Origin of the sequence: Megasphaera stantonii, from assembly GCF_003367905.1 — a bacterium.
Classification (GTDB): Bacteria; Bacillota; Negativicutes; order Veillonellales; family Megasphaeraceae; genus Megasphaera; species Megasphaera stantonii.
Genome location: NZ_CP029462.1, coordinates 57672 through 115342 on the forward strand (window position 1 = coordinate 57672; position 57671 = coordinate 115342).

Sequence of the window (57671 nt, forward strand, 5' to 3'; positions counted from 1 at the left end):
CCGGTACGAAGGCATTAAGACCATCGAGCTGGACGGCGTGCATAAGGACTATTTGGAAATCCATTATGCCGGCCAGGATATCCTGTACGTGCCGACAGATCAGCTGAAACTGCTGCAGCGCTATATCGGAAATGAAGGGACGACTCCGAAGCTGCACCGAATGGGCGGCAACGAATGGCAGAAGGTGCGGAAAAAGGCCCAGAAATCGATTACTGATTTGGCGGAAAAGCTCGTCGCTTTGTACGCTAAGCGGGAAATCGTTCCGGGATATGCTTTTCCGGCCGACACGTCCTATCAGAAGGAGTTTGAAGACGCCTTTCCCTATGAAGAAACGGACGACCAGCTGCGGGCTGTCCAGACGATCAAGAAGAGCATGGAAAAGCCCTTTCCCATGGATTGCCTCGTCTGCGGCGACGTAGGCTTCGGCAAGACCGAGGTCGCCATGCGGGCCATTTTCAAGGCCGTCATGGGGGGCAAGCAAGTCGCCGTCCTCGTGCCGACGACCGTATTAGCCCAGCAGCACTTTCAGACCTTCAGCGAACGGTTCGGCCCCTTCGGCGTAGCCTGCGACGTACTGAACCGTTTCCGCTCGTATAAAGAAAAGAAGGACATCTTGGCCCGTACGCTCCGCGGCGACGTCGACGTCCTCATCGGCACGCACAGCCTGCTGAACAAAAAGGTAAAATTTAAAGACTTAGGCCTGCTCGTCGTCGACGAAGAGCAGCGTTTCGGCGTGGCCCAGAAGGAAAAATGGAAGGCCTGGGCCGCCAATATCGACGTGCTGACCTTGAGCGCGACGCCGATTCCCCGGACGCTGCACATGTCCTTGGTCAACCTGCGGGAAATGTGCATTATCGAGACGCCGCCGACAGACCGCCTGCCGGTGCAGACCTATGTGACGGAGTACAACGCCCGTATCGTCCGCGACGCAGTCATGCGTGAAAAGCGGCGGGGCGGACAAGTATTTTTCGTCTACAACCGCGTCGAATCCATCGAGACGATGAAGGACGAGCTGCAGGCCCTGCTGCCGGATATTACCATCGGCATCGCCCACGGCCAGATGGCAGGGACGCTGCTGGAGCAGATCATGTTTGATTTTTACGAAGGAAGATACGACGTGCTCCTGTGCTCCAGTCTGGTAGAGAATGGGCTGGACGTGGCTAACGCCAATACGATTATCGTGTACGATGCCGACCATTTCGGCTTGTCCCAGCTGTACCAGATGCGCGGACGCGTCGGCCGGAGCCATCGCATGGCTTACGCCTACTTCCTGTATCGCCGCGATAAGGTGCTGTCGGAAGTTGCGGAAAAACGGCTGCAGGCTATTAAAGAATTTACAGAGTTGGGATCAGGCTTTAAGATTGCCATGCGGGATTTGGAAATCCGCGGCGCCGGCAACCTGCTGGGCCGGGAACAGCACGGCAACATTGCCAGCGTCGGGTTCGCCATGTACTGCCATATGCTGGAAGAGGCTATTGCCAAGGCCCAGTCCGGCAAGCCCGCCGAGCCGGAACGGCAGGATACGGTCATGGAAATCCATGTCGACGCGTTTATTGACGACGAGTATATCAGCAACGGCGGCCAGAAAATCGAAATGTACCAGCGCATGGCCCTGCTGCGGACTGAAGAGGAACTCAACGCCCTGGCGGCAGAGCTGGAAGACCGGTACGGCAAGCCGACGAAGCCCGTGCAGACGCTGCTGCAGGCGACGAAGCTGCGCTTGCAGGCCCAGGATCAGCACATCGTGTTGATTTCGCAGAAGAGGGACGTGCTGGAACTAAAATGGCAGTATCCCAACCTGCTTCCCAAAGCGAACCAGCTGGATATATCCCTGCGCCGCCGCGTGCGGCCCGTGCCGGGTAATCCGCTGATGCTGCGCGTGTCCCTGGCTAATACGCCGGATATACTGACGCTGCTCTCCGAGCTGCTGACTACGTTTTCGAAGCTGAGAAAGGGGAATCCCCTTGAGTAAAACTTCTTTTTTGCAAGGCGCTATGGTTCTGACCGTCGCCGGTATCGTCGTAAAGATACTCGGCGGCGCGAACCGCATCCTGTTGTCCCGGCTGTTGGAAGGCGAAGGCATCGGCTTATATCAGATGGCCTATCCCTTGTATATCTTATTTCTCAGCATTGCCGGCGCGGGTATACCGATTGCCGTCTCCATCATGGTAGCCGAACAGACGGCTAAAGGGAACTACAGCGGCGCCAAGCGTATTTTCCATATTACCCTGGCCGTCATGACCTTGGCAGCCTTAGGCTGCGGCGTCGCCATGGCTTTTGGGGCGAAGGCCCTGATTGCCTACGGACTGGTCCGCGATGACCGGGCGTACCTGCCCCTGCTGGTGCTCGCGCCGGCCCTGACAATTTCCATCGTAACGTGCTGTTTCCGCGGCTACTTCCAGGGGCTGCAGCTCATGACGCCGACGGCAGTGTCGCAGATGGTCGATCAGTTTGTCCGCGTGTGCACGATGCTCGCCCTGGCCTGGCTGTTGTTTCCGTACGGATTGGAAATCGCGGCGGCCGGTGCGACCTTCGGCGCCGTGCCGGGGGCGGCGGCCGGGTTGGCTGTCATAGCCTTCTTGTATTATCGTCACAGCCGCGTGCCCTTGCCGGCTGACGAGGGGCAGTTTGCGCCCTGCCGGGCCGTTTCGGTTATCCGGCGGCTTGCCGTCCTGGCCGTCCCCGTCGCAGCGGCGAACATGCTGCTGCCGGCCGTAGCGAGCATCGACCTGTTTATCGTGCCGCAGCGGCTGGAGGCGGCCGGATATACGATACACGAGGCGACGACGCTGTTTGGCTATCTCACCGGCATGGCCAACGGCCTCGTCCAGCTGCCGACGATATTGACGATTTCCCTGGCGACGAGCCTGGTGCCGGCCGTTTCGGCAGCCTATTCCAAGGGACAGACTGATCTGGTCTTGAAGCGGGCCCATACGGCTATGCGCATCGCCAACATCATCACGGTGCCGAGCTGCTGCGGCCTGGCCGTATTGGCCGTGCCGATTTCGCAGATGCTCTACGCGACGCCTGAAGCCGGCCCGGCTATCTGCGTGCTGTCCATATCCGTCTTTTTTATCGGCGTGCAGCAGATTACGAGCGGCCTGCTCCAAGGCATGGGGCATACGGCCATTCCTTTGCTCAACATGGCCGTTGCCGCTGTATTTAAAATCTTATTCAGCTGGCATTTGACGGCGATTCCCTGGCTGGGGGAAGTCGGTGCGGCCTGGGCTACGAATATTGACTTAGCCGTGGCGACGATTTTAAATTTGTATTTTGCCCATCGGCTCATTGCGTACCACGTGCAGTGGGGATATGTTGCCCGCTTGTTCCTGTCGGCTGCGGCTATGGCCGGGACGGCCTGGTTTGCATATCACGGATTATTGCTGTTTTTGGGCAATACGGGGGCAACGCTCGCCGCGATCAGCTCGGCCGGGGCCGTATACCTCCTCTGTCTGTTCTTATTCCGTGCCGTCGCCGCCGACGATCTTCGCCGCGTGCCTGTCGTAGGCGCGAAGGTGTCATCGCTGCTCGGCAGGCTGGAAAAATAACTTGGAAAAAGCCTGAAAGGGGGATACGTCATGGGAACTATTGAAATCATTCCGTTAGGGAAGGATGCGGCTGGCTGGGAGCGTTCGTTTGAAGAAACGTACCGGCCTGTCGTGGACTATTTAGTCAAGACGTCGTATGTGAGAGATGTCGTGCATACCGTGCCGGGCGGACCGGCTATGGCCGAAAAAGTCCGCCAGATGATCGATGACGCGCTGAAGGAGGAAGCGGCGCAGGGGCACATGCCCTTCGATATGATGCCTATCGTAGACGTCATGGCCAGGCTGCGCGGCCCGAATGGCTGCCCGTGGGATATTGCCCAGACCCATCGGACGCTGCGCCGGTTCCTGCTGGAAGAAGTATACGAAATGCTCGACGCCATCGACCAGGGCGACGACGCGGGAATGCGGGAAGAACTGGGCGACGTGCTGTATCAGGTCGTCATTCACTCCCGCATTGGCGAAGAAGAAGGGCTTTTCTCTGCCCAGGATATCGTCCGCGATATTACGGAAAAGATGATTCGCCGCCATCCCCACGTTTTTAGCGAAAAAAGCCTTGAAAACAAGGGTGAGAGTGTGTTAAACTGGGATAGATTAAAGCAGGGCGAAAAGCGCCAGCATCATGACCAGATGCTGGACGGCGTCGTCAAAGGACTTCCGTCTCTGCTGCAGGCCTATAAGCTTCAGGAAAAAGCGGCCAAGGTCGGCTTCGACTGGGATAAGGACGAAGACGTGCTGGCTAAGCTGGACGAAGAATGGCAGGAGTTTCAGGAAGCCCTGCAGGAGCAGGACGGAGACCACGCGGAAGAAGAAGCGGGCGACGTGCTATTTGTCTTTGCAAATGTATGCCGGCATTTTCATATCGAGCCGGAATGCGCGTTACATCGAGCGAACAGCAAGTTTCGCCGCCGTTTTTCTCACGTCGAGCAGCGCGTTAAGGAATCGGGCCGTTCGTGGAACGAGTTTTCCTTAGACGAACTGGATTCCTTTTGGAAGGAAGCCAAGGACTTGGAACGGCGCGGCTGCGGCGACGGGGAATAGGTTGGCTGTGAAGATAGATGTAACCAAATAAAGGAGGACTTGTAATGAACAAAACAGAATTAATTGCGAGTGTCGCACAGAAATCCGATCTGACGAAAAAAGATGCTGAAAAAGCGGTAAAGGCTGTATTTGAAGCCATCAGCGAAAGCTTGATCGAAGGCGATAAAGTACAGATTATCGGTTTCGGCACTTTTGAAGTTCGCCAGCGCAAAGCCCGTGAAGGCCGCAATCCGCGCAACAACGAACCGATTCAGATCGAAGCTTCCAAGACACCGGCATTTAAAGCTGGCAAACAGTTAAAAGACTTGGTCAACAATAAATAATGTCGTAAAACGAGGGCCGCATAGTACACGGCCCTTTTCTTTACTTGATTTTTGTCGTAACATAGAGATAGTAAGGTAATCGTATCTTCTACCCAAAAGAAGGGATTTGTATGACGAAGAAAAAAGTCCTGATCATGTCGGCGTCGATCGGCACAGGACATACGCAGGCAGCGCGCGCAATAGAAGAATATGTGAAAACGATTCCTGCCGACTGGGAGGTAGAGCACGTCGATTTTCTTTCTAACGACGTCTTGTCTATCGATAATATCGTCAAGGAGACGTATATCAAAATCCTGGACTTATTCCCTTTATTATACGATTTGATGTACTACTCTTCTCAGGGCTATAAGAAGGGCATGGCAGTTAAGACGCTCATTTCTTGGGGGCTGAAGCGCCGCATGCTGCGCGTTTTAGCCGACAAGAAGCCGGACGTCCTCGTCTTCACCCATCCGTTTCCGGCCGGCGCGGCGGCTCTGCTCAAGCGTCAGCGCCGCTTAACGATTCCCCTCGTCGGCATCATTACGGATTTTGCCATTCATCAGCTGTGGGTATACCCGCAGATCGACGCGTATTTTGTTGCCGCGTCTCCCCTGAAAAAGCTGCTGACCGAGCAGGGCATCGACGGCCGGAAGATTACCGTGTCGGGAATTCCCGTCCGCAGCGCCTTTAAGCAGGGCACGTGGCGCTGGGATGAAGACCATCAGCGCAACAAAAACGTCCTCATCATGGGCGGCGGATTGGGCATGGGGTCTATCCGCCAGTCTCTGGTACGCCTTGACAAGCTGGACGATGTCGATAGCTTTACTGTCGTTACGGGATATAACGCCGATTTATACGATGAAATTTATCAGCTTCGCCGCGAACTGCGCCATCCCGTCAAGGTACTGGGGTATACGAACCGCATTGCCGAGCTCATGGCGAAGGCGGCCCTCCTGGTCACGAAGCCGGGAGCGCTGACGTGCACGGAAGCGGCGACGGTTCAGGTGCCGATGGTGTTGTACAGCCCCATTCCCGGACAGGAAGAGGCGAACGCCATGTACATGCAGGAGAAGGGCTGCGCCCGCTGGGCGAAGGGACAGGAAAATCTGGCCGTCATTACGGCAGATTTGCTGCGGCACCCGGAAAAACTGCAGGCTATGTCGGAGGCCAGCGTGTCGTGCCACCGCGACGGAGCGCGTATTATTGCGACTCACATTCGTCAGATTGTATTTCCGGACGATGAGGAATCCCTGTCGGTCTGCGGCAGCGAATATTCTCACGAATCAATATAACTAAGCCGGATGGCCCATAGTCTTCACTATGGAAGCAGCATCCGGCTCTTTTTATAGGAGGAATGGCAAGTGAAAAAGACTACTACACGGCGGCCCCGCCAGACCAGACAGCCGCGTCGTCCCAAGGGCTCGTCATCACGGCCGTGGGTCGTCCTGCTGTGCCTTATCGCCTTATGCATCGGCGCGTATTGGCTTGCCGGCGACAAGGATACGGGCAGGGAAACGTCGTCGGACCGGCAGATGGAACAGATAGAAACGGTTCGCGACGACGGAAAAGACGCCGTATATACAGATACTTCCCAGGAATTAAGCGATGCCATTGCGGCTTGGCTCAAGGAACAGGGGGCCGACGTACAGGAGCTGAAGCGCGAAGAGCGGAGCGAAGACCGGCAGGCGACGGGCGGCGCGATTTACTGGACGACGCGCAGCACCGCCGTGACGCCGTCTGAGCCCTTCTCCCGGGAAAAATTGGAAAAATTCCTGCAAAAGAGCGGCGGCAAAGCGTCTATATACCGGGTGACCCAGACGAAGCTCGACGGGAAGGACGCGGTGGAATACGATATCGCTTACTTCGATACCCTCGACGGCGATCCGCTGTACCTGGTGACGGACAAGCTGTACGTTTTGCCGGTGCAGGAAAAGGGCGGCTTAGTCAAGAATATAAAGGACATATTCACAGAATCGTCTTCGCCTGACGATGAAAAGAAGCAACAGGCAGAAACGAAGAAAGCTGTAACGGAATCGAAGCCAGAGCAGACTGAGCCGAAGCAAAGTCATCCGGCTCAAGTACAGGGCCGTCTGGCCATCGTTATTGACGACTGCGGCGTCGACCTCGATACGTTGTCGCGTATGAATTCCATTCCCGTCCCGCTGACATATGCCGTCATGCCGTATAAGGCTCATACAGCCGAAGCCGCCGCCAGCGGCTACAGCGCGGGACGCAAGATATTTGTGCACATGCCCATGCAGCCTCTGAACACGACGTCGTCGGAAGAAATATTTATCGGCGGCGACATGAGCGACAGCAAGATTCAGGCTACGGCTAATGAAATCCTCGATCAGGTGCCCTATGCCGTCGGCATGAACAACCACCAGGGATCAATGGCCACGGCAGACGAACGCATCATGAAAAGCGTCATGTCCGTTATGAGGCAGCGCGGGCTGGCCTTCCTCGACAGCCGCACGAACAGCGCCTCCGTAGGCGAGCAGACTGCTTCGGCTATGGGCGTCATGACAGGCCGCAATAACCTGTTCATCGACAATGATTCCGATGTGGCTTCTATTAAAGAACGGCTGCGTCAGGGCGGAGACATGGCGATACGAAACGGCAGCGCCGTCGTCATCGGCCACTGCAGGCCGAATACGGCGCAGGCTCTCAGCGAAATGGTCGATGAGCTCCATGCCAAGGGCGTCGACATCGTATTTGTAACGGACTTGATGTCGTAGCGGGGGAAGACTATGGATATAGGGGATAGTACGATTTCTATATACATTCTGATATTCGTCATGGGCGGCGGATTTTTGGCAGGCTTCGTCGACGCCATTGCCGGAGGCGGAGGCCTTATTTCCCTGCCGGTGCTGCTGGCGACGGGCATGCCGCCCCATCTGGCTATCGGTACGAATAAATTTTCCGCTACCTTCGGCGCCGTCATGAGCGCCTGGCAGTTCTGGCGGGCCGGCAAGGTAGACGTCCACCTGATGAAGATAGCCCTGCCCTGTACCTTCGTTGGAGCCGTGCTGGGCTGCGCCTGTATGCTTCACCTGTCGGCCCAATGGCTCCAGCCGATTATCATCGCGGCCCTGGTGGCGACGATTCTCTTTGTTTTCAGCCGGGGAAGCTCTATGGGAGCGGTCAATACGTATCAGGGCGAGACGAAGAAGAACCTGGCCTTAGCCATGGCCGCAGCCGGCGCTATCGGATTTTACGACGGTTTCATCGGTCCCGGCACGGGAACCTTTCTCATCGTGGCCTTTGTTTCCCTGGGCTTTGATTTCATCATCGCCGCCGGCAACGCCAAGGTGCTGAACCTGATGAGCAATCTGACCAGCTTCGTCCTCCTCGTATACTGGGGAAAAATATTGTATATTTACGGCGCGGCGATGGCCGTTTGCCTGTTTGCCGGCGCGTATTTCGGCTCCCGTCTGGCGATACGGCGCGGTACGGCCTTTGTCCGGGCGATTATGCTCGTCGTGACGACCGTGTTAATTGTTAAGCTGGCCTTGGATTACGCCGGATTACTATAGCGAAGGAGGGAATGCGATGATGGAATCTGCTCAGAAAACGGTCTTCATCAGCGGCGGCACGTCGGGCATCGGCCTGGCGGCAGCGGAAATTTTACTGGAAAGAGGCTGGACCGTCGCGGTCAGCGGCCGCAGCGCTGAGCGGGGCAAGGCGGCTCTGGACTATTTGAACGTCGGCAGCCGTGCCGTATATATGAGCGGCGACGTAGGCAATGATGAGGACTGCCGCCGCATGATTGGTGAAACGGTTCGTCAGTTTGGACGGCTGGACGGCCTCGTTACGTCGGCAGGATATTATGAAGAATGCCTGCTGGAATATACTGACGACGAACAGGTGCGGAAGATGTTTGCCGTCAACGTGTACGGCACGATTTCCTTGTGCAGATATGCTCTGCCGTATCTCAAGAAGACCTGCGGCAGCATCGTCACCGTAAGCAGCGACGCCGGCCTGCAGGGAAACGTAGCCTGCTCGGTTTACGGCGCGACGAAGGGGGCCGTCGTGGCTTTTACGAAATCCCTGGCACTGGAGGCGGCGCCCCATCAGGTGCGGGTTAACTGCGTCTGTCCCGGCGACGTAGAAACGCCGCTTTTGGAAAAGCAGCTGCAAGGCGACCCGTCCCTGACAATAGAATCCATGAAAGAACAGTACCCCTTGTACCGGCTGGCGAAACCGCAGGAAGTGGGGAAGGCCATCGCCTTTTTGCTCAGCGACGACGCGTCGTTTATCACCGCTGCGGCTCTTCCCGTCGACGGCGGTTTGACAAGCTGGTAAAAACATGGGAAAATAAATTAACTCATCAAATTTGCGCAAATGAGGTGGTATATATGTCAGAAGAAATGAAAACAGTAGAACAGCTGCAGGAAGAAATTGCCAAGCTGAAACAGGAATTGGCCGATTTGAAATCCAGTCAGGCTCCGGCTCAGGAAGCTGAGCCCGTCGCTGCGGCCGATCAGGAAATTCCCGGCGGCGAAAGCGAAATGGCCCTGCAAGTCCTCCAGACGATTGAGCAGTCTACAGACGATGTAGACGTTAAAGTCGAGACGCTGTGCCGCTGGGCGGCGGCCCGCGCCGGTGCGATTGTCGTCGCACCGCTGCTGGGAACGGTGGCTCTCATGGCGAACGAAGTATATCTCGTCAGCCGCATCGCCCGCATTTACAACGTCAAGCTGACCGAACGGGCCCTCATCGCCTTCCTCGGCGCCGTCGGCAGCCGCATGATCGGCACCCTGCTTACGACGCTCATCCCGTTCAGCGTCATTCAGGTTCCCGTAGCCGTAGGCATTACGTACAGCCTGGGCCGCGTGACGCAGCGCTGGATGAAGGACGGCATGCCCAGCGACATGACGCCGTACGTCGAAATGATGGGCGAATGGAAGGACAAAGCACGCGAACAGGTCGACCGCCTGCGTGAAAATCCCTTGAAAAACGTTCCCCTCGGCGACGAAACCGTCGATTTCATCAAGCGGTGGGGCGGTACGGCTGCGGAAAAATTCCAGGACGTCAAGGAAAAAGGTCAGGAATTATACCACAATGTCCGCCATAAGGACGATTTAGTAGAAGAAATTATCGAAGAAAAAGCGGCGGAAGACGCGGCGAAGGCCGTCGCTGCAGAAACGGCGGCCGAAGCTGCCGACGACGCGGCAGAACAGGCTGCGGCAGCCGAAACAACGGAAACAGAGAAAAAGACTACGGTAGAAGAACAGGTCAAGGCCGCCGTAGAAGACGCCAAGATTCCGCTGGATTAAAAAGGGACGATGCGTATGTGGAAACTGCTGAGCTTTTTCGCCCGTTTTTATACGCCGGGAAAATTTATTCGCTTTATACGGGGAACGGGACGGCGCCTTCATTTCCTGCCCAAGCTGATGACAATTTTTTACTGCATGCAGGATAAGGATACGCCGAAGTTCGTCAAGCTGGCCCTGATGGGGGCCCTGGGGTACGTCATACTGCCTCTGGATTTAGTGTCCGACGCCTTTATCGGCATCGGCTGGCTCGACGACGCCGCCGTCGTAGCGGCGGCCCTGCGCTTGGCCGGAACGTACGTCAAGCCGGAGCACCTGGAAAAGGTACGCCGCATGTTTCCCTTTGCCAACGTGTGACGATATAGACAATTCCGATACGGATATCCGTGTTGGGATTGTCTATTTCTCATGAATTGGCGAAATTCCTTTGACAAACATACGCACTCATCGTAAAATGATGTGAGTGTGCTATATAGGAGGATGAATTGGCATGGTTACTGTTACTGAAAAAGTGCGGTTTTATGAAACCGATATGATGGGAATTGCCCACCACTCCAACCACATCCGCTGGTTTGAATGCGGCCGCTGCGAGTATTTAAGGCAGGCCGGCATAGACTTGTTCGAGCTGATGGACGAAGGCATATTATTTCCCATAAAGAGCGTCTCCTGCGAGTACGTCAGCCCCATTAACTACGCCGATACCATCGTGATTGAAACGCGTCTGACCCGTCTGTCGCGGGCCCAGATGACGTATTCATACCGCATTGTGCGCAAGGAAGACGGCGTCCTGCTGGCCGTCGGCACGTCGCAGAACGTGTTTACTCATAAGGATACGGGGACAGTGGCCCGCTTGGACGACAGGCACTACAATAAATTGAAAGCATGGTATGAGCGGGAGGAAGCTTCTGCCCAATAATGGAGGAATGACAAGTGGAGCGGAATAGACAGCCTATCGGCGTATTCGATTCCGGCGTCGGCGGTTTGACTGTCGTAAATAAGCTGCGCATGCTGCTGCCTCATGAAAATATCATTTATGTCGGCGATACGAAGCGCAATCCCTACGGTTCGCGCACGCCGGAAGAAATATTTTCATATACGAGAGATATACTGCGTTTTATGAGCGAAAAAGAGGTCAAGCTCGTCGCTATCGGCTGCAATACCGTAACGGCCGTGGCCTACGAGACGGTGCGGAAAGAAGTGCCGTATCCCCTCATCGGCATGAGCCGCGGCATTCGTACGGCCCGGGAAATCAGCGCCAAGAAAAAAATCGCCGTCTTCGCGACGGATTTGACGATTGCCAATCACAGCCATAAAAAAATGGCTGCGGCCATCGATCCGGACATCGAAATTGTAGAACAAGCCTGCCCGGCCTTGGCCAATCTCGTCGAGCGGGGCGTCCTGTCCGGCGAGGAGATCATGGAGCCCCTTCGTCGATATACGGCCCCGGTCATTGCGTCCGGAGCTGATACGGCCATTTTTGGCTGCACGCATTTTCCCTTTGTGCAGCCTTTATTCGAAGAGCTGTGCGGCGATACGATCGCCTTTGTAGACCCGGCTCACGAAATGGCCTTACAGACGCTGGAAGTATTAAAGAAGGGCGGCCTTCTCAATCACGACCGCCTGCCGGGATATCTGCGCCTTTGCTTTACCGCCGAGGCCCGGCGCGGCGGCAAGCTGGCCGAACATCTCATTCCGGCCAACGAATTTACAGTTGAAGAAATATCCTTTGCCTGAGGGCGGAGAAAATTACGGCCTTATCGGATAGATAAGGCATCAAAAAGGAGTCTTGCGCCGTGTTATTGTATGTATTGATCAACATCGTCATTGCCGTTATCGGCATCGTCGCCGTACTGTATCTTCTGTTTCGCTTGTTTGCCTGGAGGCAGGGCGACGCCCGCTTCGTCATCGAGGCGCGCCGCCGCAAGCCCTTTGAGCTGAAGCAGATGACGGCTGATACGGCTGTCTTTGAAACGGAAGTTCCCTTTCATAACGCCGGGCGTCAGTTAGGCACGATCATGGATTTTTATCCCCGTACGCTGCTGCCGAGAGAACAATACGACAAATGCGTCGTCCATTCGCAGCTGGCTAATAAAGAAGCCGAACGGGACGACAACTACTGGGAATCTGTCATTTACTATCCTGGAAAAGGAAGCAGCCTTCGCGTCACCATCGCCCTCGTCAGCAAGAGCGGCAATATCCGCGAAGATTTGAAGACTTTCCCCGACATGCCCATCGATTTGGTATACCAGGTCGTGTCGAGAAGCGAATGGTACATCCACAAAGCCCGCATTACCCTGAAGGCTTCGGAAGTACAGCACGCATTGGAACTGCATTAGGAGGTATATGGAAATGGCAGAATTAGAACTTGTACCGATTAAGACGAGAATCCTTACGGATAAAGATGACATTGTCGATGCCATTGAAGAATATGCAAAGGATATTGTCGGTCCCGACGATATCGTATGCACGGCCGAAAGCGTCGTAGCGATTACGCAGCGCCGCTATACGCGCCCGGAAGAGCTGACGCCGTCGTGGCAGGCCCGCCTCATGCGCCGCTTCGTTCCCGGCGAGGGCAGCATGGCCAGCCTCTACGGCATGCAGGCCGCTATGAATCTGGAAGGGGAATGGAAGATGCTCTTCTGCTTCATCATCGGTTTCCTGGCGAAATTAATCGGTAAAAACGGCGTCTGGTACCAGCTGTGCCGCCAGGCATCCCTGACAGACGACGTCACGGGCACGATGCCGCCCTTTGACAAATGCATCGTCTACGGACCGGCTGAACCGGATAAGGTAGCGGAAAAGATCAAGCAGCGACTGGGCTGTTACGGCGCCTGCGTCGCCGACGTCAACGATTTGAAGCGCTCTGCCGTCCTCGGCCATTCAAAAGGCCTCAATCCCAGTGAAATCGCCCGCATTCTCATCGACAATCCCTTCGGCAACGCGTCGCAGAAGACTCCTATCGTCGTAATCAAGAATTACGCGAAGTTCGTTCATCAAAAGCCCGAAGCTGCGGCTGCAAACTAAGGAGTGACGACGGAACTATGAAACAGACTATCGTCCTGGCAACGCATAACGCCGGAAAAATACGGGAATTCAAAAGCGTATTGGAACCCTTGGGATATACGGCGACAGCCGTCCGCGACTTGTGTCCTCAGCTGCCGGAGCCGGAAGAAACGGGGACGACCTTTGAAGAAAACGCCCGCCTGAAAGCGGCGTATTATATGAAGGCCACCGGGCTTCCCTGTCTGGCCGATGATTCCGGCATCATCGCTGACGCCTTAGGCGGACGCCCCGGCGTCTATTCGGCCCGCTATGCCGGCCCGGAATGTGACGATGAAAAGAACAACCAAAAGCTGATCGACGAATTGTCGGCTTTCCCGCCGGAAAAGCGGACGGTTCATTACGCCTGCGTGCTGGCCCTGCTGTTTCCCGACGGACGGGAAATCGTCAGGGAAGGCCGCTGCAGCGGCGTGCTGCGCGATTTTTATGCTGGTACGAACGGCTTCGGCTACGATCCGTTGTTTTACGTGCCGGAAAAGGGCAAGACCATGGCCGAGATGACGATGGAAGAGAAAAATGAAATCAGCCATCGGGGCAAAGCTCTGGAGCTGCTCGTCGAGGCCCTGTCATGAAGCCCGTCCTCATAGGTGTCGTCAGCGACAGCCACGGCCGCTTTCGTCCGCTGGAACGCATGGTATCGCAGGCGCCGGACGTAGCGGCGTGGATACACTGCGGCGATTACAGCGACGACGGCGACGATTTAGCCATATATACAGGCGTGCCCGTATATTCCGTCAGGGGCAACAACGATTTTATGAGCGACGCGCCGGCGTGCCGCAAGGTGACCATCGGCGGCGTGAATATTATCGCCGTTCACGGGCACCAGTGGTACGGCGAAGCGCGGCTGGCTAAGCTTCGGCAGCTCGGAAGAGAACACGAGGCCCGGCTCGTCCTGTTTGGACATACGCACCGCCGCTTTTGCCAGCGTGACGACGATATGACCATCGTCAATCCCGGCAGCGTTTCCCTGCCCCGCGACGGCAGAGTGGGCACGTATGCCGTGTGCGCCATAGCCGACGGCGTGCTGACGGATATACAGTTTTATGAACTGACAAAGTAACTTTTATTTGGAAATTTTATTGAAAAGGTATGATGAAATGGCAACGAAAACGAATAAATTAAAATTGTATGGCTTCAATAATCTGACCAAAACGCTGAGCTTCAACATATACGACATTTGTTATGCCCTCAGCGAAGAGTCGCGCCGCCAGTATATCGAATATATTGATGAACAATATAACGCAGAACGGCTGACGAATATTTTAAAAAATGTCTCGTCTATTATCGGCGCAAATATTTTGAATATTGCCAGCCAGGATTACGATCCCCAGGGGGCCAGCGTGACCATCCTCATTTCGGAAGAGCCTGTCGAACCGGCCGACGCCGACGTAGTTTGTCATCTGGATAAGAGCCATCTGACAGTTCATACGTATCCGGAAAGCCATCCCCAGAAGGGGATTATGACCTTCCGCGCCGATATTGACGTATCGACGTGCGGCCGTATTTCTCCTCTCAACGCGCTGAATTACCTGATTGACAATTTCGACTCCGACATCGTAACCCTCGACTACCATGTCCGCGGCTTTACCCGCGACGTGAGCGGCAAGAAGCTGTTCATCGATCACCGCATTAATTCCATCCAAAACTACATTTCCCAAAGTACGCGCAGCCGTTATAATATGATAGACGTCAACGTATATCAGGAAAATATCTTCCATACGAAAATGATGCTGAAGGATTTTGATTTGAACAACTATCTGTTCAACATGACTGCCGATCAGCTGACGGAACGGCAGCGCAATCAAATCCGCAAGCTCGTATATCAGGAAATGCTGGAAATATTCAACGGCCACAACATGCCGACGATGCGTTAATTTTTTATCTCTATGAACAAAACTGCCTGTTGTCTTAAATTAAGACGGCAGGCAGTTTTTCTTTTATAATCTTGATACTCGTGGTATAATACCTGTAACATCATGTAAACAGAAAGGAGCTGGCTTCCTGTGAATATAGTACTGCAACTCCGCCGGCGAAGCGTCGACAGTATCCGCCGCTTTACGGTGCCGTTCCTCATTTCCATCTTATTGTTTGCCGATTTGGCCTATCTGACTTGCTGGCCGTCGGACGAGAAATGGCCTGTCTATGGAGCCATATCTTTGTGTATTGCTGCTATGTTCTCTGTCTGGTGGCAGCTGGTATTGGAAGCGCGCCGGATCACAGGGACGAAGGCCTGGCTGTGGCAAGGCGCGTCCCTTGTCGTATGGGCTGGCTCGTACGGTACGTGGATGGCCGTACAGGACATGACCTATATCATCTTATATGGCTCCGGTATATTTCTGGCCTTGACAGCCAGTATTCTGGCCTGGCTGACGTATTATGCCGGTGAAAGCGCCTTCAACCGCGTATTCTGCGGCGCCCTGCAGGCCGTCGGTGTCGCCGTCGTCGCTGACATATCCCTGTCTATTTGCGCCATGGCTCTGCAGACGCTGCTTCAGCTGTCCTTATCTTTTTCCAACTTGTACGCATTGATTTTCTATGCGTCGTTTTTGGTCGTCGGGTGGAACGTATTCTTGTCGTCTGTTCCCAAAGTGGGATGTCCGGCATTGCCGTCCAAGCCCTTCGGAAATGTCATGGCCTACGTCGTCGTGCCGGTCTACGGCGTATTACTGGCGATTCTGTACATATACATCGCCATGATTTTCTTTAAGGGAGAAATGCCTGTAGGGAAAATGAACTGGTTTGCTTCCATTGCGCTGCTGGTATACGCCTTTTGTTATTTGACCTGCAGCGGTTATGACAAGCATGCCTGGCTGCTGCGTTACCGCCGATGGGGCGGTTTGCTTCTCCTTCCTGTCGTAGCCGTACAGCTTTGGGGCGTGTATATTCGTCATGAAGCCTATGGATTGACAGAGCTGCGCTATTTGTCCATGGCCTGCACAGCCTTTGGTATTGCCGTGATTCCGGCGGCCCTGCGCCGTCTGTCCGGAACCTGGTTGTTTCTGTTGGCCGCGGGTATGACGCTCATCATTTCCGTAACGCCCCTAAATGTGCTGGACACGCCGTACCGCAGTCAGGAAAAGCGGCTATTGGCGATGATGGAAGAAAAGGGAATGCTTCAAAACGGCGTGGTCTCAGATGCCGCGGATTTATCTCACGAAGACAAAGAAGAACTATACAGCACGTACCGCTACGTGAAGAGCTATACGGGCCAGAGGGACCCAGCTGTCGAAGCCGTTCTGCAGTCTCCAGTCATGGAGTCTCTCCGCTATGCCGGCCCCCATTACCGGTCGCGGTATTTCATCAATGACAGTACAGCCGCGCCGGTATCCGGATACGCGACGATGTACGTCGTGGAAAGGACGGCCGGTAAAGACGGCATGATCACGGTTCAAACGCAGAGGGGAGACGTAGCGATTTCCCTGCTGTCCTATGCCGAACAGCTGTGCCGGCAGTACGAAGGCGCCGGTCAGATGGCCAACCGAAATGTGGCGAATTTGTATCTCCTTCCCGACGATGGCCATTATCTCTTTATACGCACGATGAATGTCGATTTGGCCGACGATGTCGTTCAGAGCATTTCCATATCGGCTATCTTGTTGGAAAAATAAAGTTGCCTCAGGCCGTAGTCATGGTATAGTATACATAGATGGACATGAAGGAGTGTTATATATGGATACGAAGAAAAAATTGTGTAAAATCGGTGAAAAAATGAAGGAAGCCGGCCTCGTCGCCGCCTGCGACGGCAATATCAGCTTCCGCAATCCCAATGGAACAATCGTCATCACGCCGTCGGGCCTTCCGAAGGGCGAATTGAAGCCGTCTCAGCTTCTGGTCATGGATATAAACGGCAAGGTGATAAAAGGAGAAGGCAAGCCGTCGTCGGAAACGCCTCTTCATTTAGAAATCTATAAGGCTCGTCCCGATGTCAACGCCATTATCCATGCTCATCCCATCGTCGCTACCGCCGTAACCGTCGCCGGGCTGGCCTTTCCCAGCACCATTGTAACCGAAGGCGCTATCGTCTTGGGGAAATCCGTGCCGACCGTGCCGTACGCTGCGCCGGGCAGCGCCGAATTGGCCACGGCCTGCGCCGAATACGCCAAGAAGGTCAACGTATTTCTCATGGAACGCCACGGCGCGACAGCTCTGGGTAAAGACCTGAAGGAAGCCCTGTACCGCATGGAAACGCTGGAGGCCGTTGCCAAAGTCTACCGGGCGTCGCTGGCCTTCGCCGTCAATTCCCGGGCTTTGCAGGATATCAGCCGTAGCCAGGAGCTGGCATCGTTTTTCCTGCGCTAGTCAGTTCAGATTAACTTATACAATACAAAAAGCTGTTCAACCTATCATCGGCTGAACAGCTTTTTGCTGTTTTTATGTGCCCAGTTATTTTTTAGATTTTTTAATAAAATGCCTCTTTCATCAGCGGATTCACAGCAGGGGAGGTGTTTCAGTTACTTGCTCCAATCCTTCGGCTCTACGACGTAGGTCGTCTGGTTTTCAAATACGACGAAGCCCGGTGCGGCGTGGGCCGGCTTCTTGACGTTGCGCACGAGGGCGCAGTCTACTTCGGCCTTCGACGTGCCGCGGGCCTTGCTGTAATAGGCGGCCATCTGGGCGGCCATTTCGATTTGCTCATCTGTCGGCGTCACGTTGTGGCAGGCTAATATGACGTGGGACCCGGGCTGATTTTTGATGTGGAACCACAGGTCGTAGGGATGGGCTTTCTTCTGGGTCAGGAAATCGTTCTGCCTGTTGTTGCGGCCTACCCAGATGGGGATGCCGCCGGCGTCGGCCGTCAGGATTTGCTGGGAAAATTCCCGCTTCATCTTATCTTTGGATGTAGAGGAAATAAGCCCCATTTGCCGCATTTCAGCCTTGATATCGACAATTTCCGCCTTGCTGCCGATGTTGTCCAGGGCGTATTCCAGCGAGTAGAGGTACTGGAGATGCTGCTCGTTTTCTGCGATGAGCTCGGCCGATTTCTGCTTGCGGTTGCGCATCTTCGTGTAACGCTTGTAATAGCGGTTGGCGTTGTCCGTCATGGAGTAGGCCGGTTCGAGGGGAATGGTAATCGGTTCCTGCTGCTCCGATAGGAGATTGGCGACGGTGACGCTCTTTTCGTGGTCGTGCTTTTCGTAGGCGTAGATCATGAGCAAGTCGCCGTAAAGCTTATAGGTATCCATCTTATCCGTCTCTTTCAATTCGGACGAAATGCGCTTGATCTTTTTCTTTTGCTTTTCAATGAGCTTGGCGACGCGCTTCTGCATGTCTTCCTGCTCGCCGTTGAGGCTGCCCTTGCTGGCGGCCTGATAGTCGTCGAGGTATTCTTCGATGGACGAGAAGCGGCGGCGCGGATAGGCGGACAGGCTTTGCAGCTCCAGAGGGAAGATGATTTCCTTTCCCTTGACCGTATAGACGAAGGCTCCCGATACGCCGTCAAGCTCTTGGCCTAGGCGTTCGATACAGCGGCACCAGGAGAATTTGTCGGCCGGCGACAGGTCCTGGACGAGGGCGTTTTTATCGAGGCCGCTTCGGACGGCCAACTCGTCGAGGACGACGGTGCTCATGCCATTGAACCGCTTGAGCATCCATTTTCCCAGTGGTTCGTCCGTACCCGTTTCCATCATGGCGGCTAATTCTTCAGCGGAAAAGTCGAAGGGGTTCATGCGCATGAAGTTTGGCGGGAAATCATAGGGCTCTTTTGGGAAAATAGTACGCAGGGCCTGCTTGTCCTTGCGGGTCTTGATGAGGGCTTCGATGATGACGCCGTCTTCGGTGAAGATGACGTTGCTGTATTTGCCCATGAGCTCGACGTGGATCTTCCGCGTCGCCAGCTGGCCCGACGTATCGAGGACGTCGACGGCAATTTCAATGAGCCGGTCCATGTGGAGCTGGCTGATCGAGGCGATGCGGCCGTTTTCATAGTATTTGCGCAGAAACATGCACAAGCCCGTCGGCACGTCCGGCGTCGGCGGCATCTGCCGCGCGACGTACAGCCGCGGCGAATCGTCCAAGGTCATGATAAGGTGGTGGACGCCCGTGTCGTTGAACACGCGGAAGTAAAGAGAGCGGTTGTCCAGCTGGTATATTTTGGAAATCTGACCGCCTTTTAATATATCTTTTAATTCATTGGTAATGCAATGAAGCGTAATGCCATCGAGATTCATAATGACAACTCCTATTCTTTCACAAAATTACTCTATTCTGACATCATACCATAAATACGGGGCCGTGAGTAGATAGGCCTGCGGCCGGACGCGGATTTTGAGGGGAAAAGTCGGCCTTTTGCGCAAAAGTATATAGACCTGCGGCCGGATTTACGTTATACTAATACATTAGATAGAACGATGCTGTAGAGGAGGTCATCATAGTGCGCAGCATGACCGGCTTCGGCCGAGGCACGTACAGCGATGAGCACGTCAGCGTGACCATTGAAATGCGTGCCGTCAACCAACGATTTTTAGAGTTAAACATCCGCATGCCCCACGCTTATCTGGCGCTGGAAGATAAATTGCGGAAGGGCATAAAGGAGACGCTGCACCGCGGCAAGGTCGACGTATACGTCACTGTCGGCGAACTGACGCCGGCGGCGCCGCAGATCCGCATCGACTACGCGGCCCTGTCAGCCTGCAAGGCGGCGCTGGACGACGTAAACCAGTCGCTGTTCGGCGGAGAAAAGACGACGCTGCCGCTGATCATGGGCTTGACGAAGGACTGGTTCGTCCAGGAACCGCCGGCAGTCGACGCCGAAGAGGTATGGCCCGTTTTCGCCCAGGCTCTGCAGGGCGCCTTGGACGGCATGGTGGCCATGCGGGATAAGGAAGGTGCTAATATCCGCCGCGACTTGCTGGCGCGGACCGACAGGATGGCGGCTATGATCGACGCCATTGAAGCGAAGAAAGAAGACGTCGTCGCCCGCTATAAGGAACGGCTGGAGAAAAAAATACTGGCCCTGTTCGACGCGGCCCGTCAGGTCCCCGACCAGGACCGGCTTCTGCAGGAAGTAGCCACATACGCCGACAAGGTGGATTTTACGGAAGAAGTTGTACGCTTCCGTAGCCATGTGGTACAATTAAAGGGCTTTCTGGAGCAGGACGGCGACGTAGGCCGCAAGCTCGATTTCCTCATTCAGGAAATGAACAGGGAAGTCAATACGATTGGCTCGAAGGCCAACGACACCGACGTGACGGAATATGTCCTGCAGTTGAAAAACGAAATTGAAAAAATTCGCGAACAGGTGCAGAATATCGAATGATGGTGAGGCTATGAATTTCAACTTATTGAATATAGGGTTCGGCAACATGGTAATGGGCTGTAAAGTCGTGGCCATTATCAGCCCCGAATCGGCGCCGATCAAGCGCATGGTGCAGGAAGCGCGGGAGCGCAATACGCTCATCGACGCGACCTTCGGCCGCAAGACCCGCTCAGTCCTCATCATGGACAACGGGCAGATCATCTTATCGGCCCTGCAGGCGGAAACTATTTCCCACCGTATTTTGCAGGTCGACGGGGAAGATAAGGAAGAACCAGAAGAAGAGTTATAAGAGAGGATGGAGCGACCATGATCGATTCAGGTCTGCTTATCGTCGTCTCCGGCCCGTCCGGCGCCGGCAAGGGGACGATATGCGACGCACTGCGGGAGCATTTTCCCAATATCCACTATTCTATTTCCATGACGACGCGCCAGCCGCGTCCGGGCGAAGAAGACGGCGTCAATTATTATTTTACCGACAACGGCCGTTTTGAAGAGCTGCTGAAGGAAGACGCGTTTCTGGAACACGCCAAGGTATACGACCATTATTACGGCACGCCGAAGGAATACGTATACCAGATGCTCCGCCAGGGCAACCACGTCATGCTGGAAATCGACATTCAGGGAGCTATGCAGGTAAAGGAAAAGTATCCCCAAGGCGTCTTTATCTACATCGTGCCGCCGAGTAAGGCCGTTCTGGAAGAGCGGCTCCGGGGACGCCATACCGACTCGGATGAAGTCATCGCCGCGCGGCTGGCGAAGGCCCGGAACGAGCTGGAATGGATTGATAAATACGACTATGTCATCGTCAACGATGATCTGGGCGAAGCGATTCAGAAGGCCGCCGCCGTGCTGAAAGCCGAGGAGTGCAGAGTTATGCGCAACGCCAACTGTATCGAAGAGACCAAGCAGGCGTATCAATAGAAATTTGTATGCAGTAAAGAGGAGAGATGTTCTTATGTTGATCAAACCGACGTTGGAATCGTTAATGAAAAAAGTAGACAGCAAATACACCTTAGTCACGCTGGCGGCAAAACGGGCCCGCGAATTGACGGACGGCGACGAACCGCTCGTAGATGTAGAAACGACGCGCGTCGTTTCCATCGCGATGGAAGAAATCGATCAGGGCAAGATTACCTATGAAAAGCCTCAGGGCGGCATTAAATAATTGCGGAGGATATCATCGCCATGTTATTAGAAAACAAGAAAATCGTCTTGGCCATCAGCGGCGGCATCGCCGCGTTTAAGGCAGCTGAAATCGCCAGCATGCTGCGCAAGCGCGGCGCTGAAGTCAAGTGCATTATGACCGAACATGCGACGGAGTTTATTACGCCGCTGACGATGAGGGAAATTTCCGGCAACCCCGTCGCCGTATCCATGTTCAGCGATATTCCCGAATTTAACGTCGAGCACATCGCCCTGGCCCAGTGGGCCGACGTGTTCGTCATCGCTCCGGCTACAGCCAACGTCATCGGCAAAATTGCCGGCGGCATCGCCGACGATATGCTGACGACGACGGTCATGGCTACGACGGCTCCCGTCGTCATCGCCCCGGCTATGAACAGCAACATGTATATGAACCCCATCGTACAGAAAAATATCGCCGCCCTCAAGGAGTACGGCTATGAAATCATCGAGCCCGCTACAGGTCATTTGGCCTGCGGCGTCACCGGCGTCGGCCGTCTGCCCGAACCGGAAGACATTGTCGACTACGTCGAATTTACAGCCTGCCGGACGAGCCTGCTGAAAGGGAAGAAGGTCATCGTCACGGCCGGCGGCACGCGCGAACCTATCGACCCGGTCCGCTTTATCGGCAACCATTCCAGCGGCCGCATGGGCTTTGCCATCGCTAAAGCCGCAGCCTTTGCCGGCGCAGACGTCACCTTGGTCGCCGGCAGCAATGACCATCTGAAGACGCCGGCCGGCGTAGCGCGCCGCATCGACGTAGGCAGCACCAACGACATGAAGGCCGCCGTCGATTCGTATTACGACGACTGCGATCTGGTCATCAAGTCGGCTGCTGTCGCCGATTACCGTTCGGCTCATCCGGCAGCGAATAAGATCAAGAAATCCGACGAAACGCTGACCTTGACGATGGCTAAAAACCCGGACATCCTGTACGGCTTGGGCCAGCGCAAGGCCCATCAGGTTCTCATCGGCTTTGCTGCCGAAACAACGAACCTCATCGAGTACGGCACGGCTAAGTTAAAGAAGAAGAACCTCGACATGCTCGTCGCCAACGACGTCAGCGCCGAAGGGGCCGGCTTCCAGGGCACGACGAATATCGCCACCTTCCTGTTCCCTGACGGCTCGATGGAAAAGCTCGAGAAAATGGACAAGGAAGACCTGGCGGCGGTCATCGTAGAACGGGCCGCGGCGATTTTAGCCAAAAAAAATCAGTAATCGAGGCCATGATTTTTCGAATAGGTCTTGCATAATTCCTCTTGTTAGTATACAATAGGTCAAGTGAATAAAATATTTAACCATCAAGAGCTGTGGAGGGATTGGCCCGATGATGCAGCAGCAACCTTCAGTGAATGAAAGGTGCTAAATCCAACAGTGTAGCGTACTGAAAGATGGGCTGATACATACCCCTCTTTTCAGAGGGGATTTTTTTTGAACGCATAAGGAGGATATAATGGCAAAGAATCGTGAATTTTTTACGTCTGAATCCGTAACCGAAGGCCATCCCGACAAAATGGCCGACCAAATTTCTGACGGCATTTTGGATGCAATTTTGGAAAAAGATAAAAACGCCCGCGTCGCCTGCGAAACCCTCGTAACGACAGGTATGGTACACGTCGTAGGCGAAATCTCTACGACGTGCTACGTAGATATTCCGCACATCGTACGCGAAACGGTCCGCAATATCGGTTATACCCGCGCAAAATACGGCTTTGACTGCGATACGTGCGGCGTCCTCGTTTCCCTGGACGAACAGTCCCCGGACATCGCCATGGGCGTTGACGAAGCGCAGGAAAAGAAATCCGGCACGACGGATAAATTCGACTCGATCGGCGCCGGCGACCAGGGCATGATGTTCGGCTACGCGACGAACGAAACGGACGACTACATGCCGCTGCCGATTTCTCTGGCTCACCGCCTGTCCCGCCGTCTGGCCAAGGTCCGCAAGGACGGCACGCTGCCGTACCTCCGTCCGGACGGAAAGACGCAGGTAACGGTCGAATACGAAGACGGCAAGCCTGTCCGCATCGACACCATCGTCATTTCGGCTCAGCACAGCCCGGAAGTTACGCGCGAACAGATTGAAAAAGATTTGCTCGAATACGTCATCAAACCGGAACTTCCCGAAGGCTTGTTCGATGACCAGACGAAACTGTTCATCAACCCGACAGGCCGCTTCGTCATCGGCGGTCCTCAGGGCGACTCCGGCCTTACGGGCCGCAAGATCATCGTCGATACCTACGGCGGCATGGCTCGTCACGGCGGCGGCGCTTTCTCCGGCAAGGACCCCACAAAGGTAGACCGCTCGGCAGCTTATGCAGCCCGCTATGTGGCGAAGAACATCGTAGCCGCAGGCTTGGCGGATAAATGCGAAATCCAGCTGGCCTATGCCATCGGCGTAGCCCATCCCGTTTCTATCCACGTAGAAACCTTCGGTACGGGCAAAGTCGAAAACGAAAAGATTGTCGAATTGATCCGCAAACACTTCGACCTCCGTCCGGCCGGCATCATCGAAATGCTCGACTTGCAGCGCCCGATTTACAAACAGACGGCCGCTTACGGTCATTTCGGCCGCAACGATCTGAACCTGCCTTGGGAACAGCTTGATAAAGCCGACGTTCTCCGTCAGGAAGCCGGCTTATAAAACTGGGCCATCTCAGAGGAATCATGCCTTCCAGGTGGCATGGCTGAATTAAATATGATACAATGTATAGGGGCTTGCTTCGTCAAGTCCCTATCTTTATGTTATACAAACGCAGGAGCAGGGCTATGGTAGCAGACATCATCATCAATACGACGGCCAAACGGCTGCAGCAGACCTTTTCCTATATCGTCCCGGACGGCATGGCTGTGCACGTCGGCAGCCGCGTGCAGGTTCCCTTTGGACGGCGGCAGGAAGAAGGAATCGTCGTCGCCGTCAGCGAGAGGAATGCAGGCGAATATGCATACGAGCTCAAGCCGATCAGCACCGTGCTGTCGGCGCAGGCGGGGTTTCAGGAAGAAATGATCGAAACGGCTTCCTGGATCAGCCGGTATTATCTCTGCAACCTTGCCGACGCCCTCCGCCTGTTCATGATAGAAAAGAAAGGGCTGGAAGTCCGTCTGTATGTTACGGTTGGAACGAAGGCTCCCGCGTCGGCGGAAGACGCCGATGTCGCTGCGTACGTCCAAGCGAAAGGCCAGGTGGAAAAAGCGGCGCTGTCGCGGAAATTCGGTGCCAGGCGAGTAGACGATTTGCTTGCGGCAGGCGTACTGCAGGTAGAGAAGGGCTGGAAAAATAAAATATCCGATAAAACGGAAAAGTGGTTATCTTTTGTGCGGGATGATGCCGAGGGCCTGCTGGCGAACCGGCGGCGGCAGGCGGCCTTGCTGGCTGAATTGAAGCAAGCAGGCAGTGCGCCCGTATCTGCTTTTATCGGAAAAGGATACAGTGCCGACGTCATCCGCCGCCTCTGCGGCACGGGACTGGCGGCTATCAGTGAAAGGAATGTCCGGACGAGGCAGCTGCTGCCGACGTTGGAACAGAGCCGTCCTCTGACGCTGACAGACGAGCAGGCCCGGGCCGTACAGGCCGTCCGCGGCGACACGACGGGGCGCACTTATGTGCTGCACGGCGTTACGGGGAGCGGCAAGACCGAAGTGTATATGCAGCTGGCCGAAGACGTATTGCGGCAGGGAAAGCAGGTCATCGTCCTCGTGCCGGAAATCGCCCTGACCGGCCAAATCGTAAGGCAGTTTGTCCGCCGCTTTGGAAACGACGTCGTCGTCATGCACAGCCAGCTCTCGAAGGGCGAACGGAAAAACAACTGGCTCCGCATGCTCCGCGGCGAAAGCCACATCTGCATCGGAGCCCGCTCGGCCGTCTTTACGGCGGCGCAGCATCTCGGCCTCGTCATCGTCGATGAAGCTCACGACAGCTCGTACAAGCAGGAAGAATCGCCGCGCTATCATGCCGTCGCCGTAGCGCAGAAGCGCGCCGCCTATTACTGCTGCCCGGTCATATTGGGCAGCGCCACGCCGTCGGTCAGCGATTACTACGCAGCCCTGCAGGGAGAATATACGCTGCTGGAGCTGAAAGAACGCATCCACGGCCGGCCTTTGCCGACTGTAACCATTGCCGACATGCGCGACGAACTGGCCAGGGGCAACTACCGCGTCGTGTCGGACGCCATGGTTTCCCTGCTGGAAGAAACGCTGGCAGCCGGTCAGCAGGCTATCATCCTGCTGAACCGCCGCGGATTTGCCACCTTCGTCATGTGCCGCAAGTGCGGCTACGTCGTCAAATGCGACACCTGCGACGTGCCCATGGTCTACCACAAGCAGAGCGACCACCTGCAGTGCCACTACTGCGAGGCGTCCAAGCCGATTCCGACGGTATGTCCGGCCTGCGGCAGCAAGTATATCAAGTTTTTCGGAACGGGAACAGAAAAGGTCGAAGAACAGCTGGGCGAGCTGTTTCCCAGCAGCCGCGTCGTCCGCCTGGACCAGGATACGGCCAGCCGCAAGTACAGCGGCGAGCAGATATTGGAACGGTTCCGGCGGCATGAATATGATATCCTCTTAGGGACGCAGATGGTAGCGAAAGGCCATGACTTTGCCAACGTCAGCGCCGTCGGCATTTTATCTGCCGACAGCCTGCTCAACCTGCCGGCCTATTGGGCTGGCGAACGGACCTTTCAGCTCCTGACGCAGGCCGCCGGACGGGCCGGACGGGGAGACGCGCCGGGCAGGGTCGTCATGCAGACCTATGCGCCGGAGCACTACGTCATTCAGTGCGCGCAGAAGCAGGATTATCACGCCTTCTACGAGCAGGAAATCGAATTTCGCCGCGCCCTGCAGTACCCGCCCTTCCATCGCATCATAAAAATCATCCTTACAGACGAAGAGGAGCAGCCCCTGTGGCGGCGGGGAAACGATTTGGCGGCGTCACTGCAAAGCTGGACGCGCTGGGAACACAGTCCCGTCGAAGTCATTGGCCCCTTTGCCGACATCATCAAGAGGATACGCGGCAAATACCGCCTGGTTATCTTGATAAAAGGCAAATCCCTGGATGATATCAAAGACTATATGCGCCGTGAGCCCCAGTGCTGGGCTTCCGGCGTCGTCATTGACGTGGACCCGTCCTTCTAAAACGAAAAAGCCGTATCTGTAGAGATATGAAAAAATATGATATAATAAAGAGAAAAATGTAAATATACTATAGTAAGCTATGAGGTGAGAGAATGGCAACGCTAAAAATCATTGAAGCCGGCGCGCCTATTTTGAAAGAAACGGCAAAACCGGTTGAACATATTACGAAACACATTAAAAAACTGCTCGATGACATGGCTGAAACCATGTACGCTGCCGAAGGCGTCGGCCTCGCAGGCCCGCAGGTCAACGAATCGCTGCAGCTCGTCGTCCTCGACGACGGCAACGGCTTAATCGAGCTGATCAATCCGGAAATCATCGAGCGTTCGGAAGAAACGGACGACGGAGATGAAGGCTGCCTGAGTGTTCCCGGCTATTACGGTACGGTAAAACGGCATCACCGCATCAAGGTCAAGGCCCTGAACCGCCGCGGCAAGACGGTGATCTACGAGCCTGAAGGATTCCTGGCTCGTATTTTCCAGCATGAAATCGATCATTTATACGGTACGCTTTTTATTGAAAAAGCAGAAAATTTACGGAGAATAGGCTAATGGCATCGTTACGAATCGTATTTATGGGGACGCCCGATTTTTCCGTGCCGTCCCTGCAAACGCTGTACGATCAGGGCTTCGATATCGCTGCAGTGTACAGCCAGCCCGATAAGCAGCGGGGCCGAGGGAAAAAGGTGTCCTTTTCGCCCGTAAAGGAAAAGGCTCTGGAATTGGGGATTCCCGTGCTGCAGCCGGATACGCTGCGGGACGAACAGGTCGTAGCCGAATTGGCGGCATTTCAGCCCGACGTCATCATCGTCATTGCCTACGGCAAGATTTTGCCCAAGGCCGTACTGGATATTCCTAAGTACGGCTGCCTGAACGTGCATGGCTCGCTTCTTCCGAAGTATCGGGGAGCCGCGCCGATCCAGTATGCCGTCAAGGACGGCGAGGCCGTAAGCGGTGTGACGATCATGCTCCTCGACGAAGGCATGGATACGGGGGCCATCCTGAAGAAAGCGGAAATAAAGCTGGACCCGAAGGAAACGACGGGATCGCTTTTCGATAAATTGTCCGTATTGGGCGCACAGACGCTGACGGACGTATTGGCCCATATTGAAGAGTATGAACGAAATGCCTGCCCCCAAGACGAATCTCAGGCTACGTACACGGCAAAAATAGACAAGGAAACAGCGCAAATCGACTGGACGCAGGACGCTATTGTCATCGAGCGGCTTATCCGCACCCTCGATCCTCATCCCGGCGCTTATACATGGCTCGACGGCAAACGCCTCAAGGTGTGGAGCGCCGACGTCGTTGACGGAGCCGGCGCTGAACCGGGGACGATCATCGCTGTTACTAAGAAGAACTTTACGGTACAGACCGGCAGCGGCGCGCTGTGCGTGCGTGAAGTACAGCCGGAAAGCCGGAAGCGCATGCAGACGGCCCAGTTTCTCCAAGGCATTTCCTTGCAGCCTGGCGACGTTTTAACGAGGGAGTAACCCCGTGAAGGCAGCGTACAGGCAGACGATTTTATTTTTAAGCGGCGGCGGTATCGCTGCCGCCGTCTTTTTAGCTGGATTTGCCGCCGTCTGCGCACTGGTCAAACCGGGATTGGCCCTGTATGTACCGGTTGCAGCGGCTTGGTGGGACTGGGCCGTCCGGCTGTGCTTGGCGGCGGCCGCTGCAGCTTATGGGTTTACGTGGGTCTGTGTACTGGCCGGAACGCCTTCAAACAAGCGGCTTCGCCAGTTGTTATTTGTCTGCCTTCGCGTCCTCTTTTCCCTCGTGCGCTGTATCGGCAAGCTGCTGTATGCGGAAAGCGCTATAAGCCGGGCCTATATCCAGGTCCTGAATCACTTGGTTTTGCGCCGTCCGCTCTGCCTGCCGCCGCGGCAAGTCCTGCTGCTGGCGCCGCACTGTCTGCAGTGGGACCAATGCCCGCATAAAATCACGCGGAACGTGCAGAACTGCCGGCGGTGCGGCCGCTGCCCTATTGGTGAGATGACGGCCCTGTCGGAACGCCTGGGCATTTCTTTCGCTGTCGTTCCCGGCGGAACGCTGGCCCGGCAAGTCGTCGCGGCCTGTCGTCCGAAGGCTGTAGTAGCCGTCGCCTGCGAGCGCGACTTAATCAGCGGCATGCAGGACGTAGCGCCTTTACCGGCTGTCGGCTTGCTGAACAAGCGGCCGAACGGCCCTTGCTTCAATACTGACGTCGATATACGAGCCTTAACAGAAATTTTATCTGCAATGATAGGAGAAGATGCATGAACGTACGTGAAATAGCCCTGCGCAGCCTGCTGGCTATCTGCAAAGACGAAGGATACAGCAATATCGTTGTGTCGCAGGCTATCCAAAAATATAAAATGGAAGACCGGGACCGCCGGTTTTACACGGAATTAGTATACGGCACGCTGCGGTATATCAATTACTTAGACTGGATCGTATCAAAAATCAGCACGCGCAAGCTCAATAAGCTCGATCCCCTGTGTCTGGCCATCGTCCGCTTAGGCTTGTACCAGATATTCGGCATGACCAAGGTGCCCGAGTCGGCGGCATGCAACGAATCGGTCAAGCTGGCGACGCGCCTCGGCAATAAAGGCATGGCCGGTTTCGTCAATGCTATGCTGCGCAGCAGCCTTCGCCGCCGGCAAGAATTTTCTATTCCGACGATGGAAGAAGATCCGCTGCTGCATCTGACGCTGACGTATCATCAGCAGGATTGGCTGGTAAAAGCGTGGATTAAAGAGTACGGCCTGGCTGAAACAGAAGCGCTGTGCCGGTATTTCGACAGCATACCGGTCCTTTGCCTGCGGACAAATACGGCTCGCGTCAGCCGCGACGAGCTCATTGCCCAACTGGCGGAAGAGGGAATTCAGGCTGAAAAAGCAGCCTATGCGCCTGAAGGCGTATATTTGCCGGAAATCCCTAACATCGGCAGCGTCAAAGCCCTGAAAAAAGGGCTGGCTATCATTCAGGACGAGCCGTCTCAGCTCGTCGCCCATGTGCTGGATCCTCAGCCTCACGAGCTCATTTTCGACGTCTGCGCCGCGCCGGGAGGAAAGACGACGCACATCGCCGCCCTGGGCGGACCGACCTGTACGGTCTACGGCGGAGATATTTACGAGCATAAGCTGCGCCTCATCGAAAGCAACGCCAAGCATCTGGGCTTGGCCAACGTGCGCACGATTTTGCAGAACGCCTGCACTATCGGCCAGTCCTACGCCGGCCGTGCCGACCGGGTACTCGTCGATGCGCCGTGCTCCGGCCTGGGCGTGCTGCGCCATAAAATCGACTTGCGGTGGCGCAAGAAGCCCAGCGACTTACGGACTCTGCCGGTACTGCAGAAGCGCATCCTGGACAGCGCATCCCAATGCGTCAAGCCCGGCGGCGTCCTCGTGTACAGCACCTGCACGATGCACGATGAAGAAAATATCCAGATTGTACGGCAATTTTTGCAGGATCACGGCGACTTCCACCTGGAAAACGCTGCAGATTTCTGCCGCCTGCCGAATCACGACGGGCCGTGCATCCAGCTGCTGCCGCAGCGCGACCACCTGGACGGCTTTTTCATCGCCCGCATGAGAAGAGGAGAGTAACATGGCCGATATATTCGATATGACCAAAACAGAGCTGCAGGAGTTCCTTGTAACCCGGGGCATGAAAAAATTCCGGGCAGACCAAATCTTCCATTACATCTATAAGCAGCATATTTTTTCCTGGGACGACATGGTCCTGCTGCCCAAGGGCGACAGGGAGAAGCTAAAGGCCGATCTGCCCATCTGTTTCCCCGAAATCCTGTCTAAGCTGGAGTCGCCGGACGGTCAGACGGTCAAGCTGCTTTTGAGCCTGCACGACGGCAACACCGTCGAAACAGTCCTCATGATGCACGACTACGGCAATTCTATCTGCTTGTCGTCGCAAGTGGGCTGCGCCGTAAACTGCGCCTTCTGCGCTTCGGCTAAAAACGGCTTCGTCCGCAATTTGACAGCCGGCGAAATGGTAGCTCAGCTCATGGCATTCCGCAAATACGTAACGCCGGAGCTTCACTCTATCGTCATCATGGGGACGGGCGAGCCCCTGCTGAACTATGACAACGTCGTCCGTTTTATGAAGATGATCCATGAAAAGGACACGCTGTATCTGGGATACCGCAACATGGCCCTGTCGACGTCGGGCATCGTGCCGCGCATGTACGACCTGGCCGACGAAGGCATCCCTATTACGCTGGCCGTGTCGCTCCACGCGCCGAACGACGAGCTGCGCCGCCGCATCATGCCGATTACGGACACCTATCCCGTCGCCGACGTGCTGAAGGCGGCAGACCATTATTTTCAGAAAACAGGCCGCAAGGTGACTTTTGAATACATCCTGATACAGGGCGTAAACTGCAGCACGGCCTGCGCCCGCGAGCTCGCAGAGCTGTTCGGCGGCAAAAATATCCTGATTAACGCCATTCCCATAAACGATAATTACGACGTCGGCCTGTATCGTCCGTCAGCAGGAGAAATCAATTCCTTTATTGCGTATTTGCAGAAACGCGGCATAAACGTCACGCTGCGCCGCGAAATGGGAAGCCAGATCCAGGCCGCCTGCGGGCAGCTGCGTATCAAGCGTGAAAACATTTGACATGTCCTAGGGAATATGATATGAATTATGTGTATGTAATAACAACGCACCGCGAGAGGACGTGAGACTTTGGGCACATACGGCGAATCACGAATCGGTCTGGTGCGCAAGGTAAATGAAGATTCTTTTTATATAAGCCGCGAACGAAACGTCTTGGCCGTCGCCGACGGCATGGGCGGGTACGTCGGCGGCGAAATAGCCAGCAAGACGGCCGTAGAAGCCATCGCCTATTATTTTAAGAACTTTACCTTTGCCGCGCCGGTACAACTGGAAAAAGCCATTCAATACGCAAATTCCTGCATTATCAGCAAGACGATGATCGACCCGTCGCTGGAAGGCATGGGAACGACCATATCCCTCGTAACCCTGGCTAAGCAGCACGCCTTTTGGGGCCACGTCGGCGACAGCCGCATTTACTTGTGCCGCGGCGGCCGGCTGCAGCAAATCTCCGTAGATCATACGATCGTCCAGGAGCTGCTGGAACGTCATAAAATCACGTCAGAAGAGCTGCAGAACCATCCGCAGCGCCACGTCCTGACCCGCGCCGTCGGCGTCGATAAGACGCTGCTCGTAGACAGCGGGGCCTTCGCCGTAGAGAGGGGAGACCGGATACTCATTTGCTCTGACGGCCTGACGTCGTTTTTGGATGAGCAGGTCCTGCGCGACGCCGTCGGCGATTACAGCCGCAGTGAACGCGATATTATCAACGATCTTTTTGCCCAGGTATACGATAACGGCGCAAAAGACAATGTTACTGCAATTTTAACAACCATATAATCGGGATTGACTACTATGAAAGTGGTGGAGAATCTAAAAATGATTGGTCATATATTAGACAACAGATACAAGATATTGGAGGAAGTAGGCACCGGCGGCATGGCCGTCGTCTACAAGGCCCAGGATATTTTGCTGGATCGTATTGTCGCCGTCAAGATCCTTCTCGCAAAATACGGAGACGACCACGATTTCGTCGTCCGGTTCCGTCAGGAAGCGCAGGCGGCGGCCAAGCTGTCCCATCCCAATATCGTAAATATATATGATGTTGGTTATGACGAAAATGTGCATTACATCGTCATGGAATACGTCCGCGGCGAAACGCTGAAGGAATATATTGAAAAGCACGGCCATCTGCCGATCAATACGTCCATACAGATTACCTTCGATATCGGCGAGGCTTTGGAAAATGCCCATAAAAACGGCATCGTCCACTGCGACATCAAGCCCCATAACATCCTGGTGACTGAAACGGGACGCATCAAAGTCGCCGACTTTGGCATCGCCAGAGCTATAAATTCCAGCGCGACCAACAAGGATGACCACGCCGTGCTGGGCTCCGTCCATTATTTTTCGCCGGAACAGGCCAGCGGCGGCCCCGTAGACGAACGGACGGATATCTATTCCTTGGGCGTCGTCATGTACGAGATGATGACCGGCGTCGTGCCCTTCGAAGGCGAGACGGCAATCAGCGTCGCCCTGCAGCACGTGCAGGATGATATTCCCTTGCCGACGAAGTATAACCGCCGCATTCCCCGACTGGTGGAACAGTGTATTTTAAAGGCCATGGCCAAGAATCCCGACGACCGGTTCCAGTCGATTGCCGAAATGATGTCGGAGCTTCGCCTGTCCCAGGGATTTGTCAATACCAATAAAGGGGCTATGCCGATTATCAAAAATAATTTTGCGACCCAGAAGATTCCGCCGCTGAAATCGCCGGAAGAGGAGCAGAAGAAAAATATCTTTTCCCGCATGCTCGATTCCATCAGCAGCCATTCGAAAAAATCCATTATCATCGGCATGCTCGGCGTCTTTGTCGTCGCGTTTATGTGGGCTTTCTTTTCCTTCGGCAATTTCTGGAGCACTCAGGATATTACCGTTCCCGACGTAACAGGCAAGCAGGTGGAAATCGCCAAGGAAATACTGTCCAAGGAACACCTCAACGTTTCGGTCAACGAAATAGAAAGCGATGAAGTGCCTGTCGGCGAGGTCATTACCCAGACGCCGTCGGGAGGGGCCGTCGTCAAGGAAAACCGGACTATTTACCTGACCGTCAGCAAGGGCAATCAAGGCTCGGAAGTCCTCATGCCCGACCTGCGGGACCTGACGCTGGATGAAGCGAAGAAAAAGCTGTCTGAAATCGGCCTGACCATCGGCTCCGTCCATTACGCCGAAAGCGAAAAATATGAAAACGGCAAGATCATCAGCCAGAGCCCGGCCTCGCCGCGCAAAGTAGCGAAGGGCTCGTCGGTCGACGTCATTATCTGCCGCAAGGCCGAAAAGAAGAATGACGCTAAAAACGGACAGGATGCGCCGACCGTCAGCGGCATGACCTTGGATACGGCCATGAAGACCTTGGAAAACGCCGGATATATCGTCGGCAACGTGACCAATCTGGATGCGTCCAAGGACAACGCCCTGGCTAAGGTTGTCAAACAAAGTCCGCGCAGCGGCAACGTCGTCGATTTGACTGTCGAATACGGCGCAGCGGCGGCTGTTCCCGACGGCAGCGCCAATAATCAGGAACCGGCCGGCACGCCTCATTACGGCACGGTGAATATCAGCGTTCCTTCCGGCGCGTCGAGTCAGCACGTGCAGATCGTCGTGACGGACGACAACGGCACCCGTGTCGTCTATGACAAGAACCAGTCCGGCGGCGACAGCATTACTAAAAATATCAGCGGCGTAGGCAAGACCCGCGTCAAGGTATATATCAACAATTCGTTAGTACAGGATCAGTACATTTAATTGAAGGAGGATCATGACTACAGGCCGCGTTATAAAAAATTACAACGGATATTACTACGTAGATATCGGCGCCGGACAGCTCGTCGAATGCCGTCGCCGGGGAAAGGTCAAGGCGAAAATACTCGTCGGAGATGAGCTGGAAATTACGGAATTAGGCGGCGGAAAGGGCGTTGTCGAAAAGCAGCTGCCGCGGCGGAACAGCCTCCGCCGCCCGGCCGTAGCCAACATCGATCAGATGTTTGTCATCATGGCGGCGCAATCGCCGGACCCCAATCAGTTTCTCGTCGACAAGCTGCTCATGACCTGCGAATACGGCGGCGTTCATCCGAAGCTGTGCTTTAACAAGTGCGATTTAGACCGTGAAACAGCGGAAGCTTATAAAGCCTTTTATGAAACCTGCGGCTATGATGTCTATCTTGTGTCTGCCGTTACCGGCGAAGGGCTGGACGCCATCAAGGCTTTGCTTCCTCATAAGATGACCGTATTTGCCGGGCCGTCCGGCGTCGGGAAGTCGAGCCTGCTGTCTCAGATTTTAGGGCGGGACCTGTCTGTCGGCTCGGTCAGCGAAAAAATCAAGCGGGGCCGCCATACGACGAGGCATTCGGAAATCATGCAGCTGGAAGGCGATACGTATGTCATCGATACGCCGGGATTCAGCTCGCTGGAATTCGAGCACCTCGACAAAGGGGAGGTCTTCGCCTTATTTCCCGACATGACGCCTTACGGCGGACACTGCCGCTTTTCGTCGTGCCTCCACTTGTCGGAGCCGGACTGCCCCGTAAAGGATGCCGTTGCCGAAGGCAAGATACAGAAAGAACGGTATGAAACGTACTGCAAAATCGTCAATTCTATTCTCGAAAGGAACCGATAGGTATGATACACATTTGTCCTTCTATTTTGTCCGCCGATTTTTCCCGGCTGGCTGAAGAAATTAAAGACGTAGAATCAAAGGGAGCAGACTGCATCCATCTCGACATGATGGACGGCCATTTCGTGCCGAACCTGACGTTCGGCGTGCCGATCATCGCCGCCTTGCGGAAGCACGTTTCCATTCCCTTCGACGCCCATTTGATGGTCGAACATCCCGACGTATACGTAGACGGCCTGGCAAAAGCCGGCGTGCAGTACGTTACAGTCCATCAGGAAGCGTGTCCTCACCTGGACAGCACGCTGCAGCATATCCGCAGCGCCGGCATGAAGTGCGGCGTCGCCTTGAATCCGGCTACGCCTGTATCGTCTTTATCCTGCGTGGCGGCGCAGCTCGATATGATCCTCATCATGAGCGTCAATCCCGGCTTCGGCGGTCAGAAATTCATTCCCTATTCGCTGGATAAAATCCGCGAAGCCAGGGCGCTGCTCGATTCCGTCGGCAACACGGAAGCCGTCGTAGAAGTAGACGGCGGCGTCAACGCCGATACAGTACAGTCCGTCAAGGAAGCCGGCGCTACCTTCCTCGTCGCCGGCAGCGCCGTATTTGGAGCGGCAGACCGGGCTGCAGCCATCGCCGCGCTGCGGTAAGAAGTCTGTACTTGTATTTCTATCCCTTATGTGCTAAAATCATAGGTGGATATGAATAATAGTCTTTGGGGCAAGGTGAGAAAGGGCAGCTTTCAATTCCTGACCGGCGGTATAGTCCGCTAGCCTGGCGTAAGCGGGGCTGAACCGATGCGATTTCGGTACCGACAGTATAGTCTGGATGGGAAAAGACGACATTTCGTTTATTTTTGTTGTGCGCAAAAGGCTATTGGGTTTCCATACCCGTAGCCTTTTTATTTTTTATAATAAAATCTATCAGGAAAGGAATGACAGATTTGGAACCGGTAGATTATATGAGAAAAGCCCTGGAGCTGGCAAAGCTGGCTTTAGGGTATACAACGCCGAATCCGGCCGTCGGCTGCGTCATCGTAAAAGACGGCGAAATCGTCGGCACGGGCTATCATCGCCAGGCCGGCACGCCCCATGCGGAAGTATGGGCCCTGCGCGAAGCCGGCGACAAGGCGAAGGGCGCGACGGTATACGTTACGCTGGAACCCTGCGCGCATTACGGGCGGACGCCGCCCTGCGCCCGCACGCTCGTGGAAAAGGGAGTCGGCAAGGTCGTCATCGCCATGCTGGATCCCAACCCTCTCGTAGCGGGAAAGGGAGCGGCCATTCTCCGGCAGGCCGGCATACCTGTCGAAATCGGGCTGCTTTCCAAGGAAGCCGCTCAGCTGAACGAAGTATTCATTAAAAATATGATGGTGCAGAAGCCGTTTATCGCCGTCAAAATAGCGCAGAGCCTCGACGGCTGCATCGCCTCGCGGACGGGAAAATCCCAGTGGATTACAAATCAATGGGCCCGCAATTACGGCCACTACCTGCGCTCTATCTACGACGGCATCCTCGTCGGCATCAACACGGTCAAGCTCGACAATCCGCTGCTGACCTGCCGCATCCGCCGCGAAGCCCATGACGAGCCTCACCAGCCGGTACGCATCATCATGGATTCGCAGGGCCACATTCCTCTCAATTCCCTCGTCCTGACGGATAAGACGTCGCCGACCATCGTCGTGACGACGTCCCTCTGCCCGGTAGAAAAGATGAGAGAATTGAAAAACATGGGCGTCACCGTCCTGCTGGCTCCGCTGAACAAGGATCGTCACATCGATTTGCCGGCCGCTCTGGACTTACTGTACAAGCAGGGCCTGCAGAGCATCCTCGTCGAAGGGGGCAGCAAAATTCAGGGGACCTTCTTCGACCACAAGCTCGTCGATAAGATATACGCCTTTATCGGCGACAAAGTCATCGGCGGCGAACAGGCCCTGTCGTCTGTCGGCGGCCATGGCGTCGATTCCCTCGACGAGTGCCTGCCCCTGTCTTACGATTCGGTCGAGCTGCACGACGGCAATATTTTGATTACAGCGTATAATACGAACAGGGAGGGAGCTTATGTTCACTGGCATCATTGAGGAATTGGGCACCGTCGGCCAGATGGACCGCCGTCCCGACTCGATAAAGCTGACGATTCAGGCCCGTAAGGTACTGGAAGGGACGCAGCTCGGCGACAGCATCGCCGTCAACGGCGTCTGCCTGACGGTGACCTCCATGACGGATTCGTCCTTCACGGCCGACGTCATGCACGAAACGATGCGCCGTTCGTCCCTGAGCGACATCAAGAGCGGCTCGAAGGTCAATTTGGAACGGGCTATGCAGGTCGGCGGCAGGCTGGGCGGCCACATCGTCAGCGGCCATATCGACGGCGTCGGCCATATCGCCCGCATCGCCGCCGACGGCATCGCCCGGGTCATTACGATTTCCATTCCCAAGGACATGGAGCCGTTCATCGTCGAAAAAGGCTCTATAGCCATCGACGGCATCAGCCTGACCGTCGTTTCCGTAGGCAACAGCCAATTTTCCGTTTCCATCATTCCCCATACGATGGCCAATACGACGCTCATCGACAAGCATCCCGGCGCCGTCGTCAATTTGGAAACCGACGTAATTGGGAAATATGTCCATAGTTTTACAACAGCCCATACGGGCAAACGTTCCGGCATCACAATGGAAACGCTGTTGGAAAATGGATTTTAAAATACTATTTCAGAATAGGAGAGTGTTCTACTATGGCACACATTAAAGAAGGTCAATTAATTGGTTCTGGTTCTAAGTTTGGTATCGTCGTAGCGCGTTTCAACGAATTTATCTGCAGCAAGCTCCTCGGCGGCGCATACGACGCCCTCCATCGTCACGGCGTAAGCGACGACGACATCACGACGGCCTGGGTTCCCGGCTCCTTTGAAATTCCCCTCATCGCCCAGAAAATGGCCGAATCGGGCAAATACGACGCCGTCATCTGCCTCGGCGCAGTTATCCGCGGCGCGACGAGCCACTACGACCTGGTCTGCAATGAAGCAGCCAAGGGCATTGCTCAGGCGTCCCTGAAGACGGGCGTGCCTATCATGTTCGGCGTCATTACGACGGAAAATATCGAACAGGCTATCGAACGGGCCGGCACGAAAGCGGGCAACAAGGGCTTCGACGTAGCGACAGCGGCTATCGAAATGGTCAACCTCATAAAAGAACTGTAAGAAAACGCAAGAGGCTGATGCCGAAGAATTTCTTCGCGCACCAGCCTCTTTTATACGCTGTATGCAGTTATTCTGCCGCAGGCTCCGTATCGGGCTCGTCTTTCGTCGTAAAGCCGATGATCCGCCGCGGCTTGTCCGTATCGTCGGTCCGATTGACGGCGACGAGAAGCAGGTTCAGCTGAGATAAGTGCTGAACCAATTCGACGTGAGAGCCGTCAGATAGTTCGCCATAGAAGACGATCATGTTCGGGTCCCAAAAGCCTACGTCCTGAATGCTGAAGGTAATGTTGCCGGCCGATACGAGGCGGCCGCCGGCCTGCATGTCGTCGGGCATGTCCGATTCAAAATTGTTGATGAGCGCGACGATGCGCCGGTACATATCCGAAGCCAGGTAGGGCGTTTCCGGATCTTCGTCTTCCGCCGTATCCAGCGGCGCCGACGGCGGAATGATCAGGAGATCCCGGCCGTCTGCCGCCGTATATTCCTTCTTTTCGTCTGCCATAGTAATGCCCCCTTTTTCCGTTTCTTATATACATAATTCCATGCGGAAGGGAGAAATCCTGCCGGCACGGCGAAAGAGTCCGGCAGCGGGCAGTACAGTTTTTCCGACCTGCCAAATTAGTAGTGAAAAATACTCGCAGGTGTAGTATAATTAGATTCAGATTTTATGTAGAAAGGATATCAGAACAGGATGCATATTGAAGACCAGATCGTCCATTATACATCAGACGAGTTAATTCGCGTTTCTATCGCCCAGACGCGCCGCATAACCGAAACGGCGCGGCAGCGGCATCATTTGTCGCCTGTGGCCTGCGCCGCCTTGGGCCGGGCCATGACGGGAGCGCTCCTCCTGGCCGGAGACTATAAAAATCATGAAGGCGTTTCCCTTAAATTTGCCGGCGACGGCCCATTAGGAGCCGTTCACGTCGACGCCTTCGATTCCAATAAAGTACGGGGCTATATCGACAATCCCACAGTTGATTTGCCCCTCAAAGCAAACGGAAAATTAGATGTAGGAGCCGCTGTAGGCCAGCACGGCCAGCTGACGGTAACGCGCTTTACGCCGGAGCAGATGACCTATACGAGCCAAGCCGACCTCGTATCCGGCGAAATTGCCGAAGATTTGGCTTATTACTTATACACGTCGGAGCAGATTCCCTCGACGATCAGCTTAGGCGTCCTCGTCGACCGGGACTATACGATTGCCGCGTCAGGCGGCTTTCTCGTCCAGGCGCTGCCGGGAGCGAAAGAAGAAGACTTAGCGCGGGTCGAGGCCAACATTACGCAGATCGGGCCGATTACGACGTATTTGAAGAATCATCCCGATGGAGAAGGGCTGATCGACATTATTTTAAGCGGCATGCATTTTAAAGAATTATTCCGCAAGCCTGCCTGGTGGCAGTGCACGTGCTCGCGCCAGCGCATTGAAAACGTCCTCCTGTCCCTGAGAGCCCAGGATAAGGAGGAACTGCTGCAGGACCCGCAGGTAGAGATGACCTGCCATTACTGCGGTGAAAAATACGTCATCAGCCACGACGAATTAGTTACTTTATTCGAAAACGCACATAAGGAGTGATAGTATGGGCTTAATTGCCATCATCGGCGGTACGGGCGTCTGCGATATCAAGATGCTGAAAAACGCCAAAGAGCATCACATGGACACCTTTTATGGTACGATCCATTATGTCCGCGGCACGTATGAGGGAAAAGAACTGATTTTCCTTCCCCGTCATGGTAAAACCCATTCCATACCGCCTCATCTGATCAACTACCGGGGCAACATGCTGGGCTTAAAGCGGTTAGGCGTTACAGCCGTTATTTCGACGACGGCCGTCGGGTCCCTGAACCGCGACTTTAAGCCGAACGAATTTGTCCTGCCCGACCAGTTCCTCGATTTTACGAAGTCGCGCCATACGTCTTTCTTTGACGGCGGGGAAAACGGCGTCGTCCACGTCGATATGACCGAGCCGTACTGCCCGACCCTGCGCCGTACTCTCATGGCAGCGGCTGACGAACTGGGAGGATACGCCCTGCACAACGGCGGCACCTACGTATGCACGGAAGGACCGCGGTTTGAGACGCCGGCGGAAATCAAGATGTACGAAACGCTGGGCGGCGACCTCGTCGGCATGACCAACGTGCCGGAAGTCTGCCTAGCCCGGGAAGCTGAAATCTGCTACGCTACGGTTTCCATGGTTACGAACTTCGCCGCCGGCATTTCTCCGTCCGCCCTGACTCATTCGGAAGTCGTAGACTGCATGGCGGAAAACTCCCTCCGCCTGCGTACCCTGATCATGAAAGCCGTCGAACTGTACGGCGACGACGATTGCCTGTGCCGCCACGCCCTGCAGGAATACGGCGGCTTTACGGTGTAATATGGATACGCTGCGCTGGCAGAACGGCCAGCTGGTCCTGCTGGATCAAACGAAGCTTCCCCTGGAAGAATCCTATATTACCTGTACAAAATGGCAGGACGTATACGACGCCATTTCCATCCTCGCCGTACGGGGCGCGCCGGCTATCGGCGTAGCCGCGGCTTACGGCTCGGTCCTGGCGGCCCGCATGCTGGCCGATACGCGCGACTATGAGTCGACTTCGGAGTTCCTTGCCGATTTCTCCGAATGCTGCCGCTGCCTCGACGAAGCCCGGCCTACGGCTGTCAACCTGCACTGGGCCCTGGAAACGATGAAAGCCGCGGCGTATGGAGCAGAGGAACAACCGGTCTCGTCTATTCTCCAGCTGCTGGAAGACAAGGCGAAATCCATGCAGGCCGAAGATGTGGCAATCAACACGGCCATGTCGGAATACGGCGCCGAAGAGTTAGCTGCGGCAGGTAAGCCTCTGACGATATTGACGCACTGCAACGCCGGGGCGCTGGCTACGGCCGGCGTCGGCACGGCCCTGGGCGTCATCCGCTCCCTTCACAAGCGGGGGCTGATCCGCATGGTTTATGCCGATGAAACGCGGCCTCTCCTGCAGGGAGCGCGCCTCACCGTATCGGAGCTCATGGCCGACGGCATTCCCGTGACGCTCATTACGGACAACATGGCCGCCTGGGTCATGAAGACGAAGGGCGTCGACGCCGTCGTCGTCGGGGCCGACCGCATTACGGCCAACGGAGACACGGCCAACAAAATCGGCACCTACGGCGTGTCGATTTTGGCGAAGGAACACGGCGTTCCCTTTTACGTCGCCGCCCCGATTTCGACCTTCGACCTGTCCCTGGACAAAGGGGAACAAATTCCCATTGAGGAGCGAAATCATGACGAAGTGCGTTCCATTCAGGGAGTACCGACGGCGCTGCCGGAAGCCGCCGTCTTTAATCCGGCCTTCGACGTAACGCCTCACGAGAATATCGCGGCTATTTTTACGGAAAAAGGGGTTATCCGCAAGCCTGACACTGCGCAGGTTCATGCATTTTTCAATATATAGAAAGGAAGTCTTATCGTATGGAATCTATTATTCGCGACATCAAATTAGCTAAGAGCGGTCATGAAAAAATCAGCTGGGTTGACCACTACATGCCGGCGCTGAACGCTATCGGCGACGAATTAGCTAAAGAACAGACCTTTAAAGGCAAGACGGTCTGCGTCAGCGTCCATTTGGAAGCTAAAACGGCGTACTTGGCCGAAGTCCTGCACCGGGCCGGCGCCAACGTCATCGTCACGGGAAGCAATCCCTTGTCGACGCAGGACGACGTCGCCGCAGCTCTCGTAGAAGACGGCCTGACAGTCTATGCCTGGTATGGCGCGACAGAGGAAGAATATTTCAATTTCCTCAACAAATCTCTGGACCATCATCCGGATATCATCATCGACGACGGCGGCGATCAGGTTCATCTGCTCCATACGACGCGGACTGACGCCCTGGAAAACCTCCTCGGCGGCACGGAAGAAACGACGACAGGCGTTAACCGCCTTCATGGCCTCGATAAAGCGGGCCAGCTGAAATTCTCCATGATTGCGGCAAACGATTCGTACTGCAAATACCTTTTCGATAACCGCTACGGCACAGGCCAGTCCACGTGGGACGGCATCATGCGCACGACGAACCTCACCGTCGTCGGCAAGAAAGTCGTCATCGCCGGCTACGGTTGGTGCGGCCGCGGCTGCGCTATGCGGGCTAAGGGCCTGGGCGCTCACGTCATCGTTACGGAAGTAGACCCCATCAAGGCTATCGAAGCCGTATTCGACGGCTTTGAAGTGCTGCCGATGGCTGAAGCCGCCAAGGTAGGCGATATCTTCGTCACCCTGACAGGGGACAAGGACGTCATCCGCGGCGAACACATGAAAAATATGAAGGACGGCGTCATCTTGGCCAACGCCGGTCATTTCGACGTAGAAATCAACCGTCCCGAACTGGAAGCATTGGCTGTGCGCCATTTTGAAGCCCGTCATAATATCGAAGGCTACGAGCTGCCCGACGGACGCATTATCAATTTGCTGGCTGAAGGCCGCCTGGTAAACCTCGCTGCCGGCGACGGCCATCCGGCGGAAATCATGGACTTGTCCTTCGCCGTACAGGCATTGGCAGCTAAATATATTCTGGAACATCACGCTGAACTGGGAAATCACGTATACGTCCTGCCCCGCGATATCGACATGGAAATCGCTAAGATCAAGCTGCGCTCCATGGGCTACAGCATTGACACCCTGACGGAAGAACAGCGCAAATACTTAAATCTGGACTGATTGGGCAGGGAGGACAGCCGATGAAAACGTTGATCAAAGACGTGGCCTTATACAAAGACCACGTCATTACAGAGCATCAGAACATTGAAGTGACGGACAGCGTCATTACGGGATTTCCGACGTCGCCCCAGGCAGGGGATTACGATGAAGTACTCGAAGGCCGTTCCATGCTGGCCCTGCCTGGTTTCGTCAATACGCATACGCACATCGCCATGACGGTATTCCGCAGCTATGCCGACGACATGCAGCTTATGGACTGGCTGGAAAAGAAGATCTGGCCGGCAGAGGACAAGCTGGACAGCGACGTCGTATACGCCCAGACGATGCTAGGCATCGCCGAAATGATCCGCTGCGGCACGACGAGCTTCGCCGACATGTATTTCTTCATGGACGACGTAGCCAGAGCCGTAGAAGCCTCTGGCATCCGGGCCGCCCTGAGCCGCGGCTTGACGGGCGTGACGCCCAATGCCCAGCAGGCGCTGCAGGAAAATAAGGAATTTTACAAGACGTGGCATGGAAAGGCGGACGGACGCATTACGGTCATGTTCGGTCCCCATGCCCCTTATACGTGCCCGCCCGACTACATCCGCCAGGTCGTCGAAGCCGCCGGCGAATTGGGGGCGGAAGTGCACACGCATTTGTGCGAAACGAAGGGCGAAGTAGACAGTATTGTCAAACAGTACGGCAAATCGCCTATCGCCTTGATGGACGAACTTGGACTGTTTGACTGCGGCTGTTTGGCGGCTCACTGCGTGTGGGTCGACGACGCTGACATGGATATTATGGTCAAGAAGGGCGTCCGCGTCGCTCACAATCCGGGCAGCAACTTAAAGCTGGCCAGCGGCATCGCTCCCGTACAGGACATGCTGAAAAAAGGCATCGTCGTAGGCCTCGGCACGGACGGAGCATCGAGCAACAACAACCTGGACATTATGGAAGAAATGCATTTGGCCGCATTTATCCATAAGGCCCATACGCTGGACCCCTTAGTCGTCCCGGCTGAATCAGCTGTCAACATGATGACCGAAGCCGGCGCAGCATGCCTCGGATATACGGATATCGGCAAATTAGAAACAGGGTATAAAGCCGATATTACCCTCGTCGACAGAGAAGGGCTCCATTGGTATCCGAAAAACGATTCCATGTCCTTGCTGGCATACTCAGCCAACAGCTTTGACGTCGATACGGTCATGGTAAACGGTAAGGTGTTGCTGAAAGGCAAGGAATTTACGACACTGGATATTGAAAAAATCAAAGCGGAAGCAGAGCGGACCAAAGAAAAGCTCTTTTCCGCTTTATAATCCCATCTCAAGACGGCCGTTCCCTGAAAGGGGGAGCGGCCGTTTTTGCATGCCTCCGGTGACAGAGGAGATAGGGCGCAGTAGTTTTTTACATATATTTCACATAATCGCCTGCATTTCTTTACACAAAAGGCCTAAAGTAAAAGCAGTTAGTATACCTTTGCTAGTTTATAGCTCAATAGGAGATGTTGCAATTATGTGTCCATTTCATGTCAAAAAGAGTAAGAAAGTTGCTGCTGCGTATGTGGCAGCAGTATTATGTATGGCTTCTTTCGGCGTATTTGCTGCGACCGAGCATTGGAACGATGCGTCCCTTACGCCGCAAGTGACGACGAGAACGACCGTTTCAGAAAATACGGATTGGCAGCAGTGGAAAGACAATTGGGATGCCATTAAGACCAATTACGAACAAGTATCCATCGCTCCCGGCGCCGACGCCTCTCAGCTGAATTTCGGCTGGTACTCCAAGGAAAAAGCCGACCGCGCGCAGGTCCGCATCGCCGACAATCAGGCAATGAAACACGCCGTAACCTTCGACGGCTCCTGCCAGGATGGTACGGTAATCAGCGGCGTACCCTATTACACCAACAAGGTTACGGTAAAAGATCTGAAGCCGGAAACGACATACTGGTACCAGGTAAGACTCAATGGCAAATGGCAGGAAGCCCACCAGATTAAGACGGGCAACCCCGATGATTTCACAATCATGTACGTCGGAGACCCGCAGATCGGCGCGTCGTCCGGCCAGATTCCATCAGAAGGAACGGCAAAACAGAACGGCGACATCGCGGCCCGGAACGACTCGTATAACTGGGCAAAAACCTTGAATTACGCCTTGGCTCAGCATCCGGAAATCAACTTCCTCGTATCGCCTGGCGACCAGATTAACGAACCAGCAGAAGACCAGAGCGCCGCTAAGATTCAGATGCAGGAATATCAATATGCCGGCTACTTGTCTCCTGCCGCGCTGCGCAGCCTGCCTGCCGCTACGAGCATCGGCAACCACGACTGCATGACGTCGGGCTATCAGAATCACTTCAACGTTCCGAATCCCTTTACGGAAGAAACGAATTCGACTAAAGCCGGCTACGGTTACTACTATACCTACGGCAGCGCGCTGTTCATCGTCATCAACGCCAATAATTACAACGCCGCCGACCATCAGGCCTTGATCGAAAAGGCCATCAAAGCCCATCCGGATACGAAATGGCGCATCGTCGTCATGCACCAGGATATTTACGGCAGCGGCAAAGACCACTCCGATTCGGACGGCATCCTGCTCCGCACGCAGCTCACGCCGATTTTCGACGCCAACAAGATCGACGTCGTCCTTCAGGGCCATGACCATACTTACGCCCGCACATACCAGCTGAGCAGCGACGGCAAGGATCATGCAACCTTTGACCAGTTCAAAGTAGCCGGCCAGTGCGGCCAGAAGCATAACCTGCTGGATGCAGCCCTGAAAAATCAGGAATTTAAAAACAATTACGTATCCCAGAACATGTGCTATACCATTGCCGACATGAGCCAGGGCGTGCTCCGCAACCCGAAGGGCGTATTCTACATGTCGTCCAACTCTGCGACAGGCTCCAAGTTCTACGAACTCATTCCGCAGCAGCAGGATTACATCGCCGCCCGCAGCCAGACATGGCGTCCGACCTATTCGGTTATCCGCATTACAAATAACAGCTTTACCATCAATACCTATGACGCTGAAACAGGAACGCCCATCGACAGCTCGTACAGCATCATAAAGGACTAAGCACAGATGATACATTCTAAATGGTTTCGTTTGCTCCTCGTCATCGTCTGTATCGTCGCCGGAGGGTACTTCCTTCAATCGTACAATCAGGTCGATAAACCGCAGATGGTCAACACAGACGGCCGTACCTTTGAAAAGGCTCAGGTCATAGAAATCATTCAGGATAACGTGCAGGAAAATGGAAGCCGCGTCGGCGACCAAATCGTGTCGCTGCGCATTGAAAGCGGCGTCCATGCCGGGAAAACCGTTCAGGCAAATTGCCCGAACGGTCTTCTCTTTGGCACGGTCTGCGAACCGGGGATGGAAGTCGTCGTCATATCCAGTACGATCGGCCAGCTCGATCTGCACACGGTATATAACATCGACCGTTCCCTGCCGATTTACCTGTACATTGCAGCCTTCCTGATTTTACTGAGCGTCGTCGGCGGAAAAAAGGGCGTCAAATCAGCCGTCGCCTTAGTATTTACCTTTATCTGCTTTGTATTTCTCTTTTTCCCCATGATCTTGCGGGGCACAGGGCCCGTTGCAGCTTCAATCCTCACGTCGGGCATCGTCCTGGCGGCGACGATGTACCTCATCAACGGCTGGTCGAAAAAGAGCGTCACAGCCTTTTTAGCGACGCTGGGAGGCATTCTGACTGCCGGCATTTCAGCTATTATCTTTGGCCAGGCCGTCAATCTGTCCGGCTACAACGTATCGAATATTGAAAGCCTCATGTTTGTCGCTCAGAATACGATGATCGACATTGGCCAGATTCTCTTTGCCGGCATCTTATTCGCCAGCTTAGGCGCTGTCATGGATATTGCCATGGACGTGACGTCGGCCTGTGCGGAAATCGAAAAGCATAATCCTCAAATCAGCCGCAAGGCCCTGTTTCAGGCAGGAATGAACGTAGGCCGCGACGTCATGGGAACCATGTCGACGACGCTCATCCTGGCGTTTTTCGGCGGTTCTCTGGGAACGTGGGTATTAGATTACGTCTATGACTTGCCGTACTTGCAGCTCATCAACTCCAACTCGATCGGCATCGAAATTATGAAGGGCTTCTCAGCTAGCTTCGGCGTCATATTTACCGTGCCTATTGCAGCGGCTCTGAGCGCCTTTACCTGGCGTAAGGAAAACAGCAAAAAACAGTTGTAAAGCTATAACAACCAGCATCATATGTATTAAAGGCCTCATTTCAATAGGATTATGAACTGACCCCCAAAAGTTAGACCAAAAATCTAACGATGGGAGGTCAGTTTTTTTATGGCGAAATACAGTTACGAATTTAAGAAGCAACTGGTATCAGAATACCTGGACAATCAGGGAAGCTATGCTTCCATTTCACAAAAACATGGCATGTTGGACAGTTGCCAGTTAAGAAAATGGGTTGCTGCTTACAAAAAAATGGGGGATGCCGGGTTAAAACGCTCTCGCTCCCGGAAAGAATACTCTTTCGAAGAAAAGCTTTCTGTGGTAGAGTCTTACTTAACAAGCGAACTCTCGTATCAGGAACTGGCTCTTCAAATGGGAATCAACAATCCGTCGCTACTTGTCAGATGGGTAAATGACTTTAAAATAGCTGGGCCGGATGCGTTAAGACCGCACAGGAAAGGCAGGAAGAAGACATTGAATACATCGCAAGCAAAAGAAACAGAAGCACAAGTTCAGCATACGGAGGTGGATACCCGTGCGGAGCACGTGAAGGAATTAGAGGATGAACTTCTTAAACTCCGTATAGAGAATGCCGTTTTAAAAGAACTGAGGAGACTGCGGTTAGAGGACGAAGCAAAGCGGAGAGGGTTGCAAACGTCATCTTCAGTCTCCGAGGACAATTCAAACTAAAAGATCTTCTCTCCTACACCCATTTGCCGAAAGCCACCTACATGTACTGGCAGAAACGCATGGGCCGCGAACATCCGGACAAAGAAATAGAAGATACCATACAGGAACTTTGCAAACAGCATACCACCTATGGCTATCGGCGAATCACGGGTGAGCTTACCAATCAGGGATGGCGCGTGAACAAGAAGAAAGCACAGCGTATCATGCAAAAGCTGAGCTTTCAGGTCACTTGTTTTACGCGCAAGAGCCGCAGATACAGCTCTTACAAAGGGAAGGTGGGAACCATCGCTCCCAATAGAATACGCCGTCGCTTTCACACGACGGTTCCCCATCAGAAAATCACAACAGATACGACAGAATTTAAATACTATGAATTGGATGCCCAGGGGCATCTGACGCAGCATAAGCTGTATCTGGATCCCTTTCTGGATATGTTCAATGGAGAAATCCTCAGCTATAGAATAGGGAACCGTCCTTCTGCTGAAAATATATTAGCAGCACAGGCAGAAGCCATCGACATCACCGCGGATTGCCCGTATCGCAGAACCTTCCATTCCGATCAGGGTTGGGCGTACCAAATGAAGGCATACGTCCGCAAGCTCAAGCAAGAACGGATTTTTCAAAGCATGTCCCGGAAAGGCAACTGTCTGGATAATGCGGTGATGGAGAACTTCTTCGGCTTACTGAAACAGGAAATGTACTACGGCGTCGTGTATTATAGCTACGAAGAATTGAAATCAGCCATCGAACAGTATATCAAGTACTATAACGAACAACGAATCAAAGAAAAACTAGGCTGGAAGAGTCCTGTCCAATACAGGCGGTCTCTATCCGCTGCATAAAAAAGTAACGAGATAGCAAAAACTACCTCGTTACTAAAGTCTAACTTTTTGGGGTCACATCATTACAAGCCTGTGAAATGAGGCTTTTCTGCATATATACTGCAAATAATTTGCAAGTATCATCATTCTAAAATGAAGATATCTCCTTATGAAAGACAGGGCATGAACCTATGGCAGAGCTTTTCAAAATACGGACAAAACCGATAAGGTCAGGAAGATAGTAGTTCAACGCCGAAAAAATAAATGCCTTTCCAGCTCAAGGGGAGCTGGGCCTCGTAAAATCCGTTGACTTTTACTTAGGGATGCAGTATATATAAAGAGGGGAGAAATCGCTTGTTTTAGCGGTTTATTTAATCTAATCTATATTAATTTATGTTTATTTAGGTTTATTTAGGCTAAAAAATAGAAAAGGAGAAATGAAATATGCAATTTGAAGAGGTTCCAAAAAGAAAAAGGATCATTGACTTTTTCCCCGAAGAAAAGGAAGTGCCTCAAAAAAAGAAGAGAGGCGCCGCTAAAAAAGACGATGAGAAAAAGAAACGCCATCGAATTTCTACCTATTTGACAGATAAGCAATATAAGCAATTTATGGCGTACTGCGAAGACCAAGATCTATCTCCGGCCGAAGCCGTCAGGATGGCCATTCGCGAAACGATTGGCAAGGTCAATAAATAGATTGTTATTCTCAATTTATAAAATTCACACCAGCAGCCAGCTGTAAAACCAATTCTGATATAGTTTGTCGGGCTTATAGATATATTGCCGTTTCACGAAACAACTGAAATAAGTTTTAGTAAAATTTACAGATATGCATGTAAATCCGTATGGAATTACATGTTTATATAGGATAATTGCCGCGCATATGCTGTATGCCAGGACTGAGGACTAATCACGGCAGCCAAAATATATGGTATGGATGTATTAGAAAAAAAATTTAGAAGGGTAATCATCCCGGGATATTGCTTCATGTATTGCTGCATAAATTTATTGCTGGTATACATTATAGCAATCAGGACATCGACGGCCGTATCGGGGGATATATTTAGTTCCGATAACGTTAAATTATCGGAACTAAATAAAAAGAGAAAAATCTGGTGATTTACGGTTCCTTTGGCAGCTTATTAGCTTGTTCGATCCTGCCTCTGTCTTTATACGTACGCAGCGCCCCACATTTACTGTCATTCTTTCATTGGCTAGTATATAGACAAGTTGTGTTGTATTGCAAATCGTATATATGCAGAATGCTGCGCGGCAGATTAAAGCTTTTAGCTGGTTATGATATTTCTCTCATACCAGTGCTGTGCTGATTTGTACTTCTGCAAAATTTTCTTTGCAATTTTCCGCAGACTATCTTCATATTTTGGCTTTTAAGCCCCGTTTTAAACCTTCTATATGGTTTTTATATGGCTTTGCCGTTTTTGCGCTTAAAAACGCTTTTTTGAAAGGCAAATTTAATAGGTTCAGCTGATAATTTCATAAGTAAAGACCGAAGCCTTCTCATGAGAGAAACGCTTCGGTCTTTTGTAATCAGGTGATTTTTTTTGTTGTTCAGCAATTAGAAAGTAAATACGAACTGTGCCCGTGTCTGTTCTTCCGGATCGGAATCAGGACCATCTTTCGTCTGGCTGCCAAAGGACTGCATAACGCTGAACATAGCGTTTTTAGCGAATACGTAGTCGATGCCGGCACCCCAGGATTTGATATTATCCATCTGGCCAAAGCGCCAGCTGTTCGTGGAGCCGCCTAAGAATGCGCCTTCTTCAGCATCGAGGTATTCAACCCAGAGATCCCAGGACTTCGGAGTTGCCATGCTGGTTTTGCCGTATGTAACGCGGCCAATCCATACGTTGGCATTGTCATCGCCATTATCATTTTTTTCGCCGTTGACGAAGTTTACGTTTTCATAGTTAGCAAGGACGTTCCATTTGGAGCCGAAGTTTACGCTGGTATATGCGCCCCAAAGGTCATCGGCAAAGAAGTCGCCGCCTTCGACAGCCGAATTGCCGCCGCCGACGAAGTTATTGTAATAGACGCCTACAGCCGTATTGTTGCCGAAGAATCCTTCGACTTCGCCATATGCCGTTTTTACGCCTTCCATTTCAACTTCTTCGCCGTCCCATTTTTCCAAGCCGCCGGCGATATCGCCTTCTTTAAATTTACCATAGCCGCCTGTTACAGCAAATTTGCCGTTGTTAAACTGCAGCTGAGCGCGGTCGAATACATCGCCGTACTGGTAGCCATAAGAACGGGGGCCGCCGAGAATGTATGCAGAAGTACGGCCGGCGCTGACTTTCCAGTTGGAACCGAAGGCGTAGTCTACATTGATGATGTCGGCAAACACATCGTTGCTTCCGTCATGAGCCTGACCGTTAGCGCCAAAGTTCTGATTGTCTGTGCTGAGACCGACCGTAGCCGTTACGCGGTCGTTAACCTGGGCCGTGCCGCGGAGGCGAATACGGTAATCCCAGGAGTTGTCGTCTTCTTTAGATTTATTGTCGTTCTGATAACGGTAACGAAGACGAGCGTCGCCAGTAAACTTAATATTGCCGACTTTATTTTCCAAGTTCGATACGCGGACACCGAGATTGTTCAATTCATCAGCATATTCGTCAGCTAATTTGTTGATCAGGGCGCGCTGTTCTACCGTAGCGCGATCCATGTGAGCCATGGCTTTAGCTACCATTTCAGCAGCTTCGTAACGAGTAATGTTGCGGTTACCTTCGAAATATTTGCCGTCTACGCCCTGAACAATGCCCGAGTCGGCCAGTTCTACAACGGATTTGTAGGCCCAGCTGTCGGTCGGTACGTCTACAAACGGGTTGGCTGCAAACGCGCACGTTGCGCCTACAGCCATCGTTGCTGCTAATGCTGCTAATACTTTTGCTTTCATCATTAACTACCTCTCTTCTTGAATAAAATAGAAAACATCTTGCTTTGTTACAGGCAGATAGTCTATTTTCTCAAAGAGCATTTGGCGAGTCTCCCTAGTTTCCTCTCTTTTGCTGCGTTGAGAAATTCACATAGTCTATCTTAATTTCGTTGTGCCTGCGGCACTGGTTTCGATGCCGCACCTCAACTTGATGTTCATTGTACAGTATAATATATTCTAATGTCAATAAAGGCTTGCTTTGTAATTTATTAAACTTATATAGTTATAACAAATAATTATATTATGTGTTATTTGTTAATTATTTTCTAGTAAAAATAAAGATATTTCAAAATAATTATGATGTATTTTCGAGATATTTATAAAGTATTTAAGAATAGCGAGAAACCCAATTCTATTTCCTGCGTCGATATCTGACAATTCATCCTTGTACTTACTCAATTATTTAATAATATATAATTATATATTATTAGGTGATGGCATAAAACAAACGACCCTTTTCTGCTGATTCCAGCGAAAAAGGGTCGTTTATGCGTATGTTTTTTTAGTCAGCCCTATTCAATAACCGCTATGTGTCATTACGTATCCATATCCCGATCATACAGGCGACTGTTCTCTAAAAATTCTTCGACTGTTGAAAAGCCCAATTCCTTCAGCAGCTCGATGACATAAGGATTCTCTGCCGGCGTTTTATACAGAGCTTCCTTTCCATAAGCCTGGACCTGCTTTTTGCCTTCTTCTTTAGAAATAATAGCTCGCGGGCCGCCGACACAGCCGCCCTTACAGCCCATTCCTTCGAAGAAATTGCCGCCGTGGTTTCCTGCCAGAATATCGTTGATCATGGCTTTACATTCCGGCACGCCATCGGCGCGACGGGTCTGAATGGTCACGCTGCGGTGCGGATTTAGTTGCCCTACCATTCGGGAAACGGCTTCCGATACGCCGCCGGCATAGGCGTATCCGATTCCCGCTTCAGATGCATGAGGAACCTTGTCCTCTGGCAGAGACGCCAGATCTATGTTGGAAACGGAAAATAAATCGGACAATTCCTGATAGGTCAGTACGTAATCAATAGCGCCAACTAAATCTGACTCTTTCTTTTCTGCCTTTTTAGCCAGGCAGGGGCCGATAAAGACGGTTTTCGCCGTCGGATGCAGCCTTTTAACCGTGCGGCCGCCGGCAATCATAGGCGACACTGAGCCGGGAACGTTAGGAAGCAGCTGATGATATAATTTTTTTATCATGGCAATCCACATAGGACAGCAGCAGCTCGTCAGCTGGAATTGGGTTTCGTCGCGGATATTTTTGTCAAATTCCAGCGCTTCTTTTAACGTCAGGATATCGGCAAACACGGCCACTTCCAGCATTCCCGTGAACCCAAGGCATTTTAAAGCGGTGCGCAGCTTGCCCATCGTTACATCCTTTCCGAATTGGCCCGATATGGCCGGCGCAACCAGCGCATAGACCGGTCCGTCATATTCGCGCAGTTCTTGAACGACGGGGATGATTTCTTTACTTGTTTTCAGCGCATCTAATTTGCAGGCGTCGACGCAAGCCTGACAGCCTACACATTTTTCATCGTCAATCACAACGCCCTCGTCTCCGAGCGCTACAGCGTCCCACTCGCAGGCGGTCTGACAATCCCTTGGGCTGTCTGGCGGACAGAGACAAGGCTTCACGCGCCAAATCAGCGGCTTGTCCTCAGGATGGATCAGGCAACCGATCAGTTTCGGGTCTGCATCGCCGCCGACTGCTAAGGGTTTGCCGTCGGCCCCTTGTTTCAGCAAGTGCCAGTATAGTTCTTCTAACGTCTGCATAGTCAACCTCCTTATAGCTCACAGTCAAGCATAATCTATTTTTATGTATATCATAGCAAATTTTATTGATATTGGCATCTGTTTTTTATATTTTCTTCGTATATATTCCGGCGTCGCCATGATAGCTCTATTCGTATGAACATGATACAAAATGTTTGTTCGGCTAGAAAGAAATACATCGTCCAAACAAATGTTTACAGAAGAAGCCCTTCGGGCCGCCGTTCATATGTTTGACTTTTCTATTATTTCATGATAAGGTTATCATGAACCTGTATATTTCATGCAAAGGAGGACTGCGGCTTTGAAAAAAGAATTGAAGCATTTCTACATTGGCCGGGCCGACATCATCGCCAATAATGATAAGCTGACCGATAAAGCGCGGCAAAGCATTTACACGGCGCGGGCCGACAATACGATCGACGCCTATGAGTCGGACTGGAATGATTTCTGCGATTGGTGCGAATATCATCAGCTGTCGTCCTTCCCTGCCCAGCCGGAGACGATCGTCAACTATATCAACGATTTAGCCGACAATGCCAAGGCCAATACAGTCGCCCGGCGTATCAGCGCCCTGACGGAAAATTTCGATGCCGCCGGCATAAAGGATAATCCCTGCCGATTCCCTATCGTCCGAAACGCCCTGCGCGGTATCAAGCGCATGAAAGGTACGATACAGCGCGGCAAGCTGCCGATTTTATTTGACGATATCAAGGAAATGCTGACCTATCTCGAAGGAGATGAATTGCAGCAGGCCCGCGATAAGGCCATCTTGCTTATCGGATTTTACGGAGCTATGCGCCGCTCAGAAATCGCCAATCTGGAAGTAGACGACTTGCAGTTTACCCGCCTTGGGCTCCTGCTTACACTGCGCAAATCCAAGACCGACCAGTTTGACCGCGGCCAGATGATCGCCATTCCCCTGGTACAGGATGAAGAAATCTGCGCCGTACGTGCTTTAAAGCATTGGCTGAAGCTCAGCGGCATCTCGTCGGGTCCCGTATTCCGGGGCTTTACGCGCAATCATACAATCCGCAAGACGAAGATCTCCGATAAAACCATCGCTCTCATCGTCAAGCATTATGTCGGACTCATGGGCATGGACCCGAAGGATTACGGAGCTCACAGCCTGCGGCACGGTTTTGCCACGTCGGCAGCCCAGCACCAGGTCGATGAACGGCAAATCATGAGACAAACCCGTCATAAATCGCAGGCTATCGTGCGGCGGTATATTGACGAAGCAGACCGGCTCATCGACAATCCCATTTTCAAGATAACGGAAACTAAGTGACCATACATACAAAAGAGCGGCGAATAAAGCCGCTCTTTTGTATGTATTCCTTGGCCTCAGTCGTCTCCAGACGGAACGGGGACGTTGAGAATTTGTCCGGGATAGATATCCTGCGTATCTGATAAATGGTTCGTTTCCATAATATCGCTGACGACGTAGCGAATATCCGTTTCGTCGTTCGTACTGCGAGAAGCGATTTCCCACACGGTATCGCCTTTCTCCACGCGAACCGGCGTATATTCTGTTTCTCCGCGATATACCCAGCCCAGCTGAGTGCTGGCGATGGCCAGCAGTCCGAGAAGCAATATATAGCCAAACAGGCGCTGTCTAATATTCTTTTTCTTTTTCATATGGCGTCACTCCTATGCATGCAAAAACAAATGTTTTTACAAACGTTCGTTCGTCGATGGTTATATTATATCGCCAAACAGTTGTTCTTGTCAAGATAATTATGGAACAATTGTTCTAAATCATTCTGTTGAAACGGGCTTGAACAAACGTTTGAATTACGGTATAATATAGACAAACTACTCTGGAGTGATGAAACCATGCTGATGAATGATAAAATGCTGACGACGCGTCAAAAACAAATTTTGGAATATATTCGGGAATGCGTGCATAAATTTGGCTATCCCCCGTCGGTACGGGAAATCTGCAAGGAAGTCGGATTGAGTTCTACGTCTACGGTCCACGGGTATTTAAACCGCTTGGAAGAACAGGGCTTTATTCGCCGCGACCCTTCCAAGAACCGGACGATCGAGCTTCTCGACGAAGGCTCCTGGCGTTCTAAAAAGATCATCCCCCTGCCGCTCGTAGGCCAGGTTCGGGCCGGCGCGCCGGTTTTGGCAGAAGAATGCGTAGAAGACGTATATCCCTTTTCCGCAGAATTTATCGGCAGCGACGAAGATTGCTTCTTATTGACGGTAAAGGGCGACAGTATGAAAAACGCCGGCATTTTTGAAGGCGATGTTCTCGTCGTACGCCAGCAGCACACGGCAGAAAACGGCGAAATCGTCGTAGCCCTTTTGGACGATGAAGCTACGGTCAAGCGGTATTTCCGCGAAGCCGACGCCATTCGCCTGCAGCCGGAAAACGACGACTATGCGCCAATTTATACGCAGAACTGCACGATTTTGGGAAAAGTAACGGGCTTATTCCGTAAATACTAGGGAAGGCGTTTTTTTCCTGATTACATACTCACTTTTAATATCCTAAAAAATTACATCCCCGCTTTACAGCAGAAATCTTCTGTCGTAAAGCGGGGATGTATTTTGTCCTGATATTCTTATTTTTTGCTGCGGACCATCGACGGAAGTATTCCGACGATGCAGAGAATCGTAAAAATGATAAAGGCGAGTTGAATATTATCGGTCAGCATAGCTTCTCCGCCCTCCCCGGTCCGCGACATGACCAGCGTAACGATGGCCACGCTGAGGACCTGGCCGACGAGCCGTACCGTGCCGATCATAGAAGAGGCCATACCGACGTATTCTTTCGGAACCGATTCCATGATAGCGTTGTTGTTGGGCGCGGTGAACAGGGAAAAACCGATGCCGATGATCATCAGGCAGGCCAGCAGAACCCACACGGACTGCAAGGGCACGTCATAAGCCAAGAATGCCAGCCCGACGGCAATGCAGCCCATGCCGGCCGAAGACAACAAGGCGGCCGATACATGGTCGGACAGCGAACCCGTGACCGGCGACAGGACGGCCATCAGTATGGGCTGAAGTAGCAGTACCAATCCGGCGTCGCGGGACGTAAAGCCCAAAATACGCTGCAGATACATGGACAGCAGAAAGCTGATAGCAAAGGTCGCACTGTAGTTCAGCATCGCCGCAAAGGATGAACAGGAAAAGGTCCTGTTGCGGAGAAACAGCTGTATGGGTATGATGGGATTGGTCTGCCTTTTTTCCCAGCAGAGAAACAGGGCGAACAGCGCCATGCCGCCTAACAGGACGTATTTGGCATATCCTAAATTCAGGATTTCCGACAGGCCGAACATCATAAGAACCAAGGCGATGGAATAGGCAATCGCTCCTGCCGTATCGAATTTTCCCTTGGTGTCGGCAATCCACTCCTCTTTCATGAAGGCTATCGTCGAAAGGACGGCGACGGCGCAGAAAAAGGCGATAAAGTAGAAAATGCTCTTCCAGCCGCAGTAGTAATTCAGGAAGCCGCCGATGACTGGCCCCAGGGACAAGCCGCAGTATACGGCGCTGACCGTAAAGCCCATGGCTTTTCCACGACGCTCCGGCGGATAGACCAGCGTGATGATAGCGAAGCTCGTAGCGAAGATACAAGCGCTGCCTATGCCCTGCAGCACGCGCAGGGCGATGAGGCCGTAAATGGACGAAATAAGGGAAACGCCTAAGGATGATATCATGAAGATAGATGCGCCCCAGAGAAATACGCGCCGCTTGCCGAACTTATCGGCTAGCTTGCCGATCGGCATGATGCATATCGTCGAGGCGATGAGAAATACTTCGATAACCCATCCCAAGTGGGATTCTGTTACCTTATACGTCAGGCCGATATCCGGCAGGGCTAAATTCAAGGCGCTGCTCGTAAAGGGATTGATAAAAGAAACAATCATGACAATTGCTAAAATGCGGTTTTCATATGAAAGATGAGGAACCATATGCTATCATCGATCCTTTGCTGTCGTTTTTTTTTATTATAGCATAGGTTTGCCGCAACGCGTAAGTTTTTATCCCCTGCACGGAGACATATACGGTTCCTGCCGGCTGATTTTATCTAGCTGCTGCATCTGAAACGGCTTATATATCCCCTGTAATCCGGTTGTACTGCCGCTGATGGCTACCTGAACCATGTCCTGCAGGACGACAGCTCGCCGTACAACGCTATGACTCCACTGCCTCTCCTGCAGCTGCGCCGCCAGGTAATGCCGGGCTGCCTCGTATTCCTTGCAGATGATGAGCCAGCGAGCCTGCGATAAAAAGTGAAACTCGGCGGAAAAACCGACGAGCGGATGGTATTGCTCCCATGCGGCGTAAAACTGGTCTTCCCGGCGATG

Annotated in this window: 56 protein-coding genes and 2 riboswitches (2 of these 58 cut by a window edge); of the genes, 49 read left to right on the forward strand and 7 right to left on the reverse strand. The window is 53.4% G+C overall.

From position 1 onward, the window contains the following. The 19 genes from mfd to DKB62_RS00340 form a co-directional block, all read left to right on the forward strand. On the forward strand, window positions 1-1972 hold the 3' portion of the coding sequence (mfd, locus tag DKB62_RS00250; protein WP_107195518.1) for a transcription-repair coupling factor. 1319 nt of this gene lie to the left of the window's left edge; 1972 of the gene's 3291 nt are visible here — the last part of the coding sequence; its start codon lies beyond the left edge, outside the window; it ends in the stop codon at window positions 1970-1972. Next, window positions 1965-3548 carry a putative polysaccharide biosynthesis protein gene (locus tag DKB62_RS00255; RefSeq protein WP_107195517.1) on the forward strand — a complete coding sequence of 528 codons (1584 nt, stop codon included), beginning with the start codon at window positions 1965-1967 and terminating at the stop codon, window positions 3546-3548. Before mfd ends, DKB62_RS00255 begins: the two co-directional genes overlap by 8 nt. Window positions 3549-3578: 30 nt before the next feature. Continuing rightward, window positions 3579-4586, forward strand: a complete 1008-nt coding sequence (mazG, locus tag DKB62_RS00260) for a nucleoside triphosphate pyrophosphohydrolase (RefSeq protein WP_095628841.1) — start codon at window positions 3579-3581, stop codon at window positions 4584-4586. Between the two features lie 44 nt (window positions 4587-4630). Continuing rightward, window positions 4631-4909 carry an HU family DNA-binding protein gene (locus DKB62_RS00265; protein WP_087477379.1) on the forward strand — a complete coding sequence of 93 codons (279 nt, stop codon included), beginning with the start codon at window positions 4631-4633 and terminating at the stop codon, window positions 4907-4909. Window positions 4910-5019: 110 nt separating this feature from the next. Next, a complete protein-coding gene (locus DKB62_RS00270; RefSeq protein WP_087477380.1) occupies window positions 5020-6180 on the forward strand; it encodes an MGDG synthase family glycosyltransferase in 1161 nt (386 codons plus the stop codon). A gap of 69 nt (window positions 6181-6249) precedes the next feature. Then, on the forward strand, window positions 6250-7626 hold the full coding sequence (locus tag DKB62_RS00275; RefSeq protein ID WP_107195516.1) for a divergent polysaccharide deacetylase family protein: 1377 nt from the start codon (window positions 6250-6252) through the stop codon (window positions 7624-7626). A 12-nt stretch (window positions 7627-7638) separates the two neighbouring features. Then, a complete protein-coding gene (locus DKB62_RS00280; RefSeq protein ID WP_087477382.1) occupies window positions 7639-8424 on the forward strand; it encodes a sulfite exporter TauE/SafE family protein in 786 nt (261 codons plus the stop codon). Window positions 8425-8440: 16 nt separating this feature from the next. Next, window positions 8441-9193 carry an SDR family NAD(P)-dependent oxidoreductase gene (locus tag DKB62_RS00285; protein ID WP_414467277.1) on the forward strand — a complete coding sequence of 251 codons (753 nt, stop codon included), beginning with the start codon at window positions 8441-8443 and terminating at the stop codon, window positions 9191-9193. A gap of 53 nt (window positions 9194-9246) precedes the next feature. After that, window positions 9247-10167 carry a hypothetical protein gene (locus DKB62_RS00290; RefSeq protein ID WP_107195515.1) on the forward strand — a complete coding sequence of 307 codons (921 nt, stop codon included), beginning with the start codon at window positions 9247-9249 and terminating at the stop codon, window positions 10165-10167. A gap of 15 nt (window positions 10168-10182) precedes the next feature. Next, the gene (locus DKB62_RS00295) at window positions 10183-10521 is read left to right on the forward strand and encodes a YkvA family protein (RefSeq protein ID WP_087477384.1); all 339 of its coding nucleotides are present in this window, start codon (window positions 10183-10185) and stop codon (window positions 10519-10521) included. A 133-nt stretch (window positions 10522-10654) separates the two neighbouring features. After that, window positions 10655-11080 carry an acyl-CoA thioesterase gene (locus DKB62_RS00300; protein ID WP_087477385.1) on the forward strand — a complete coding sequence of 142 codons (426 nt, stop codon included), beginning with the start codon at window positions 10655-10657 and terminating at the stop codon, window positions 11078-11080. A 14-nt stretch (window positions 11081-11094) separates the two neighbouring features. Further along, a complete protein-coding gene (gene murI, locus DKB62_RS00305) occupies window positions 11095-11898 on the forward strand; it encodes a glutamate racemase (protein WP_095628845.1) in 804 nt (267 codons plus the stop codon). 59 nt (window positions 11899-11957) lie between these two features. Next, a complete protein-coding gene (locus DKB62_RS00310) occupies window positions 11958-12500 on the forward strand; it encodes a hypothetical protein (RefSeq protein ID WP_087477387.1) in 543 nt (180 codons plus the stop codon). Window positions 12501-12513: 13 nt separating this feature from the next. After that, window positions 12514-13188, forward strand: coding sequence for a coenzyme F420-0:L-glutamate ligase (locus DKB62_RS00315; RefSeq protein WP_107195514.1), 675 nt, complete (start codon window positions 12514-12516; stop codon window positions 13186-13188). Between the two features lie 17 nt (window positions 13189-13205). Next, a complete protein-coding gene (locus DKB62_RS00320) occupies window positions 13206-13796 on the forward strand; it encodes an XTP/dITP diphosphatase (RefSeq protein ID WP_087477389.1) in 591 nt (196 codons plus the stop codon). Then, a complete protein-coding gene (locus tag DKB62_RS00325) occupies window positions 13793-14284 on the forward strand; it encodes a metallophosphoesterase family protein (protein WP_087477390.1) in 492 nt (163 codons plus the stop codon). Before DKB62_RS00320 ends, DKB62_RS00325 begins: the two co-directional genes overlap by 4 nt. Before the next feature lie 37 nt (window positions 14285-14321). Beyond that, window positions 14322-15098 (forward strand): adenosylmethionine decarboxylase, encoded by a 777-nt coding sequence (gene speD / locus DKB62_RS00330; protein WP_087477391.1) that lies wholly within the window; start codon window positions 14322-14324, stop codon window positions 15096-15098. A gap of 129 nt (window positions 15099-15227) precedes the next feature. Next, window positions 15228-16832: a DUF4153 domain-containing protein gene (locus tag DKB62_RS00335; protein ID WP_107195513.1), complete on the forward strand. Its 1605-nt coding sequence runs from the start codon at window positions 15228-15230 to the stop codon at window positions 16830-16832. Window positions 16833-16893: 61 nt separating this feature from the next. After that, window positions 16894-17523: a class II aldolase/adducin family protein gene (locus DKB62_RS00340; RefSeq protein ID WP_107195512.1), complete on the forward strand. Its 630-nt coding sequence runs from the start codon at window positions 16894-16896 to the stop codon at window positions 17521-17523. Between the two features lie 152 nt (window positions 17524-17675). Here the strand turns inward: DKB62_RS00340 and DKB62_RS00345 are convergent, their stop codons facing one another. Beyond that, window positions 17676-19391 carry an Rqc2 family fibronectin-binding protein gene (locus DKB62_RS00345; protein ID WP_107195511.1) on the reverse strand — a complete coding sequence of 572 codons (1716 nt, stop codon included), beginning with the start codon at window positions 19389-19391 and terminating at the stop codon, window positions 17676-17678. A gap of 212 nt (window positions 19392-19603) precedes the next feature. Between DKB62_RS00345 and DKB62_RS00350 the strand changes: the two genes are divergently transcribed. The 19 genes from DKB62_RS00350 to ribH all read left to right on the forward strand — a co-directional run bounded on the left by DKB62_RS00350 (window position 19604) and on the right by ribH (window position 38219). Beyond that, entirely contained in the window at window positions 19604-20479 is an 876-nt protein-coding gene (locus DKB62_RS00350; RefSeq protein ID WP_198643455.1) for a YicC/YloC family endoribonuclease, read from the forward strand. A gap of 10 nt (window positions 20480-20489) precedes the next feature. Continuing rightward, on the forward strand, window positions 20490-20768 hold the full coding sequence (remA, locus tag DKB62_RS00355) for an extracellular matrix/biofilm regulator RemA (RefSeq protein WP_107195509.1): 279 nt from the start codon (window positions 20490-20492) through the stop codon (window positions 20766-20768). Window positions 20769-20785: 17 nt separating this feature from the next. Further along, a complete protein-coding gene (gmk, locus tag DKB62_RS00360; protein WP_087477397.1) occupies window positions 20786-21400 on the forward strand; it encodes a guanylate kinase in 615 nt (204 codons plus the stop codon). 34 nt (window positions 21401-21434) lie between these two features. Next, window positions 21435-21644 carry a DNA-directed RNA polymerase subunit omega gene (gene rpoZ, locus DKB62_RS00365; RefSeq protein ID WP_087477398.1) on the forward strand — a complete coding sequence of 70 codons (210 nt, stop codon included), beginning with the start codon at window positions 21435-21437 and terminating at the stop codon, window positions 21642-21644. 20 nt (window positions 21645-21664) lie between these two features. Further along, window positions 21665-22879: a bifunctional phosphopantothenoylcysteine decarboxylase/phosphopantothenate--cysteine ligase CoaBC gene (gene coaBC / locus DKB62_RS00370; RefSeq protein WP_107195508.1), complete on the forward strand. Its 1215-nt coding sequence runs from the start codon at window positions 21665-21667 to the stop codon at window positions 22877-22879. 77 nt (window positions 22880-22956) lie between these two features. Further along, window positions 22957-23059, forward strand: a riboswitch (SAM riboswitch). A gap of 55 nt (window positions 23060-23114) precedes the next feature. Further along, window positions 23115-24305, forward strand: a complete 1191-nt coding sequence (gene metK, locus DKB62_RS00375) for a methionine adenosyltransferase (protein WP_095628854.1) — start codon at window positions 23115-23117, stop codon at window positions 24303-24305. 125 nt (window positions 24306-24430) lie between these two features. Continuing rightward, window positions 24431-26791: a primosomal protein N' gene (priA, locus tag DKB62_RS00380; RefSeq protein ID WP_107195507.1), complete on the forward strand. Its 2361-nt coding sequence runs from the start codon at window positions 24431-24433 to the stop codon at window positions 26789-26791. Between the two features lie 92 nt (window positions 26792-26883). After that, window positions 26884-27342 (forward strand): peptide deformylase, encoded by a 459-nt coding sequence (gene def, locus DKB62_RS00385; protein ID WP_087477402.1) that lies wholly within the window; start codon window positions 26884-26886, stop codon window positions 27340-27342. Further along, on the forward strand, window positions 27342-28283 hold the full coding sequence (gene fmt, locus DKB62_RS00390) for a methionyl-tRNA formyltransferase (RefSeq protein ID WP_107195506.1): 942 nt from the start codon (window positions 27342-27344) through the stop codon (window positions 28281-28283). Before def ends, fmt begins: the two co-directional genes overlap by 1 nt. Window positions 28284-28287: 4 nt before the next feature. Then, on the forward strand, window positions 28288-29052 hold the full coding sequence (locus DKB62_RS00395; RefSeq protein WP_107195505.1) for a DUF116 domain-containing protein: 765 nt from the start codon (window positions 28288-28290) through the stop codon (window positions 29050-29052). Beyond that, window positions 29049-30380, forward strand: a complete 1332-nt coding sequence (gene rsmB / locus DKB62_RS00400; RefSeq protein WP_107195504.1) for a 16S rRNA (cytosine(967)-C(5))-methyltransferase RsmB — start codon at window positions 29049-29051, stop codon at window positions 30378-30380. The genes DKB62_RS00395 and rsmB overlap by 4 nt, the downstream gene beginning before the upstream one ends. Before the next feature lies 1 nt (window position 30381). Beyond that, window positions 30382-31410, forward strand: coding sequence for a dual-specificity RNA methyltransferase RlmN (gene rlmN / locus DKB62_RS00405; protein ID WP_107195503.1), 1029 nt, complete (start codon window positions 30382-30384; stop codon window positions 31408-31410). 69 nt (window positions 31411-31479) lie between these two features. Further along, on the forward strand, window positions 31480-32187 hold the full coding sequence (locus DKB62_RS00410; protein ID WP_107195502.1) for a Stp1/IreP family PP2C-type Ser/Thr phosphatase: 708 nt from the start codon (window positions 31480-31482) through the stop codon (window positions 32185-32187). Window positions 32188-32226: 39 nt separating this feature from the next. Beyond that, window positions 32227-34152 carry a Stk1 family PASTA domain-containing Ser/Thr kinase gene (gene pknB / locus DKB62_RS00415; RefSeq protein WP_095628860.1) on the forward strand — a complete coding sequence of 642 codons (1926 nt, stop codon included), beginning with the start codon at window positions 32227-32229 and terminating at the stop codon, window positions 34150-34152. A 13-nt stretch (window positions 34153-34165) separates the two neighbouring features. After that, window positions 34166-35023 (forward strand): ribosome small subunit-dependent GTPase A, encoded by an 858-nt coding sequence (gene rsgA, locus DKB62_RS00420; protein ID WP_107195501.1) that lies wholly within the window; start codon window positions 34166-34168, stop codon window positions 35021-35023. A gap of 2 nt (window positions 35024-35025) precedes the next feature. Next, window positions 35026-35670, forward strand: a complete 645-nt coding sequence (rpe, locus tag DKB62_RS00425; RefSeq protein WP_107195500.1) for a ribulose-phosphate 3-epimerase — start codon at window positions 35026-35028, stop codon at window positions 35668-35670. A 57-nt stretch (window positions 35671-35727) separates the two neighbouring features. Next, window positions 35728-35864, forward strand: a riboswitch (FMN riboswitch). A gap of 99 nt (window positions 35865-35963) precedes the next feature. Next, a complete protein-coding gene (gene ribD / locus DKB62_RS00430; protein ID WP_107195561.1) occupies window positions 35964-37100 on the forward strand; it encodes a bifunctional diaminohydroxyphosphoribosylaminopyrimidine deaminase/5-amino-6-(5-phosphoribosylamino)uracil reductase RibD in 1137 nt (378 codons plus the stop codon). Next, the gene (locus tag DKB62_RS00435; protein ID WP_087477411.1) at window positions 37081-37722 is read left to right on the forward strand and encodes a riboflavin synthase; all 642 of its coding nucleotides are present in this window, start codon (window positions 37081-37083) and stop codon (window positions 37720-37722) included. The genes ribD and DKB62_RS00435 overlap by 20 nt, the downstream gene beginning before the upstream one ends. Window positions 37723-37754: 32 nt before the next feature. Further along, window positions 37755-38219, forward strand: coding sequence for a 6,7-dimethyl-8-ribityllumazine synthase (gene ribH / locus DKB62_RS00440; RefSeq protein WP_087477412.1), 465 nt, complete (start codon window positions 37755-37757; stop codon window positions 38217-38219). A gap of 67 nt (window positions 38220-38286) precedes the next feature. Here ribH and DKB62_RS00445 read toward each other — a convergent pair whose 3' ends face one another. After that, a complete protein-coding gene (locus tag DKB62_RS00445; RefSeq protein ID WP_107195499.1) occupies window positions 38287-38721 on the reverse strand; it encodes a DUF6173 family protein in 435 nt (144 codons plus the stop codon). A gap of 189 nt (window positions 38722-38910) precedes the next feature. Between DKB62_RS00445 and hslO the strand changes: the two genes are divergently transcribed. The 9 genes from hslO to DKB62_RS00490 all read left to right on the forward strand — a co-directional run bounded on the left by hslO (window position 38911) and on the right by DKB62_RS00490 (window position 49317). Continuing rightward, complete coding sequence (hslO, locus tag DKB62_RS00450; protein ID WP_095628863.1) at window positions 38911-39795, forward strand: Hsp33 family molecular chaperone HslO; 885 nt, start codon at window positions 38911-38913, stop codon at window positions 39793-39795. A gap of 4 nt (window positions 39796-39799) precedes the next feature. Next, the gene (mtnP, locus tag DKB62_RS00455) at window positions 39800-40594 is read left to right on the forward strand and encodes an S-methyl-5'-thioadenosine phosphorylase (RefSeq protein ID WP_087477415.1); all 795 of its coding nucleotides are present in this window, start codon (window positions 39800-39802) and stop codon (window positions 40592-40594) included. 1 nt (window position 40595) lies between these two features. Next, window positions 40596-41651 (forward strand): S-methyl-5-thioribose-1-phosphate isomerase, encoded by a 1056-nt coding sequence (gene mtnA, locus DKB62_RS00460; RefSeq protein WP_107195498.1) that lies wholly within the window; start codon window positions 40596-40598, stop codon window positions 41649-41651. A gap of 17 nt (window positions 41652-41668) precedes the next feature. Further along, on the forward strand, window positions 41669-42910 hold the full coding sequence (locus DKB62_RS00465; protein WP_107195497.1) for an adenosylhomocysteinase: 1242 nt from the start codon (window positions 41669-41671) through the stop codon (window positions 42908-42910). Window positions 42911-42930: 20 nt separating this feature from the next. Then, a complete protein-coding gene (locus DKB62_RS00470; RefSeq protein WP_107195496.1) occupies window positions 42931-44211 on the forward strand; it encodes an amidohydrolase in 1281 nt (426 codons plus the stop codon). Between the two features lie 244 nt (window positions 44212-44455). Continuing rightward, the gene (locus DKB62_RS00475) at window positions 44456-45973 is read left to right on the forward strand and encodes a purple acid phosphatase family protein (RefSeq protein ID WP_205410344.1); all 1518 of its coding nucleotides are present in this window, start codon (window positions 44456-44458) and stop codon (window positions 45971-45973) included. A 6-nt stretch (window positions 45974-45979) separates the two neighbouring features. After that, window positions 45980-47113, forward strand: coding sequence for a YibE/F family protein (locus DKB62_RS00480; protein ID WP_107195494.1), 1134 nt, complete (start codon window positions 45980-45982; stop codon window positions 47111-47113). Between the two features lie 108 nt (window positions 47114-47221). Beyond that, window positions 47222-48642 (forward strand): IS3 family transposase gene (locus DKB62_RS00485; RefSeq protein WP_107195493.1). Its coding sequence is split into 2 segments (ribosomal slippage): window positions 47222-47789 and window positions 47789-48642, totalling 1422 coding nucleotides; the frame shifts between segments, so codons are not numbered across the junction. Between the two features lie 423 nt (window positions 48643-49065). Then, entirely contained in the window at window positions 49066-49317 is a 252-nt protein-coding gene (locus tag DKB62_RS00490; protein WP_087477421.1) for a hypothetical protein, read from the forward strand. An 880-nt stretch (window positions 49318-50197) separates the two neighbouring features. On the opposite strand, the gene DKB62_RS00495 is transcribed toward DKB62_RS00490, so the two are convergent. Both DKB62_RS00495 and DKB62_RS00500 read right to left on the reverse strand, forming a co-directional pair. Further along, window positions 50198-51532, reverse strand: coding sequence for an S-layer homology domain-containing protein (locus DKB62_RS00495; protein WP_107195560.1), 1335 nt, complete (start codon window positions 51530-51532; stop codon window positions 50198-50200). Window positions 51533-52107: 575 nt separating this feature from the next. Continuing rightward, a complete protein-coding gene (locus tag DKB62_RS00500; protein WP_095628870.1) occupies window positions 52108-53346 on the reverse strand; it encodes a [Fe-Fe] hydrogenase large subunit C-terminal domain-containing protein in 1239 nt (412 codons plus the stop codon). A gap of 301 nt (window positions 53347-53647) precedes the next feature. Here DKB62_RS00500 and DKB62_RS00505 point away from each other — a divergent pair, with 301 nt between their 5' ends. Further along, window positions 53648-54634, forward strand: a complete 987-nt coding sequence (locus DKB62_RS00505) for a site-specific integrase (protein ID WP_232818740.1) — start codon at window positions 53648-53650, stop codon at window positions 54632-54634. Window positions 54635-54690: 56 nt separating this feature from the next. Here the strand turns inward: DKB62_RS00505 and DKB62_RS00510 are convergent, their stop codons facing one another. After that, a complete protein-coding gene (locus DKB62_RS00510) occupies window positions 54691-54984 on the reverse strand; it encodes a LysM peptidoglycan-binding domain-containing protein (protein WP_087477424.1) in 294 nt (97 codons plus the stop codon). 198 nt (window positions 54985-55182) lie between these two features. On the opposite strand from DKB62_RS00510, the gene lexA reads away from it, so the two are divergent. Further along, complete coding sequence (gene lexA / locus DKB62_RS00515) at window positions 55183-55803, forward strand: transcriptional repressor LexA (protein ID WP_107195492.1); 621 nt, start codon at window positions 55183-55185, stop codon at window positions 55801-55803. A 116-nt stretch (window positions 55804-55919) separates the two neighbouring features. Here lexA and DKB62_RS00520 read toward each other — a convergent pair whose 3' ends face one another. Together DKB62_RS00520 and DKB62_RS00525 are read right to left on the reverse strand one after the other, a co-directional pair. After that, window positions 55920-57230, reverse strand: coding sequence for an MFS transporter (locus tag DKB62_RS00520; RefSeq protein ID WP_232818739.1), 1311 nt, complete (start codon window positions 57228-57230; stop codon window positions 55920-55922). A 114-nt stretch (window positions 57231-57344) separates the two neighbouring features. After that, window positions 57345-57671 carry the 3' portion of a hypothetical protein gene (locus DKB62_RS00525; protein ID WP_107195490.1) on the reverse strand. Its footprint extends 945 nt past the window's final position, so 327 of the gene's 1272 nt are visible here — the last part of the coding sequence; the start codon falls outside the window, past its right edge; its stop codon occupies window positions 57345-57347.

Excerpts from the sequence above, each read along its gene's own strand:
- mazG (WP_095628841.1), top strand. The coding sequence starts at position 3,579 with ATGGGAACTATTGAAATCATTCCGTTAGGGAAGGATGCGGCTGGCTGG.
- DKB62_RS00265 (WP_087477379.1), top strand. The coding sequence starts at position 4,631 with ATGAACAAAACAGAATTAATTGCGAGTGTCGCACAGAAATCCGATCTG.
- DKB62_RS00270 (WP_087477380.1), top strand. The coding sequence starts at position 5,020 with ATGACGAAGAAAAAAGTCCTGATCATGTCGGCGTCGATCGGCACAGGA.
- DKB62_RS00280 (WP_087477382.1), top strand. The coding sequence starts at position 7,639 with ATGGATATAGGGGATAGTACGATTTCTATATACATTCTGATATTCGTC.
- DKB62_RS00285 (WP_414467277.1), top strand. The coding sequence starts at position 8,441 with ATGATGGAATCTGCTCAGAAAACGGTCTTCATCAGCGGCGGCACGTCG.
- DKB62_RS00290 (WP_107195515.1), top strand. The coding sequence starts at position 9,247 with ATGTCAGAAGAAATGAAAACAGTAGAACAGCTGCAGGAAGAAATTGCC.
- DKB62_RS00295 (WP_087477384.1), top strand. The coding sequence starts at position 10,183 with ATGTGGAAACTGCTGAGCTTTTTCGCCCGTTTTTATACGCCGGGAAAA.
- DKB62_RS00300 (WP_087477385.1), top strand. The coding sequence starts at position 10,655 with ATGGTTACTGTTACTGAAAAAGTGCGGTTTTATGAAACCGATATGATG.
- DKB62_RS00315 (WP_107195514.1), top strand. The coding sequence starts at position 12,514 with ATGGCAGAATTAGAACTTGTACCGATTAAGACGAGAATCCTTACGGAT.
- DKB62_RS00320 (WP_087477389.1), top strand. The coding sequence starts at position 13,206 with ATGAAACAGACTATCGTCCTGGCAACGCATAACGCCGGAAAAATACGG.
- DKB62_RS00325 (WP_087477390.1), top strand. The coding sequence starts at position 13,793 with ATGAAGCCCGTCCTCATAGGTGTCGTCAGCGACAGCCACGGCCGCTTT.
- speD (WP_087477391.1), top strand. The coding sequence starts at position 14,322 with ATGGCAACGAAAACGAATAAATTAAAATTGTATGGCTTCAATAATCTG.
- DKB62_RS00340 (WP_107195512.1), top strand. The coding sequence starts at position 16,894 with ATGGATACGAAGAAAAAATTGTGTAAAATCGGTGAAAAAATGAAGGAA.
- DKB62_RS00345 (WP_107195511.1), bottom strand. The coding sequence starts at position 19,391 with ATGAATCTCGATGGCATTACGCTTCATTGCATTACCAATGAATTAAAA.
- DKB62_RS00350 (WP_198643455.1), top strand. The coding sequence starts at position 19,604 with ATGACCGGCTTCGGCCGAGGCACGTACAGCGATGAGCACGTCAGCGTG.
- remA (WP_107195509.1), top strand. The coding sequence starts at position 20,490 with ATGAATTTCAACTTATTGAATATAGGGTTCGGCAACATGGTAATGGGC.
- gmk (WP_087477397.1), top strand. The coding sequence starts at position 20,786 with ATGATCGATTCAGGTCTGCTTATCGTCGTCTCCGGCCCGTCCGGCGCC.
- rpoZ (WP_087477398.1), top strand. The coding sequence starts at position 21,435 with ATGTTGATCAAACCGACGTTGGAATCGTTAATGAAAAAAGTAGACAGC.
- coaBC (WP_107195508.1), top strand. The coding sequence starts at position 21,665 with ATGTTATTAGAAAACAAGAAAATCGTCTTGGCCATCAGCGGCGGCATC.
- metK (WP_095628854.1), top strand. The coding sequence starts at position 23,115 with ATGGCAAAGAATCGTGAATTTTTTACGTCTGAATCCGTAACCGAAGGC.
- priA (WP_107195507.1), top strand. The coding sequence starts at position 24,431 with ATGGTAGCAGACATCATCATCAATACGACGGCCAAACGGCTGCAGCAG.
- def (WP_087477402.1), top strand. The coding sequence starts at position 26,884 with ATGGCAACGCTAAAAATCATTGAAGCCGGCGCGCCTATTTTGAAAGAA.
- fmt (WP_107195506.1), top strand. The coding sequence starts at position 27,342 with ATGGCATCGTTACGAATCGTATTTATGGGGACGCCCGATTTTTCCGTG.
- rsmB (WP_107195504.1), top strand. The coding sequence starts at position 29,049 with ATGAACGTACGTGAAATAGCCCTGCGCAGCCTGCTGGCTATCTGCAAA.
- rlmN (WP_107195503.1), top strand. The coding sequence starts at position 30,382 with ATGGCCGATATATTCGATATGACCAAAACAGAGCTGCAGGAGTTCCTT.
- pknB (WP_095628860.1), top strand. The coding sequence starts at position 32,227 with ATGATTGGTCATATATTAGACAACAGATACAAGATATTGGAGGAAGTA.
- rsgA (WP_107195501.1), top strand. The coding sequence starts at position 34,166 with ATGACTACAGGCCGCGTTATAAAAAATTACAACGGATATTACTACGTA.
- rpe (WP_107195500.1), top strand. The coding sequence starts at position 35,026 with ATGATACACATTTGTCCTTCTATTTTGTCCGCCGATTTTTCCCGGCTG.
- DKB62_RS00435 (WP_087477411.1), top strand. The coding sequence starts at position 37,081 with ATGTTCACTGGCATCATTGAGGAATTGGGCACCGTCGGCCAGATGGAC.
- ribH (WP_087477412.1), top strand. The coding sequence starts at position 37,755 with ATGGCACACATTAAAGAAGGTCAATTAATTGGTTCTGGTTCTAAGTTT.
- DKB62_RS00445 (WP_107195499.1), bottom strand. The coding sequence starts at position 38,721 with ATGGCAGACGAAAAGAAGGAATATACGGCGGCAGACGGCCGGGATCTC.
- hslO (WP_095628863.1), top strand. The coding sequence starts at position 38,911 with ATGCATATTGAAGACCAGATCGTCCATTATACATCAGACGAGTTAATT.
- mtnP (WP_087477415.1), top strand. The coding sequence starts at position 39,800 with ATGGGCTTAATTGCCATCATCGGCGGTACGGGCGTCTGCGATATCAAG.
- mtnA (WP_107195498.1), top strand. The coding sequence starts at position 40,596 with ATGGATACGCTGCGCTGGCAGAACGGCCAGCTGGTCCTGCTGGATCAA.
- DKB62_RS00465 (WP_107195497.1), top strand. The coding sequence starts at position 41,669 with ATGGAATCTATTATTCGCGACATCAAATTAGCTAAGAGCGGTCATGAA.
- DKB62_RS00470 (WP_107195496.1), top strand. The coding sequence starts at position 42,931 with ATGAAAACGTTGATCAAAGACGTGGCCTTATACAAAGACCACGTCATT.
- DKB62_RS00480 (WP_107195494.1), top strand. The coding sequence starts at position 45,980 with ATGATACATTCTAAATGGTTTCGTTTGCTCCTCGTCATCGTCTGTATC.
- DKB62_RS00490 (WP_087477421.1), top strand. The coding sequence starts at position 49,066 with ATGCAATTTGAAGAGGTTCCAAAAAGAAAAAGGATCATTGACTTTTTC.
- DKB62_RS00495 (WP_107195560.1), bottom strand. The coding sequence starts at position 51,532 with ATGAAAGCAAAAGTATTAGCAGCATTAGCAGCAACGATGGCTGTAGGC.
- DKB62_RS00500 (WP_095628870.1), bottom strand. The coding sequence starts at position 53,346 with ATGCAGACGTTAGAAGAACTATACTGGCACTTGCTGAAACAAGGGGCC.
- DKB62_RS00510 (WP_087477424.1), bottom strand. The coding sequence starts at position 54,984 with ATGAAAAAGAAAAAGAATATTAGACAGCGCCTGTTTGGCTATATATTG.
- lexA (WP_107195492.1), top strand. The coding sequence starts at position 55,183 with ATGCTGATGAATGATAAAATGCTGACGACGCGTCAAAAACAAATTTTG.
- DKB62_RS00520 (WP_232818739.1), bottom strand. The coding sequence starts at position 57,230 with ATGATTGTTTCTTTTATCAATCCCTTTACGAGCAGCGCCTTGAATTTA.